Here is a 44,514-nt window from a genome sequence, read left to right as displayed (position 1 = left end):
CCGACGCACACCCACAAGACCAGGACCTTCGTCCTGACCCCGCCGGGGGCAACTCCTCAAACTTACCAGACCCGATTCTCTCTTCCAAATCCGTCCGATCTGCTGATCGGAGAGATTTCAGAGAATCACGACCTCGTTCCCACCGGCAGGAATGCGCGAAGCATCCCGTCCGTGAAGGTGTGGGTTTCAGTCCCGGCCCGGCCATCGGTACCCAGCCTCTCGGCTGTCTCCTCGATGTCCGTCGGCCTGTCGGGCTGACGTTGCAGAACATTACCCGGGACAGGCCATCGGTGCAACGTGGCCGGACGTGGCGCGCGCCACGTCCGGTCACGACGCCCCGGCGAGCCCCGGGATCGTGCGTCGCGGTCAGCCCGCGACGCCCTCAGGAGGCGACGGCCTCGGTCTCCGGGGCGTCTCCGCGCGCCAGTCGGCGGGCGGCCTCGAACTCCTCGAGCACCGCGCCGTCCGGGCGCGCTGTCAGGAGGCTGACGACGACCGCGACCACGAGCCCGAGCGCGAAGCCCGGGATGATCTCGTAGAGGGAGTCCGCGAGGGACGACCGCCCCCAGACGAAGGCGACGGCCGCCCCGGCGACCATCCCGGAGAGGGCGCCCCACCGCGAGAGCCGGCGCCAGTAGAGGCTCAGGATCACGATCGGCCCGAAGGCCGAGCCGAACCCGGCCCACGCGAACCCGACCAGGTCGAGGATCGACGACGTGCGGTCGAGGGCGATCAGAGCGGCGACGAGCGCGACCAGGAGGACGCCCGCCCGGCCCAGCATGACCTCGGCCCGCGTGCTCATGCGCAGGCCGGTCATCCTCACCAGGTCCTCCACGAGGGCGGACGACGAGACGATGAGCTGCGACGAGATCGTGGACATGATCGCCGCCAGCACGGCCGCCAGGACCAGGCCGGCCACCAGCGGGTGGAAGAGCAGCTGGGCGAGGACCAGGAAGACGGTCTCCGGGTTGTCGAGGGTGAGGCCGTCGGCGTTGGCGTACGCGACGCCCACGAGCCCGGTCAACACGGCGCCGAGGGCGGTCACGAACATCCAGCTGATCCCGATCCGTCGCCCGGCGCGAGCATCCTGGGGGCTGCGGATCGCCATGAATCGCACGATGATGTGCGGCTGACCGAAGTAGCCCAGGCCCCACGCGAGGGCGGAGATCACCCCGGTCGCGGACGCACCCGCGAAGAAGGACAGGTGATCGGTGCCGTCCTGCACGTCGACGGCGCGGATCCCTTCGAGCACCGCGCCCCAGCCGCCCAGGTCCACGATCGCCATCACCGGGACGGCGACGAGCGCCGCCAGCATGAGCAGGCCCTGGGCGACGTCGGTCCACGTCGCTCCGAGGAACCCGCCGAAGAGCGTGTAGGCGAGGGTCACGCCGCCGACGACGAGGAGCCCCGTCAGGTAGTCGAGACCGAACGAACTCTCGAAGAACGTGCCGCCGGCCACCATGCCCGACGAGACGTAGAAGGTGAAGAAGACCAGCACGATCACGCCGGCCGCGATGCGCAGCAGGTGCGCGGGGTCGCGCAGACGGTTGTCGAAGAAGCTGGGGATGGTGATCGAGTTGTTCGCGACCTCCGTGTATGCCCGGAGGCGCGGCGCGACGAACTTCCAGTTGAGCCAGGCCCCGACCGTGAGGCCGATCGCGATCCAGGCCTCGACGAGACCGGTCGCGTAGATGGCACCGGGCAGGCCCATGAGGAGCCAACCAGACATGTCGGACGCCCCGGCGCTCAGCGCCGCCACGCCCGGAGGCAGCTTCCGACCGCCGAGCATGTAGTCGTCCAGGTCGTCGGTCCTGCGGTAGGCGGCGTAGCCGATGGCCAGCATCGCCAGCATGTACGCGACGATCGCGATCGTCTGCCAGGTCTGATCGCTCATGCGATCGATCACCCTCTCGGTCGTGTAGTGCAGCGTCTGGCGCTGGGAGCGTCGACCGCCGCCAGCTGCGCGACGGACCGGGGCCAGGTCAGGACGCGGTCGGCGCTGACCTCGCTGCTGTACCACCCCATAGGAGCCGAAAACACCAACGGCCCGATCCTGGGTGAGGATCGAGCCGTTGTGCATTTCGGTGCGCCCGAAGGGATTCGAACCCCCAACCTTCTGATCCGTAGTCAGATGCTCTATCCGTTGAGCTACGGGCGCATTCGTGACCGGTGCTCACGCACCGACCGACCAGAACATTACAGGCCCCGGGCCGGTTCCCCAAACCGAAGGGACCCACCGTGATGCAGGACACCGGCCGGTATGGCGCGGGCCCGGCGAAGCAGGGCAACAGAAAAGGCCCCGGGCGTTGAGCAGCCGGAGCCTTCCTGGCGGAGACGGCGGGATTTGAACCCGCGAACGAGTTGCCCCGTTACCACCTTAGCAGGGTGGCGCACTAGACCAGACTATGCGACGTCTCCTCGCGGAAGCACAGCACCACCGCGGCGCCCACACTAGCCGTCGAGCCTGCCCGGGGGCAAAGCCGCGCGCCGTCGACCGCACCACACCCTGGGCCGCGCTACGGTCTCGCGCATGCTGGACGACGACGACCAGAACCACGACCAGGACCACGACCAGGGCCGGGACCGCCACCAGGACCACGACGACGGCCGAACGCGGCCCGACGACTACGACGTCCTCGTGATCGGCTCGGGATTCGGCGGCAGCGTCGCCGCCCTCCGGCTGACCGAGAAGGGCTACCGCGTCGGCGTGCTCGAGGCGGGGCGCCGATTCGCCGACAACGAGCTACCGCGCACCTCCTGGGACCTGCGACGCTTCCTATGGGCGCCCGCCCTGGGCTGCTTCGGGATCCAGCGTATCCACCGGCTCCGGGACGTGCTCGTCCTCGCGGGCGCAGGCGTCGGCGGCGGTTCGCTCGTCTACGCCAACACCCTCTACCGGCCGCTCGACCCCTTCTGGTCCGACCCTGCCTGGGCGCACGTCACCGACTGGAAGGCGGAGCTCGGGCCCTACTACGACCAGGCGGAGCGGATGCTCGGCGTGGTGGACTACGACCGCACCACCCCGGCCGACGAGCTGGTGCGCGACGTCGCCGAGGAGCTCGGGGTCGGCCAGACGTTCCGCAAGGCACGCGTGGGCGTCTACCTCGGCGACGACGCCGAGCGGCCGCGCGGCGCGGGTGCGCCGGCCGTCCCGGACCCGTTCTTCGGCGGCGCCGGGCCGGACCGCAACCCGTGCCTGCACTGCGGCGAGTGCATGACCGGCTGCCGCCACAACGCCAAGAACACTCTGGTGAAGAACTACCTGCACCTCGCGGAGCGGGCCTCGGCCCAGGTGCACCCGCTCACCTCGGCGACGGCGGTCGTGCCCCGAGCCGACGGCGGGTACGACGTGCGCACGCACCGCACCGGCCGGGCATGGGCCGGCCGGCGCACCTATCGGGCCCGGCAGGTCGTGCTCGCCGCCGGGACCCTCGGCACCCAACGGCTGCTGCACGCGATGCGGGACAGCGGCGAGCTGCCGCGCCTCTCCGACCGGCTGGGGCACCTGACGCGGACCAACTCCGAGGCCCTGCTGGGCGCGATGCGGCCCACCCGGCGCGGGCAGGTGGGCGAGCCCGACTACTCCGAGGGCGTGGCTATCACGTCGTCCTTCTACCCGGACGAGCAGACGCACGTGGAGCCGGTCCGGTACGGGCGCGGGTCCAACGCGATGGGCCTGCTGCAGACCGTGCTCGTCGACGGCGTGGAACCGGGCGAGGGCCCTCGCTGGCGCCGCTGGCTCGGGGAGCTCTGGCGCCAGCGGCGCCACGTTCCCGCGCTCTACGACCTGCGCGGCTGGTCGCAGCGCACCGTCATCGCGCTGGTGATGCAGAGCCGCGACAACTCCCTGACCACGTTCACCCGGCGCGGGCCGCTCGGACGACGCCTCACCTCCCGCCAGGGCACCGGTGCCCCCAACCCGACCTGGATCCCGGTGGCCCACGACGCGGTGCGCGCGATGGCGGACCGCATGCGCGGCCTTGCCGGCGGCAGCGCGGGCGACCCGTTCGACGTGCCGATGACCGCGCACATCCTGGGCGGCTGCACGATCGGGGAGACGCCCGAGACCGGCGTCGTCGACCCCTACCAGCGCGTGCACGGGCACCCCGGCCTGCACGTGCTCGACGGGTCGGCCGTCACGGCGAACCTCGGCGTCAACCCGTCGCTGACCATCACCGCGCAGGCGGAGCGGGCGTGCGCCCTGTGGCCCAACGCCGGCGAGGAGGACGCCCGGCCACCCCTCGGGTCCGACTACGTCGTCGTCCCGCCCGTCACCCCGCGCCGGCCCGTGGTGCCGGCCACCGCACCCGCGGCGCTGCGCCTGCCGGTCGACCTCCCGCTCCCCCGCGTGCGGCCCGTCACCGAGCCCGCCTGATCTCCCGGCGAGCACAGGCGGACTACGAGCGGGCACGGGACAGGCCCGGCCCCGGCTGCTGCCGGGACCGGGCCTGCGTGCGCACCGCTGGCGCGGAGGGCGAGGGATTCGAACCCCCGGTGCATTGCTGCACAACGGTTTTCAAGACCGTCACATTAGGCCGCTCTGTCAGCCCTCCCCGCGGGCGTGGCCGAGCCCTCCCGCGCGGGTCCCCAGTGTAGTGGGGCGAACGTCAGGAGCTGGCGCCCGAGCGCAGCTGGCGCATCGCCAGCTGCACGAGTGAGATGAGCGTCTGCTTCGTGGCCGCGCGCGAGCGGGCGTCCGTGTAGAGCATCGGCACGTGCGCGGGAATCTGCAGCGCCTCGCGCACGTCCTCGATCCGGTGCTTGGCGACGCCGTCGAAGCAGTTGACGCCGACGACGAAGGGCACGCCCCGCGACTCGAAGTAGTCGATCGCGGGGAAGCACTGCTCCAGCCGGTCGGTGTCGACGAGCACGACGGCGCCGATGGCGCCGCGGATCAGGTCGTCCCACATGAAGAGGAAGCGGTCCTGACCCGGTGTGCCGAACAGGTAGAGCCACAGGTTGCCCGGCAGCGCCACCCGCCCGAAGTCCATCGCCACGGTGGTGGTGGTCTTGCGGTCGGACACGCCGCCCGCGTCGTCGACCCCCACCGAGTGCTCCGTCATCGCGGCCTCGGTGTTCAGCGGCTCGACGTCCGAGATGGAACCGATGAACGTCGTCTTGCCGACCGCGAAGCCTCCCGCGACGACGATCTTCGTGACGGTCGGCGCGGTGGTCGGCTGCGACGTGGCCGGCGCGGGGGCCGCACCGGCAGGCGCCTGCGCGGCTGCCTGCTGCGGCGCCGTGGTGGGCTGGGCCGGCACCTGCTGCGCCACCGGGCGCGGCGCCGGCTGGGCCGACGCCGGCACCCCGGTGATCGGGCCCGGGGCCGCGGCCGCCGGGGCCTGTGTGGCCACGCCGCCGTCCGCCCGGCCCGTCGCCGGGGCACCGCCGAGCACGCTCTGCCGCACCGGCGCACCGCCCGCCAGCGGGGCGCCACCGCCGGCCGCCGGCGGGTTCACCGCGCCGGCGGTCTGCGAGACCGGCGCCCACGCCGGGGAGATCCCCCCGGACGCACCGGGCGTCGGGCTGTCAGAGGGTGGAAATGCCATTGAGAACACTCTCCAAGACGCTCAGGGACAGGCCCGAGTGGGAACTGCCGTGACCCGTGTGGACGTTGACCGGGGTCGAGGTGTGCACGGTGATGTGCCCCTCCTCCTGCATGTCCGCGACCAGGATTCGGACGACACCGAGGGGCATGCGCAGCAGCGCGGAGAGCTCGGCGATCGAGACGTAGGTGTGCGCGGCGTGCTGCAGGATCGCCCGCTTCTCCGGGGTGAGGCCGACGCTGGTGACCCCACCCGGCATCACCTCGACCAGCGCCTCGAGGGGTAGGTCGGACAGGGCGGAACGAACGCGGCCACCGGTGACCGCGTAGGGGCGCACCGTGGAGGCTTCGTAGCCGTCCGCCGCGTGCGCACCCAGAGAGCCGAACGATGCGTGCGTCATGGTCGCGACCTCATCCCACCCGCGCGGAGCGTGTCGAGCCGTCCACCGGAAGGGTGCCGCGCATCTCCGAGATCAGCTGCGGGGTGAGCGTGGCTTCCGTGCGCGACACGAGCAGCGCCATCTCGTAGCCGATGAGCCCGATGTCGCAGGAGGACTCGGCAACCACGGCCAGGACGGAACCGTTCGAGACGTTCATCAGGAACAGGAACCCGTTGTCCATCTCGACGACGGCCTGCCGCACGTTGCCGCCGTCGAGCTGGCGGGCCGCGCCGCGCGTCAGGCTCGACATCCCCGAGACGATCGCCGCGAGCTGGTCACCGCTGGTGCGGTCGAGCTGGTCGGTCATCGCCATGAGCAGACCGTCGGCCGAGACGACGAGCGTGTGACGGCTGCCTGGGACGGTCCGCACGAAGTTGTCGAGAAGCCACCCGAAGTTGGTCGCTTCAGTACTGAGGGTCACGCTTCCTCCTCATCAGGTACGCCGAAGGCGCAGGTCACCGCGAATACGGCGCGGATCCAGGGACATCATTCACGGTAGGGGCGGGTGTCGTCGAGGCCCCGAGGGCTCCGGCGTCGGACCGACCGCGGCTCGTCGCCGACTGGAAGGCCGAGAGGCGGGATCGAAGCTGCTCGGGATCCCGGTCGATCCGCGCGGTGAACCGGTCCGCCGACGACGTCGCCTCACCCGTCCGCTGGCGGCGTGCAAGCCCCCCGGCCGCGTTCGCGACCGTCGTCGGGCGGTACGTCTGCTCGTTCGTCGAAGTCACGTTCCCTTCCTGGAAGACGCCGCGCTGCAGCATCGTGGACATCTCCTCGTAGAGGACGGCCGACGCCATCCACTCCGAGCGCGCCTCGACGGTGTCGGGCACGAAGTGCGGGTCCAGCGGGTCGCTCGCCGCCGGCTCCGTGGGGCGCAGCGGGAGCACCGACCCGCCGTAGCCCGTCGGTGCGGGTGCCGGCTCGTCACGCGCGACCGGACGGGGCTCCGCCGCCGGCGGTGCTGCCGGTGCGACAGGTGCCGGAGGCTCCTCGAACCGCGGAGCCGGCTCCTGCGGCCAGACCGGCTCCGGTGCTGCGGCCTGGGTGGGGTCGAAGCCGGTGGGGTCGAACCCGCCCGCCTCGACCGCCGCGGGAGCGGGTGCCTGTCCCGCCGTCTCCTCGGCCGAGGGCTTGCGCCCGAACAGGCCGCGCTTGCGCCCCTGGGGCGCCGCGCTCTCCCGCGCGGCACGCCGCGTCGGCAGGTCGGAGATGAGGTCCTCGAACGCGGGAAGCTCCTGGAACGCGTCCTGACCGACCGACGACGCGGCCGGGGCCGGGGTGACAGGTTCGAACGAACCGATGCCGGGCTCGTACGCGTCGTACGACGGCCGCGCGGCGCGCTCGTGCACCTCTCGGACGACCGGGTCGAACGACGACGTGACGGGCTCCGGGTAAGCAGACGGCGCGGGCGCCGGCGGCACCGGCTCCGGGCGGATCGGCTCGACCGGGTCGACGTCGCGCGTCGGCAACGCGGCCACCGGGGCCTGCTCGGTGGCAGGCCGGTAGGGCGCGGGTCGCGACGGCTCCACTGCCTCGGCCGGGAACTCGACGGCGCCGGCCGCCGGGGCGACCGGCCGCACGGCGGCGTGCCCCGCCGCAGGAACGTCCTGGACAGGCTGCAGCGGCGCGAGCTGGTCGGGAAGCGCCGCGGGGTCCTCCGTGACCGCATCGAGCCGGAGCGTGCTCTCGGTGTCGTGGGCGTCGATCGACCCCATCGACCGGAAGCTCGAGAACATCCCCGCGCGCTGGTCGACCCCGAGCACCGGCGCGGTCATCGGCTCCGGCTCGGCCACCACCCGCTCGGGCTGCGCCCGGTGCCGGCTCGGCAGGGAGGACGACGGCTCGACGCCGGTCGGCGGACGCCACGTGTCGGTCGTGGTCTCGTCCACGAGGTCCGGCAGCTCTGGCGTGGCGAGCGGGGGCAGCACGATCGGGCCCGTGTCGGGCCGCGCGCCCGCACCGGCCGACGCGTTTTCGGTCGCAGTGTCGGTCCGCCGGCGACGGGGCATACCGACCGATGTCGTGCCGTCCGTGAGGGCGTCGAGGTCGACCGGCAACGCCGCCGGAGGCTCCGGGGTGGCCGGAAGGTCCGGGGCGAGCCATGCCGACGCGGATGCCACCGCAGGGGTCGGCGTGGTGAGGGCGTCCTCCGCGATATGCGCCGCCGGTGCCGGCGCCGGTGCCGGTGCCGGTGCCGGTGCCGGTGCCGGTGCCGGTGCCGGCTCGACCGTCGGTACCGAGGTGGTGCCGACGGCCGCCCGTCCGACGTCCGGCCCGCCCAGGCTCGCGGCGGCGCTCTGCGTCCCCGCCTCCAGCGGGTCCGTCGGCTGCGGCAGCGGCAGCGCGTCGTCGGGCAGGAAGAGGTCCGCGGGGAAGGACACGGTGACCTCGGTGCCCGCGCCGGCCCCACCGATGCCGTAACGGACGCGCGCCTTGAGGCGGTCCGCCAGTCGGCCGACCACGAAGAGTCCGAGGCGCTGGGCGCCCACCGCGTCCGACGCGGCCCGGCTCGACACCTTGATGTTGGCGTCGGCGATCTCCTCGGGGCTCATCCCGAGGCCGCGGTCACGGACCGTGACGACGACTCCGCGCTCGTCGCGCGAGGTCGAGACCTCGACCGGCGTGTGCGGCTCGGAGAACATCGTGGCGTTCTCGAGGAGCTCCGCCAGCAGGTGCGCAGCGCTCAGCGCGTTGTGGCCCAGCATGTGCGGGTCGACCTGCAGGTTGAGCCGCACCCGGTCGTAGAGCTCGATCTCGGAGGACGCCGTACGGACCACGTCGGAGATCGGCATCGGGTTGCGCACCCGCCGGCCCGAGTCGATGCCCGCGAGGACCAGCAGCGACTCCGCGTTGCGTCGCATACGGGTGGCCAGGTGGTCGAGCCGGAAGAGGTTCGACAGCGTGCTCGGGTCCTCCTCGGACCGCTCCAGCTCGTCGAGGAACGAGAGCTGGCGGTTGAGCAGCACCTGGTCGCGCCGGGCAACGTTGACGAACATCTCGGCGATCGCGCCGCGCAGCGCCGCCTGCTCGCGCGCGACGACCATCGTCACCTCGTTCACCTCGTTGAACGCGGCGGCGAGGCGCCCGATCTCGTCGGCCGACTCGACCGGGACCTGCACGAGGTCGATCGCGGGCGCCTGGCCGGGCACGGCCATCTGCTCCACCATGCGGGGCAGGCGGTCACGGACCTCCGCCGTCGCCGCCGTCAGGCGGGCCAGCGGCCGCACGATGCCGCGGGCGATCACCAGCGCGAGCAGGAACGACAGGAGGACGACGCCGAACGCCGCGGCGCCGGTGAGCAGCGCCGCCGTCCGCGCGTCGTCCGCCAGACCGTCCGAGTAGACGGTGGTCGCGTCGCGCACCTCGTCGCGCACCGGCTGGGCGGCGTCCACCCAGCCCTGCGAGATCTCGTTCCACTCCGCGACGGCCTCTTTGTCGAGGCCCGAGAGGTTCAGGTAGCGCAGCTGGAGCCGCAGCTGGTCCAGGTCCTTGTCGTAGGCCGGCAACTCGAGCTTGCCCGGGATCCGGTCGAGCTGTTCCTGCGCCTCGGCGCGCAGCGAGTCCGTGGCCTGCAGCGCCGTGACCATCCGGCCGTTCATGTCGGCGCTCGGCGTGTTGCCCTTCCCGACGGCGGCGAGCACGCCTCCCGCGATCGGCCGCTCCAGCGTGTTGGACAGCATCGCCTGGTCCAGCGCGACGTACGCCTCGATGTGCCGCGCAAGCCCGGCGTCGACGCTGCTCTGCGCTACCGAGCGGGGCAGGTCCAGCGCGTTCTCGCTCAGCGCCGTGTACTGCTCGGTCGCCCGAGACTCCGTGATCTGTCCGGAGATGACGTGGCGCTGCAGCTCGTCGAGGACCGTCCGGTCACGGAGGGTGCGCGAAACCGCGTCCTGCACGTTGGCCGTCAGCGTGCTGACGTCGAGGGCCTCGAGCGCCTGGTCGCGCGCGTCGAGCGCCCGGTCGGTCTCTTCCTGCGCCTTGACGAGGGCCTTCTTGGCGTGAGGGATCCCCACCTCCGCCGCGATGTTCGCCGCGCGCTCTGCCGCGACGGCCGAGCCCGCGGCGTCCTGCAGCTCGAGGGAGGCCATCAGCGCCGCCGTCTGCTCGGCCTGGCGGTTCTCCTGTAGGGACTGCCAGGTGATCCAGCTCGCCGTCAGGGCCAGGACGAAGATCGGCACGGCGAGTGTCGCAAGGATTTTCCCGCGAACGCCCAACCTGCGGAGCATCTGAACCTCTCTCCATCACTGTCGTCGAGGAGCGGACCGGCACGTCGCCGTCCGCACCCCAGGTGGGTGCCATCACGTCCGGCACCACTCCGCGCGCCCGGGTGGGCTGATGAGCGCGGGGGTAGGCTCCATCGGTGTGCGAGCGGTCACGATATCTGCACCCGGCGGTCCAGGGAAACTCGCCCTATCCCATATCAACCTAGACAAACCAGGCATTGGCGAGGTTCTGATCGAGGTTGCCGCCGCGGGCGTCAACCGCGCTGACCTGCTTCAACGTGCTGGACACTACCCTCCCCCGGCGGGTGTTCCCGAGTGGCCGGGGCTCGAGGTCTCGGGTACGGTCCGCGAACTCGGGCCCGGAATCACGGACTGGGCACCCGGTGATCGCGTCGTCGCGCTGCTCGAGGGCGGCGGGTATGCGGACCAGGTCGTGGCCCGGTCCGCCCAGGTGCTGCCCCTGCCGGACGGCGTGGACCTCGTGGATGCCGCAGGCCTCCCCGAGGCCGTGTGCACGGCATGGACCAACCTCGTGGACACCGGCCGGCTGCGCGCCGGCGAGAGCGTGCTGGTGCAAGGCGGGTCTGGCGGCGTGGGCAGCATCGCGATCCAGCTCGCCGCCGCGCTCGGCGCCCGGGTGATCGCCACGGCCGGCGGCCCGGAACGCGCGGCCCGGTGCGTCGAGCTCGGCGCCGAGGTCGGCGTCGACCACCGGGCACAGGACGTCGTGGCGGCTGTGCGCGAGGCGACGGACGGCCGGGGCGTCGACATCGTGCTCGACGTCCTCGGCGCGGGCGGCCTGCGGGACAACGTGCGGGCTCTCGCCCCCGGCGGGCGCCTGGTCGTCATCGGGCTCCAGCAGGGCCGCCGCGGCGAGCTGGACCTGAACGCCCTCATGGCCAAGCACGCCTGGGTCACCGGCACGCTGCTGCGTCCGCGCTCCCCCGAGGAGAAGGCCGCGCTCGTCGCGGCGGTGCGCGAACACGTGTGGCCCATGATCGAGGACGGGCGCGTGCGGCCCGTCGTACACGCCCGCGTGCCGTTCGACGAGGCACCCGTGGCGCACGAGCTGATGGAGTCCGGAGTGCCGTTCGGCAAGGTGCTGCTGGTCCCCTGACCTCCCCCGTCACGACCCGCGCCCGGCCGACCGGCCGCCGTCGGCCACCTGGGCCACACTGGGAGGCATGACCGAGAGCGACGCGAGCAGTCGAGACCAGTCCGATCCGCAGCCCGACGCGCAGCCCGACGAGCCCCGCCCCCGCGTGGTCAACCCCGACGGCGAGGCCCCTGAACCCGGGGGCGCGGCCGGGGACCCGGAGGCCGCCGGCGGGCCCGACGAGATTTCGCGCATCGAGGAACCCGCGAAGGTCATGCGCATCGGCGGCATGATCAAACGGCTGCTCGACGAGGTGCGCGACGCCCCGCTCGACGACGCGGCCCGCACCCGCCTGGCCGAGATCCACGAGCGCTCCCTCACCGAGCTGGAGGAGGGCCTCTCCCCCGACCTCGTCGAGGAGCTGCACCGGATCACGCTGCCGTTCACCGACGACGGCGTGCCGTCCGACGCCGAGCTGCGCGTGGCCCAGGCACAGCTCGTGGGCTGGCTCGAGGGGCTCTTCCACGGCATCCAGACGGCGCTCGTCGCGCAGCAGATGGCCGCGCAGGCCCAGCTCTCCCAGATGCGCCGGGCCCTGCCGCCAGGGGCACACCCCGCCCCGTTCGGACCCGGCGGCCCCGGAGGAGCCGGCAGCCCGGACGCCGGGCCTGGTCGGCCGGGTCCGGACGACCGTCGTCCCTCCCCCGGCCAGTACCTCTAGCGGCCGTACTCCGCCGAGGCGCGTCTGAACTACCTCGCGCGATTTCGAACTACCTCGGCGTCAGGTGCGCGCAGTCATGGCGATGGCGCCGGACACGAGCGCGAGCCCCGCAAGCTCGGGCCAGGTGGGGATCTGCCGCAGGGCGACGGCACCGACGAGCACGGCGGTGGCGGGCAGCAGGGCGAGCAGCACCGAGAAGGTCGCCGTCCCCACGCGGCGGAGCACCACCTGGTCGAGCACGTACGGCACGACCGACGAACCGACGGCCACCACCAGCAGAAAGAGGAGCAGGCGGGCGTCCGTCACGACGGTCGGGGCCGACGACGCGAAGAACGGGGCGAACACGATCGCCCCCGCGGCCATCCCGACGGCGAGCCCGTCGAGACCGGAGCCCGCCCCGGCGACCCGCTTGCCCAGCACGATGTACCCGGCCCAGCAGGCCCCCGCGGCGAGCGCCGCCGCCAGCCCGATCAGGACGTCCTCGCGCGGGAGCCCGGAGCCGAGCGTGACGCCCGCGAGGAGCACCACCCCCGCCGCCGCGACGGCGATCGCCGCGCGCTCTCGCCAGCCGCGCCCGGTGACCGCCGCGACCGCCACGGGACCGAGGAACTCGATCGCCACGGCGGTACCGAGCGGCAGGTGGTCCACCGCCACGTAGAAGACCACGTTCATCGCCGCGAGAACGACACCGAAGATCCCGGCCGCGACGAGGTCGCGCCTCGTCCAGCGCCGCCGCCAGGGGCGGCGCCACGCCAGGAGCACGAACGCGGCCAGCACCACGCGCCACCAGCTCACGACGGGCGGCCCCAGCAGCGCGAACAGCCCCACCGCGACGGCCGCCCCGGCGTACTGCGTGAGGCCGGAGGCCACGAACAGCAGGGGCGCCGGCGCACGGTCCGGCCCGAGGCGGGGAGGATGGGCGGGGGTCGGCACCCCGGGAGCATATGGCGGCCCGGCGGCGCCGCGCCTTTGGGGCATGGGGAGTTCTCCCCAGATAGGATGTGGACAAAATGTGGCAGATCCCTGGACGCACGGTGTACGCGCGCCCTACGCTCACGGGGCTGCGAGCGGCATCGGCGATGCCGGGCGCCTCGCGCCGCACTCCCCCCTTTCACCGACCCAGTGAGGCCGTCATGTCCTTCTCGGACGCGATCAAATCCGTCTTCTCGCAGTACGCCAACTTCTCGGGCCGCGCGCGCCGCTCCGAGTTCTGGTTCTGGTACCTCTTCTTGGTGATCGTCGTCGTCGCGGTGGGCATCATCACCGGGATCACCGCCGGCGCCTCGTACGACGACGCCGCCCAGAGCTTCGGCGGCGGGTTCTACGGCGTCACGACGTTGTCCGGGCTGGTCTGGCTGGCCCTGGTGCTTCCGACGCTCGCCGTCTCCGTGCGCCGCCTGCACGACCAGGACCGTTCCGGCTTCTTCTGGTTCCTCAGCCTGATCCCGGGCGTCGGCGGGATCATCATGATCGTGCTCTACGTCCAGCCCGGCACCGTGGGGCCCAACCGCTTCGGCGCGGACCCGAAGGGCGCACTGCTTCCCGCCCCGCCGTACGGCACCCCGGTGGGTGGCCCCGCGGCCCCGCCCGCGGTCTGACACACCCCGCACGATGACGGCGGCCCGGGCACTGGTCTCGAGACCAGTGCCCGGGCCGCCGTCGTCGTTCCTGACGGTCTGGTCTGCTCAGCCCTTGACGGCGCCCGCGAGCATGCCGCGCACGAAGAACCGCTGGAGCGCGATGAACACGACCAGCGGCACGATCATGGAGATGAACGCGCCGGCGGTGAGGAGATACCAGTCGCCGCCGCGGGTGCCGGCCAGCTCGGCGATCTTGACCGTGAGCGGCTGGTACTCCGGGCTGGCGAAGGTCAGGCCGACGAGGAGGTCGTTCCACACCCACAGGAACTGGAAGATCCCGAACGACGCGATCGCGGGGATCAGCAGCGGGAAGAGCACCCGGAAGAAGATCTTGACGTGCCCGGCCCCGTCGACCCGCGCGGCCTCCACCAGCGACGCCGGGATGTCCTTCATGAAGTTGTGCAGCAGGAAGATCGCCAGCGGCAGAGCGAAGATCGAGTGCGACAGCCACACCGTCCAGTAGCTGCCGTTGACGTCCCAGTTGACGTAGTCCGACAGCAGCGGCACCAGCGCGATCTGCAGCGGCACCACCTGCAGCGAGAACACCGCGACGAACAGGAAGTTGCGTCCCGGGAACTTGATCCACGCGAACGCGTACGCGGCCAGCAGCGAGAGCGAGATCGGGATGAGGACCGCGGGGATCGTGATGACGAACGAGTTGATGAAGAACGTCGACAGGTCGTTGCTGTTCCCGTAGAGCGCCTCGTTGTAGTTATCCATCGTGAACTCGGCGGTCCCGTTGAACAGGCCGCCGAACACCGTCCACCAACCGCTGCTCCGGATGTCGTCCTGCGGCCGGAACGACGTGATCAACAACCCGAGCGAGGGGATCGTCCACAGGATGGCGATGATGATCGCGATGCCCGAGGCCCACGGGGAGCTCAGCTTTCCCCGGGTGGCGATCGCGCGCTTCTCCAGCCGCGAGAGCTTGCGCATCCGCTGCTGCGGCACGTCCGCGTCGAGGAGGGAGCCCGCGGCCGTCTGGCCGGGCGTGGGGGTCGAGGTCATCGGATCTCCTCCGACTTGCGCATCTGCCGCACGTTGTACGCGATGATCGGGATCACCAGGATGAACAGGACCACGGCGAGCGCCGCTGCGAGCCCCTGGTTCCCCTGCCGGAACGCCTGCGTGTAGAACTCGTTCGCCACGACCTGGGTGCCGAACTGGCCGCCCGTCATCGTGCGGACGATGTCGAACGCCTTGAGCGTGCCCATCGCGATCGTGGTGAGCACGACGACGAGGGCCGGGCGGATGCTGGGCACCGTGATGTAGCGGAACATCCCCATGCCATGCAGCCCGTCGAGGCGCGCGGCCTCGACGATGTCGTCCGGGATCGCCTTGATGGCCGCGGAGAGCACCGTCATCGCGAACCCGGTCTGGATCCAGATCATCACCACGATGAGGAACCAGGTGTTCCAGGGCTGCCCGATGAGGAACTGCTGCGGGGGCAGGCCGACCCACACCAGGACCTGGTTGAGCAGGCCGATCTGATCGATTCCGGGCTGGTCGGGCCGGAACTCGTAGACGAACTTCCAGACGATCGACGCGCCCACCATCGAGATCGCCATCGGCAGGAACACGAGCGCCTTGGCGAGCTTCTCGAACCGGGTGCGGTCGACCAACACCGCATACGCCAGGCCGATGAAGGCGCTCAACAGAGGCGCGAGGATCACCCAGGCCGCGGTGACCACGAGCACGTGCTGGAACTGGCCCTCGGTGAAGGCACGCACGTAGTTGTCGAACCCGATGAACTCGGTGCCGTTGCGGTTGAAGAACGACTGCCACAGGGTGATCAACCCGGGGCGCACCAGACCGTAGGCGAGGAAGAGCAGGGGTACGCCGACGAAACCCAGCGCCACCACCCACGACGGGATCCGCTTGGGTCGGTCCACCAGGAACAGGATGATGCCCATCACGGCGGCGAACAGGGCCACGGCGACCACCATGAGCAGGAGCTTCTGCCCGGTGGTATCGGGCTCGAGCAGCCAGGTCATCGACGACCTCCTCGAGGAGTGGGAACGAGAGGCAGGGCGCACGATCCGGGCACATCGTCAGCGATGTGCCCGGATCGTGCGGACGAGCGGGGCTCAGACGTCCGCGTCGACGGGTCTCAGCTGGGCCAGGACGCCTCGATCTGGTCGACGACCTCCTGGGTGCTCGACCCCGTGAGCCAGTCCACGATGCCGGTCCAGAACGTGCCGGCACCGACCTCGCCGGGCATGAGGTCGGACGCGTCGAACGCGACGACCGTGTCCGGGTCCGACAGGACGCCGGCGACGTACTGGTCGAACTCCGTGGAGAGGTTCTCCGGGTCGAGCCCGCTGTTGGCACTCACCCAGCCGCCGTCGGGCGTCGAGAGCGCCTTCTGGTTGGCCCAGTCCGCGCTCGAGAGGTAGGTCTGGAAGGCCTGCACCTCGGGGCGGTCGTTGAACGCCGCCACGAACTCGCCGCCGCCGAGCATCGGCTTGGCGTCGGTCTGGTCGGTCGGCAGGTAGAACGCGAAGACGTCGCCGTCCTCCGACACCTCGGTGCCCTCCGGCCACTGCGTCTGGTAGAAGTTCGCGGCACGGTGCAGCCAGCAGTTGCCGTCGAGGATGCCGTTGCCGGCGTCGGTCCACGACTGCGTGGCGATCGAGTCGACCTCGCCGAGCCCGGCGTTGACGTAGTCGGGGTTCTTGAGGATCTCCCCCGCCGTGTCCCAGGCCTCGACGACCTGCGGGTCGTTGAACGGGATCTCGTGCGTGTACCACTGCTCGTAGGCATCGACCCCGGCGGTACGGAGCATCACGTCCTCGATGAAGTCGGTGCCCGGCCAGCCGGTGCCGTCACCGGACTCGACGCCCGCGCACCAGACCTTGGCGCCGTCGTTGTCGTCGCTGATCTGCTGGGTGAGGTCCATCATCTCGGTCCACGTCTGCGGCACCTCATACCCCGCGTCCGCGAACATCGACGGCGAGTACCAGACGAACGACTTGGCGTTCGCGCCGAGCGGCGCCGCGTAGAACGTGCCGTCGACCGTGCCGTACCCCTTCCACGTCTCGTTGAAGAACTCGTCGACGTTGGCGGCCGTCGCGTCGGGCGCGGGCTGGATGGCGTCGGGGTAGTCCGTGACGATCGTGTTGAGCAGGCCCGGCTGCGGCAGGTACGCGATGTCGGGCGCGTTGCCCGCCTTGATGCGCACCTGGAGCTGCGCCTCGAACTCACGTGAGGGCTCGTACTCGACGGTGACCCCCGTGCACTCCTCGAAGGCGTCGTAGGAGGCCTGCTGGGTGGCGCCCTCGGGGTCGACGATGGAGGTGTAGACCTCCACCGTCTTGCCGTCGATGTCGCCGAACTCCTCGTAGGCCGAGCAGTCGATCGAGGCGGCGGACGCGCTGCCGCCGTCGCCGCCGTCACCACCACCGCCGTCGCCGTCCGGGTCGCTGCAGGCCGCGAGCACGAGCGCGAGGCCCGCACCGCCGGCTGCCAGCGCCAGAGCGCGTCGCCGCGCCGTCGTCATTCGTGTGGTCATGCCAAGCTCCTCCACTGCGTCGTGGTCCACGGAAGTTGCCCACCGGTGGCGGCCCGTGATCCTCAAGGTCCCCTGACCGGGATACTGCCTCCCCCTGGAGTCGATCGCACCTGCACCCCCTGGTGCAAGTTCTCGCAACGCGTTTCACGGTCACGACTCGGTGACGATTCGTGACACCCTGAGACTCCACCGACCCCACCACCGCGTCACAGCACTGCGAGAGGACCGTCATGATCGAGCTGAGGAGCCCGCGAGAGATCGACCAGATGCGCCCCGCGGGCCGCTTCGTGGCCGAGGTACTCACCGCGGTGCGGGACGCCGCCGACGTCGGGGTGAACCTGCTCGAGCTGGACGCTCTCGCGCACCGCATGATCCGCGACCGCGGTGCCGAGTCCTGCTACATCGACTACCACCCGTCGTTCGGCGCGATGCCGTTCGGCAAGGTGATCTGCACGTCGGTGAACGACGCGGTGCTGCACGGGCTACCCCACGACTACGCGCTGCGCGACGGCGACCTGCTGAGCATCGACTTCGCCGCGGCGGTGGACGGCTGGGTGTCCGACTCGGCCGTGTCGTTCGTCGTCGGCGCCTCGCCCACGCCGCAGCGCGCGGCGGCGGACGCGAAGCTCATCGAGACCACCGAGGTGGCGCTGGAGGCGGGCATCGCCGCCGCCACCGTCGGCCACAAGGTCGGCGACATCTCCGCCGCCATCGCCAAGGTCGCCCGCGGCGCCGGCTACGAGATCAACACCGACTTCGGCGGCCACGGCGTCGGCCGCACCATGCACGGCGACCCGCACGTGCCCAACGACGGCCGCGCCGGCCGCGGCTTCCCGCTCAAGGCGGGCCTCGTCATCGCCATCGAGCCGTGGTTCCTCGAGACCACCGACGAGATCTTCACCGACCCCGACGGCTGGACCCTCCGCGCCGCCGACGGGTCGCGCGGCGCCCACAGCGAGCACACCATCGCCATCACCGACGACGGCCCGATCGTCCTCACCGCCCGCGGCTGACACCGCCGAGATAGAGAACCCAGTTCGCCGAGATAGAGAAGCTCGGGGAACTGGGTTCTCTATCTCGGCGTCAGGGAGAGCAGCACGGGGACGACGCCGTCCTCGTCGACGGTGCCGGTGACCTCGTCGGCCGCCCCGCGCACGAGGTCGTCCGCGTGCCCCATCGCGACGCCGCGCGCGGCCCAGCCCAGCATGTCGACGTCGTTGTGCCCGTCGCCGACGGCGACGGTCGCGCGCGGGTCCACGCCGAGGCTGCCGCGCAGCCGTTCCAGAGCGGACGCCTTGGTGACGCCGCGGGGCGCCACGTCCATCCACGCCGTCCAGCCGACGGCGTAGGTGACGTCGCCGAGGCCGATCCGCGCCGCCATCTGGCTGAACTCCTCGGGGGTGCGCTCGGGGTCGCGAATGATGACACGCGTCACCTCGCGGGCCCAGAGCTGCTCGAAATCCACGATCTGATGCTCCCCTTCGAGCTCGCCGTCGGGCAGCAGCGCGTTCATGCGAAATCCCACGCCGATGTCCTCGACCGCGTACCGGGCGTCGGGCAGCTCCTCGCGCAGCAGGCGCAGCGCGGGCTCGGGGTCGAACGTCACGACCTGGTCCACCGCCCAGCCGTGCGGGGTGCCCGGGTCGAGGCGCACCGTCACCGCGCCGTTGGAGGACACCATCCACCCGGTGGTGATGCCCAGCAGCTCGGCCACCGGCATCATCGCGATAAGCGACCGGCCGGAGGCCAGCACCACGTGGTGCCCGGCCGCCTGGACCTCCGCAACCGCCTCGTGCACCGCGGGCGACAGCCCGCCGTCGTACCCGAGCAGCGTGCCGTCGATGTCGAGGGCGACCAGGTGCGGCGCCCCCGCCGGGACGTCCGCCATCAGCGCGCGACCGGTTCGAGGACCTCGAGGCCGCCCAGGTAGGGCCGGAGGCCCTCGGGGACGCGGACCGAGCCGTCCGGCTGCTGGTGGTTCTCCAGGATGGCGACGATCCACCGGGTGGTGCCGAGCGTGCCGTTGAGCGTGGCGACGGGGCGCGTGGAGCCGTCGGGCGTGCGCTCGCGCACCCCCAGGCGGCGGGCCTGGAACGTGGTGCAGTTCGACGTCGAGGTGAGCTCGAGGAACCGCTCCTGCGTGGGCAGCCACGCCTCGCAGTCGAACTTGCGGGCGGCCGACGTGCCGAGGTCGCCGGCGGCGGTGTCGATGACGCGGTAGGGAAGCTCGACCTTGGCGAGCATGGCCTCCTCCCACGCGAGCAGGCGCTGGTGCTCGACGGCGGCCTCCTCCGGCGGGCAGTAGCTGAACATCTCCACCTTGTGGAACTGGTGCACGCGGATGATGCCGCGGGTGTCGCGGCCCGCGGCGCCGGCTTCGCGCCGGTAGCACGCGCTCCAGCCGGCGTACCGTTTCGGGCCCGCCGACAGGTCGAGGATCTCGTCCGCGTGGTAGCCCGCGAGCGCCACCTCGCTGGTGCCGACCAGGTACAGGTCGTCCTTCTCGAGGTGGTACACCTCGTCCGCGTGGCTGCCGAGGAAGCCGGTGCCGCGCATCGTCTCGGGCTTGACCAGGGTCGGGGTGATCATCGGCGTGAAGCCCGCGCTCACCGCCTGGTCGATCGCGGCGTTGAGGATCGCGAGCTCGAGGCGGGCGCCGATGCCGGTGAGGAAGTAGAACCGCGACCCCGAGACCTTCGCCCCGCGGGCGGTGTCGATCGCGGCCAGGCCCTCGCCCAGCTCCAGGTGGTCACGCGGCGTGAAGCCCTCGGCCGCGAAGTCGCGCGGGCTGCCGACCTGCTTGACGACGTCGAAGTCCTCCTCGCCGCCGGGAGGCGCGCCCTCGACCACGTTGGCGATGCGGTAGAGCAGCTCGTCGACGTGCTTCTCCGCGCTCGACGCCTCCGCCTGCCGCGCCTTGACCTGCTCAGCCAGGTGCTTCGTGCGCGTCAGCAGCTCCGCCTTCTCGTCGCCCTGCGCCTTCGCCACCTGCTTGCCGAGCGCCTTCTGCTCCGCGCGCATCGACTCGAACTCGGTCAGGGACGAGCGACGGCGCGCGTCGGCGTCGAGCGCCGCGTCCACGAGGGCGGGGTCGTCGCCACGGGCCAGCTGGCTGGCGCGGACGACGTCAGGGTTGTCGCGGAGGAGTCGGAGGTCGATCACGCCCGCCAGCCTAACCGGCCGGCGTCGTGCGGCCCGGGGAGACCACCCGGAACTACCTCGCGCCATTTCGAACTACCTCGCGGGGTTCCGAACTACCTCGCGGGGTTCCGAACTACCTCGCGGGGTTCCGAACTACCTCGCGGGGTGGCGGACGTCTCGTCTGGCTCAGCGGGTCGCGGGGTGGGAAACGTCGTAGGTTGCGCTCATGGCGCTCATGCCGGGAGAACTCGTGGTGGGGATCGTCGTGCTGGCGATCGCGCTCGTCGCGCTCACGGTGATGCTCGTGGGGTGGCGGCGGGCGCGGGGGCGCGAGCGCGCCCTCGACGAGCGGGACGCGCAGCGCGCGCAGGAGGACGGGTCGCAGGGCATGCGGCTCGCGGTGGTCATCAACCCGTCCAAGGAAGGCTCCGCGGAGGTGCGCGCCGTCGTCGAGCGCATGTGCGGGGACGCGGCCCTGCCGGCGCCCCTCTTCTACGAGACCACCGTGGAGGACCCGGGCACGGGCCAGGCGCGGCAGGCGCTCGCCGACGGGGCGGACGTGGTGGTCGCCGTGGGCGGCGACGGCACGGTGCGGGCAGTCGCCGAGGCGCTCACCGGGACCGGGCACGCCATGGGGCTCATCCCCGTCGGGACCGGCAACCTGCTGGCCCGCAACCTCGACCTACCGCTGGCGTCGGTCACCGAGGCGCTCGCCGTCGTGCTCGGCGGCAGCGACCGGGCCATCGACGTCGGCAGGGCGCGCGTGGCCGAGTACGCCCCGGACGAGGAGCCGCCGGACGACCCGGACCGGGCGCACATCTTCCTCGTCATCGCCGGGCTCGGTTTCGATGCCGCGATGGTCGCGGACACGGACGACCAGCTCAAGGCCCGGGTCGGCTGGGTGGCGTACTTCCTCGCGGGGGCGCGGCACCTGCACGGGCGCAGGATGCACGCCACGATCCGCCTCGACGACGGCGACGCGGTGGAGGCCCGGCTGCGCAGCTTCATGGTCGGCAACTGCGGCCGGCTGCCGGGCGGCCTCACCCTGCTCCCGGACGCCATCATCGACGACGGCGAGCTCGACGTGGCCGCGATCGATACGCGCGGCGGTCTGGCGGGGTGGGCGCAGCTCCTGGGCGAGGTCGTGGCGCAGGGCATCGGCGTCCGCAACGACCTGCCGGGCAAGATCGGCCGTATCGACCACACACGGGCGCGCCGTGCCGTCATCCGCGTGGACGAGGGCGAGCAGGCGCAGGCCGACGGCGACCCGCTCGGGCGCGCCGTCGAGTTCGAGACCTGGGTGGAGCCCGGGGCTCTCGTGGTGCGCACCCCCTGACGCCGGAGGTGCAGCGGAGGGTGGGGCCGAGGCACGAGGACCCGCCCGCAGCGCAACCGCAGGCGTCCGGCGCACAGGACGGGATGATCGCGTGAACGTCCCGGTCGGGCCGGGACCCCGAGGAGGCCACGAGGACCGCCCCGCATAGGGTGGCCAGCGTGATCAGCCCCGCCCGCCCGCCCGTGGCCGCCCGAGCCCCCCGCGTCGTCCTGGTCGCGGCGGCCGTGGCGGCCGTGCTGCTCCTGCTGCTCACGACGCTCGCCGGCGCCGCACGGGCCTCGGCGGCGCCCGGGGACGGGGCCGACCAGCCCGACACCCCGCTGGTCCTCGCCGGCGTGTCCGGGCTGCAGTGGTCCGACGTGGACGTCGCCCGCACCCCGAACCTGTGGCGCCTCATCGGCGGCGGCTCGGTGGCGTCGGTCGCGGTGCGGACGCTGACCCCGACGTGCCCCCTCGACGCGTGGCTGTCGGTGTCGGCCGGCGGCAAGGTCGCGGCGGAGAACGACACCCCCGACGCCGACGCCGACGCCGACGCGCCAGCGGACGAATCCGCCGACGAGTCGGCCGGCCAGGAGGACGCCGAGGACGCCGCCGCGCTGGGCTGCTCCCCGCTGCCCGTGCCCGCGACCACCGCCGGCACGGCCGAGCGGGTGTCGGTGCCCGGCTGGTCCGCCCTCACCGTCACCGACCCGGTGGTGCCCCCGACCGCCGAGCCGGGCGCGCTCGGCGACCTCGTCGACCTCAGCGGCACGTGCGCCACCGCGGTCGGCCCCGGCGCCGCCGTCGCCCTCGCCGACTCCGCCGGCGAGGTGCCGCGCTACCTGTCGGACGCCGGGCAGCTCACCGCCGAGCAGCTCACCTCCTGCCCCGCCACCGTCGTCGACCTGGGGGTGCTGCCCGACGCCGCCGGCGAGCGGAGCGCCGCCGTCGAGGAGCTCGACGCCCAGCTGGGCCGCCTCGCGGACCTGCTGCCGACCGGGGGCAGGCTCGTCGTCGCGGGCGTCTCGGACACGCCGCTCGGGCCGTCCGACCTGCAGGTCGTGGTCGACTGGACGCGCCCGGGCGGCTCCGCGACCTGGCTCTCCTCCACGTCGTCGCGGTGGGTGGGCGTCGTCGTGCTGGCCGACCTGTCCGCGACCGTCGCCGACACCGTCACGGGCGGCGCGCTCTCCGGCACGGCGCCCGTCCCGTCCGACGAGGACGACGTCGGGGACGCGGAGGAGGCCGGCGACCCGCTCGCCGAGGCGCTCGCGCCGTTCACCGGCTCTCCGCTGGAACGCGGCGACGACCGGCGCATCCCCGTGGCCCGCACGGTGGAGAACCGCCAGTACCTGAGCGTGCTCACCGACACCGTGCCACGCCTGTCCCCCCTGCTGATCGGCCTCGTCGCGCTGTCCGGCATCGCGGTGGTCGGCGCCCTGCTCCTCGCTCACCGGCGGGGCCGGGCGAAGCCGGGCCTCACCCCGTCGGGCCGCCGCATCGCGCTTGCCGTCCTGGTGATCGCGTCCAGCCTTCCGGTCGCGGCGACGCTCGCGACGCTCTCGCGCTGGTGGGCATGGCCCTCGCCCGTGATGACGCTCGTGCTGTCCCTGGCGGTGGCCGCCCTCGTCGCGGCGCTGATCGCGTGGGCCGCGCGCCGGCTCCTGCCGCCGTCCCCCTGGCGTCTCACGACGTGCCTCGCGGGCGTCACCTGGCTGGTGCTGACCGTCGACGGCCTCACGGGCACCACCCTGCAGCAGGGGTCGCTGCTGGGCCCGGCCCCCTCGCTCGGCGCCCGCTTCTACGGCTTCTCCAACACCGTGTTCGCCGTGTACGCGGTGGCCGGGATCGTGCTCGCCGCCGGGCTGACGGCAATCCTGCGGGCCCGCGGCGCGGCGCCGTCGCGCGCGGCGTGGGTGGCGGGCGCGGTGGGCGTCGTGACGGTGCTCGTGGACGGCCTCCCCCCGTTCGGCGCCGACCTCGGCGGGATCCTGGCGCTCGTGCCCGGCTTCGCGGTGCTGGTGCTGGGCATCGCCGGCGTGCGGGTGACGTGGCGGCGGGCGGTGCTGGTGGGCGCGGGGACGGTCCTCGTCGTCGCGCTGATCGCCGCCGTGGACTGGCTCGTCGGGGGCGGCAGCAGCCACCTGGGCGGATTCGTGCAATCGGTGGTGGACGGTCGCGCGCTGGGCGTGCTGGCCGGCAAGGCCGCGGGCGCCTGGGCCACCGTCGCGAACCCGGCCGGGGCCGCCGCGCTCCTCGCGTGCCTCGCCGCGGCGTGGGCGGCGCTCCACCCGGACCGCGCGCGCCTCGGCGGCCTCGCCGCCGCCTACCGCCGCGACCCCCTGCTGCGCCGCCTCGTCGTCGCGCTCGTCGTGACCGGCACCGTCGGCACCCTGCTCAACGACTCCGGGATCGCCATCGCGTTCCTCGTGCTCGTCCTGTCCGTCCCCGTGATCCTGGCAGGCCACCTGGAGCTCGCGGCACAGTCGGGCGCGCAGCCGGGGTCGGTCGAGGGACCCGAGTCCCGCGAGCCCGGCATCCGTCGGATGCCGACCATGCTCCTGACGGCGAGCGGCACGCTGCTCGTGGTGCTCCTGCTCGCCTCCACGGTGATCTCCGCGGCCGGGCTGCGCCCGGCGTCGGACACCGCGAACGCGGGCTCGCAGGTCACGCCCACGCGGGAAGACACCGTCGCGTCCGAGGGCCCGCTCGTCGTGGTCGGCACCACCGGGGTGCAGTGGGACGACGTCGCCGAGGGCCGCGCGCCCACCCTGAACGGGCTCCTCGCCGACGGTGCGGGCGCCGGCGGCGTGTCCCAGCCCACGGGCGCCGCCGCCCGGTGCGTGGTGGGCGGCTGGCTCGCGCTCTCGGCCGGCACGCTTGCCGACGTGGCCGACCAGCGGGCAGCCGACGGGTCGTGGGAGTGCCCGACGGCGGAGCCCGCCACCGCCGGGGACGGCGCCACGGTGGACGGCTGGGACAGGCTGGTCGACCTCCAGCGGGGCTCCACCTACCAGGCCCGCCTCGGGACGCTCGGCGCCCAGCTCGCGCCGGCCGGGTGCGCCACGGCCGTCGGCCCCGGCGCCGCCGTCGCCCTCGCCGACCCGAGCGGCGACGTCGCCCGCTACCGCGACCTCGACGCCGCCCTCGCCCCGGGCTCCGACGCGTTCGCCTGCCCGGTCACGGTGGTCGACGCCGGGGACGCGACGCCCTCGGGCGTCGACCCCGGGCTGTCCGGCGCCGAGGCCCGCGCGGCGCGGGAGGAGGTGCACGCGGACCGCCTGGCCGACGTCGACGACGTCGTCGGGCGCGTGCTCGACGCGGCCCCGCCCACTGCGACGGTGCTGGTCGTCGACCTCGCCGGCACGCCCGGCACCCGGCCCGTGCTCGGCGTCGCGCTCGCGCGGCCGACCGCCCACGCGCCGGAACAGCCCCGGTACCTCACCAGCGCCGCCACCCGCACGGACGGCGTGGCGCGCATGCTCGACCTGCCCGCCACCGTGCTGGGCGCGGCGGGGATCACCCCGGCGGCACCGATCCAGGACACCCCGTTCGCGTGGGGGTCCCCGCGCCCGCAGGACGCCACGTCGTCCGCCGAGGCGCTCGCCGGCCTCACGTCGCTCGACCTCGTGCGCCGCACCGTGTACACGTCGTTCGTCGACGTCCCTCTGTACGCCGGGCTCGCCCTCGCCGCGGCCTGCCTGCTGCTCGGCGCGCGGGCGGCACGGACTGGGCGGACGCTGACGGCGCGCGCCCGCGCCCGTCGCCCGATGCTCTGGGCCTGGGCGCGCGGCACCGCCCTGGTGCTCGCCGCGCTTCCCGCGGCGGCGTTCCTCGTCTCGCTCAGCGGCTGGTGGCGGTTCGACCAGCCCTTGCTCGCGTTCGTCGCGTCCACCCTGGGCGCCACGGCCGTGGTGGCGGCGCTCGGCGCGCTCGCGCCCCGACGGCCCGTGTGGCTCGGGCCGGGAATCGTCGCCGGCATCACGTTCGGCGTCCTGACGCTGGACGCCTTCATCGGCACGCCCCTCAACCGGGCGAGCCCGCTGGGCTCGGCGCCGACGTTCGGGGCGCGCTTCTACGGCTTCGGCAACCCCACCTTCTCCGTGTACGCGGTGGCCGCGCTCGTGGTCGCCGCCGCGATCGCGCAGGCGCTGGTGCGGCGCGGGCGGCGCGGCGCGGCCGCCGCGGCGGTGGGCGTGATCGGCGTGGTGACGATGGCGGTCGACGTCTGGCCCACCCTCGGCGCCGACCTCGGGGGTGGCCTGGTACTCGTGCCGGCGTTCGCCGTGCTGGGGCTCGCGGCGTCCGGCGCCCGGCTGACGTGGCGCCGGTTCTTCCTCGTGGCCGCCGCGGGCGTGGCCGCGGTCGCCGTCGTCGGGGTGCTCGACTGGCTGCGGCCCGCCGACGAGCGCTCGCACCTGGGCCGGTTCGTCGCCCAGGTGGTCGAGGGCGAGGCCTGGGAGACGCTGGCGCGCAAGGCCGGCTACGCCGCGCGCTCCGTCCTCGGCGGCGTCCCGGTCTGGCTGACGCTCCTGGTGCTGGTGGCGTGCGCGCTCCTGCTGTTCGCGCCGGGCCGGTTCACCCCACGCTGGTTCGCGCGGACCGAGGACGCGTGGCCCCTGCTGCGCCCCACCGTGCTCGCGATCTGGATCGTCTGCGTGGCCGGCTCCGCGGTGAACGACTTCGGCGCCCGCATCGCGGTGATCGCGCTCGTGCCCACCGTCCCGCTCGTCACGGTGGCGGCGCTGCACGCGCTGTGGCCCTCAGGCCCGCTGGTCGAGCCCGTCGAAACCGAACCCGGCGGTTGAGCCCGTCGGGAGGTGTCGTGGTCAGTGACCGGCGCCGAGGTGGCCGGCGAGCCGCGACAGCCGGGCAGTGCTGTCGGCGTCGAGGCCGCGGAAGGTCACAGTCTTGCCGTGGGCGGCGTACTTGTGCTGGACGGCGTCCAGGGCAGCGACGGTCGAGGCGTCCCACACGTGTGCTTTCGACATGTCGATGACGATGCGGTGCGGGTCTGCCGTGTAGTCGAACTGGTAGACGAGGTCGTTGGACGAGGCGAAGAAGAGCTCACCGTCGACGGCGTAGACGCGCTCGTCGTCGGCGTCGTCCGCATCGAGGCGCGTGACCGTCGTCAGGTGCGACACGCGCCGCACGAACAGGATCGCCGCCACCACGACACCGACGAGCACGCCGTAGGCCAGGTTGTGGGTGGCGACGGTGACGACGACGGTCGCCAGCATGACCGCTGTCTCGGATCTCGGCATCCGCCGCAGCGTGGACGGGCGGATCGAGTGCCAGTCGAACGTCCCGACCGACACCATGACCATCACCGCGACGAGCGCCGCCATCGGGATGATCGCGACCACGTCCCCGAGCCCGACCACGAGGATCAGCAGGAAGACGCCGGCCAGGAACGTCGAGAGCCGCGTGCGGGCGCCGGACGCCTTCACGTTGATCATCGTCTGGCCGATCATGGCACAGCCGCCCATGCCGCCGAACAGGCCGGTGACGACGTTGGCGACGCCCTGCCCCCAGGACTCGCGGGTCTTGTTCGAGTGGGTGTCCGTGATGTCGTCGACCAGCTTGGCCGTGAGCAGCGACTCGATGAGGCCGACCAGCGCCATCGCGAGGGCGTACGGCGCGATGATCTGCAGCGTCTCGAGGTTCAGCGGCACGTCGGGGAAGAAGAGCGTGGGCAGCGACTCGGGCAGCGCGCCCTCGTCACCCACCGTCGGGACGGCGATCGCGGCCGTGACGGTGACCACCGTGAGCAGCACGATCGCGACCAGCGGTGCCGGCACGACCTTCGTCAGGCGCGGGAAGAACACCATGATCGCGATGCCCGCGACCACCATCGGGTACACCGCGAACGGCACGCCCCGCAGGTGCGGCAGCTGCGAGCTGAAGACGAGGATCGCCAGCGCGTTGACGAAGCCGACCATCACCGACCGCGGGATGAACCGCATGAGCCGGGCCACGCCCAGCAGCCCCAGGACCACCTGGATCACGCCGCCCAGGATGACCGTGACGACGAGGTAGTCGAGCCCGTGCTCGCGCGCGACGGGCGCGATGACCAGGGCGATCGCTCCGGTGGCGGCGGAGATCATCGCGGGTCGGCCGCCGACGAACGAGATCGTCACCGCCATCGTGAACGCCGCGAACAGCCCGATACGCGGGTCGACACCCGCGATGATCGAGAAGGCGATCGCCTCCGGGATGAGGGCGAGCCCGACCACGAGGCCGGCGAGGACCTCGGTGCGCAGGGTCCGCGCCGAGGCGAACGCGGCCCGGAACGACCCTGGGGCGGCGGCCTCGGGCGCGCCGGTCACGGGCAGGGGCTCGGGGGCGGGGTCGGGCAGCGAGGCACGCAGGTCGTCCGACACGCGGAGTCTCCGATCGGTCCGGGGCGGAGGCGCGTCGTCGCGCGGAGGGGGTCGTGGGCGCCGCATCGCCACGCGGCACGGCGGCGCGCGCATCGACGTCGGGGGCGCCGGGCACTCTACCCGTCGTCGGCTCGCCCGAGGTCAGGCTCCGGGGTCAGGCCTCAGCGGCGGCGGGCAGGCCCCGGTCGAGGGCGCGCGCGCGGAGGTGGTCGACGGCCATGCGGACGGCGCCGGTCCGCACGACGTCCGGGCCGAGGTCGGAGACCACGATCTCGACGGCCGGGTGGTGCAGGTGCACGGGGAGCAGCGCGCGGGCGCGCTCGACGACGGGCCCCAGCGCCGGCGCCATGGCGCCGGTGACGATGACGCGGTCGAGGTCCAGCAGCCCCGACAGGACGGCGCAGACCCGGGCCAGCCGGTCCGCGAGGTGGTCGCAGAGGCGCAGGGCGACGGTGTCCCCCTCGGCGGCGGCCGCGAGCACGTGCTCCGCGTCCAGCTGCTCGGGGGCGACGCGGGCGAGCGCGCTCCCGGCGGCCTCCCCGGAGGTGACCGCGCGGCGGGCCTCGTCCCGGGCGAGCGCGCCGAGCCCGTCGCTCGACCCGACGCCCTGAACCAGGTCGAGGATCCGCATCTCCCCGATCGCGCCGCGCGGCCCGCGCAGCAGCGCGCCGTCGAGCACGATGCCCGCCCCCAGCCGCTCCCCGACCAGGAGCGCGGCGTAGGCCGCCGCCCCGTCCCCGTGCTCCGACTCGGCGACGGCGGCGAGGTTCGCGTCGTTCTCGACGACGACGTCCCAGCCGCGGGAGGCGAACAGGTCGCCCAGCCCCGGGTTCATGAGCGCCCAGAAGGGGTTGCGCTCCCCCGCCGGCATGCCCGTCGTCCCCACGGGCGCGGGCACGCCGACCACGACGGTCATGACCGTGCCCTCGCCGCGGCCGGCACGCGCGACGGCCGCGTCGACGGCCCCGAGGACGGCGGCCCGACGACCCCCGGCGTCGCTGTCCGGGTCCAGGTGCACGGCTTCCTCGGCGACCACGTGCCCGTGCAGGTCGGCGACCGCGGCCGAGACCCGGTGCTGCCCGGCGTCCACCCCGACGACCAGCGCCGCGTCCGGGCGGAACGCGTACCGCAGCGCCGGGCGGCCCTTGGTGTAGGCGCCGGCGGCGCGGGCGTCGTCGAGCTCGACGAGCCAGCCGCGGTCGGTGAGCTCCCGGCACAGGGCGAGGACGGTGGAGCGGGCCAGCCCGGTGGCGGCCATGAGGGCGCTGGCCGTGACGGGCTCTCCGCCCCAGACCTCCTGCAGCACGCGCTCGGCGTTGAGCCGTCGCAGCAGGTGCGTCGAGGGCATGGCCTCCTGACCGTGGGTCATTACGCTCCGGTTCGTCGTCGCCGTACCCCGGATGCCGCCGGGGGCAGTTCGGGATCAGTTCGGGATCAGTATGGTCGAGCAGTTGATTCTAGTGTTAGATTTTCTGCGCCAACAAAGTAGCGGCTTCACCTCCAGTCCGCCACACCGGGAGAGGAACCACCCCATGACCGACCTGCTCGACGTCCCTGCCGTCGCCGCCTCCGACGCGACCTGGTGGCGTCAGGCCGCCGTCTACCAGATCTACCCGCGCAGCTTCGCCGACTCGGACGGCGACGGCATCGGCAACCTGCGCGGCATCACCTCGCGCGTGGACTACCTCGCCGCGCTGGGGATCGACGCCGTGTGGCTCAGCCCCTTTTACCCGTCCGCGCTCGCCGACGGCGGGTACGACGTCGCCGACTACCGCGACGTGGACCCGAGGATCGGCACCCTCGCCGACTTCGACGAGATGGTGGCGGCGCTGCACGGCGCCGGGATCCGCGTCGTCGTCGACATCGTGCCGAACCACTCGTCGGACCTGCACGCGTGGTTCCGCGAGGCCCTCGCCGCGCCGAAGGGGTCGCCCGCGCGCGACCGCTACATCTTCCGCGACGGCCTCGGCCAGGACGGCGAGCTGCCGCCCGCGGACTGGACGTCCGCCTTCGGCGGCCCGGCCTGGGAGCCCGTCGGCGACGGGCAGTGGTACTACCACCACTTCGCGACCGAGCAGCCGGACCTCAACTGGGACAACCCGGAGGTGCGGGCCGACTTCCTGGCCACCCTGCGGTTCTGGTCCGACCGCGGCGTCGACGGGTTCCGCATCGACGTGGCGCACATGCTCACCAAGGATCTCCCCGCGCCCGGCGAGCCCCTGCCGTCCCAGGCCGACCTGGAGGCGCTGCCCCAGGACGGCAACCACCCCCTGTTCGACCGCGACGACGTGCACGACGTCTACGCCGAATGGCGCGAGGTCTTCGACTCCTACGACCCGCCCCGCACGGCGGTCGCCGAGGCATGGGTCGCCGCGGAGCGCCGCGCCCGCTACGCGAGCCGGGCGGGCCTCGGGCAGGCGTTCAACTTCGACCTGCTCGAGGCCGACTTCGACGCCGACCAGTTCCGCCGCATCATCACGGCCAACCTGGAGCTCGCGGCCGTGTCCGGGTCGTCGACCACCTGGGTGTTCTCCAACCACGACGTCGTGCGGCACGCCACGCGCTACGGCCTGGCGGCCCGCGGCGACAAGCCCGGCAAGGGCGGCGCCGACTGGCTGCTCGCGGGCGGCCCCGAGGCGGAGCTCGACCGCGAGGCCGGGCTGACGAAGGCCCGGGCGGCGACGCTGCTCGAGCTCGCCCTGCCCGGCTCGTCCTACCTCTACCAGGGCGAGGAGCTGGGCCTGCACGAGGTCGCGGACATCCCGGACGCCGAGCGGCAGGACCCGGCGTTCTTCCGCAACCCGGGGGTAGACCTGGGCCGCGACGGTTGCCGCGTCCCGCTTCCCTGGTCCGCCGACGGGCCCTCGCTGGGCTTCGGGGAGGGCCCGGCGCACCTGCCCCAGCCGGCCTGGTTCGCCGAGCACGCGGCGTCGACCCAGGACGGCGTCGACGGCTCGACCCTGGAGCTGTACCGCACGGCCCTCGGTCTGCGGCGTCGGCTGCAGACCCGCGAGGAGCTCGAGTGGCTCGACACCGACTCGGCCGTCGTGCTCGCCTTCCGGCGCCCGAACGGGTGGACCAGCGTGACGAACTTCGGCAGCGCGGCGGTGCCGCTGCCCGAGGGCGAGGTGCTGCTGAGCAGCGGTCCGCTCGCAGACGGCGAGCTGCCCGGCGCGACGACGGTGTGGCTCCTCGCTGGTTGAGCCTGCGCCGTCCTGAGCCTGTCGAAGGGTCGAACCCCGATGGTCGGGCCTGTCGAAACCCTCGCCGGGTTTCGACAGGCTCAACCAGCGGCCACGCCAGGCTCAACCAGCGGCCACGACAGGCTCAACCAGCGGCCACGACAGGCTCAACCAGCGGCCACGACAGGCTCGGCCGGCGCCGCGGCGCGCAGGGGGTAGAACCAGAAGCAGACGAACGCCAGGGCGGCCAGCACCACCGGCACCCCGCCGATCAGCAGGCGGATGCCGGTCGCGACCGCCGGCAGCTGCACGTCCGCGCCCTCCACGTACCCGCTGGCGCCAAGCACCACCGCCAGCACCACCGCCTGCACCACCACCGACCCGCGCACCACGAAGCCGTTGGCGCCGAAGTACATGCCCTCGCGGCGCAGGCCCGTACGGCTCTCGTCGTCGTCGATCACCTGGCCCAGGGCCACCTCGAGCACCTGCATGAGCCCGGCCACGCCGAGGCCCACCGCGAGGCCGGCCGCCGCGCCGCCGAGTACCGTCGTCGGGACGAGGTACAGGCAGGTCGCGAGGCCGTACACGGCCACGACGAGGAGCATCGTGGTACGCGGGCCGACCCGCCGCACCACCCACGACCAGCCCCAGATCGCGGGGATCGCGACCACGAAGATGGGCGCCAGGAGCAGGGTGGCGTCGGCCTCGCCACCGCCCACGGTGTACCGCACGTAGAACGGCACGCCCGCAAGCAGGATCGCCGTCGTGCTCTGCAGCATCAGCGAGCCGAGCACGTAGGTGACGAAGGCGCGGTTGGCGAAGGTGTACCGGAGCTGGTCGCGCAGGCCGACGGTGGACTCACGGGCCCGGACCGTCTCGTCGGCGTCCCGCTCGACCATCCCCACCAGCGACCAGGCGAAGAAGCCCGCGCACACCACCGCGAGCACGAGGGCCATCGCGGCCCAGCCGATCGAGTCGTACAACAGCGGCGCCCCGGCGGTGCCGAGGATCATCCCCACCAGCGCGAACAGCTGCCGCGGGGAGTTGCCGCGCGCCCGCTCCGCCGTGGTGCGGAAGATCTCCGGGAAGAGCGCGGAGACGTTCAGCACCACCGCGACGTACGCGACGTCGTACACCGCGACGACCACGAGGAACCACACGACCAGCCCCGCCGGGGGCAGCGACGGCGGCATCCAGACCAGGGCGAACGCGACGATCAGCGGCACGATCCCCAGGCCGATCCACGGCACGCGCCGGCCCCAGCGGGTGCGGCGCCGGTCGGACGCGGCGCCGACCAACGGGTTGAGCAGCGCGTTGAGGATGCCGTGCGCCACCATCGCCCCCGCGACCCACCCCGCGGGCACGCCGAGGTGGTCCACGTAGAAGTAGACGACGAAGGCGGAGAACGTCTGCAGCAGCAGGTTGGCGGGGAACGCCGACGCCCCGTACGCGATGGTCTGCGCGCGCGTCGGCGCGCCCACCAGCCGCCGGTCGCGCACCCCGGCGAGGCGCGTCATCGCTCGCCCCGCTGCACGGCGCGCAGGTCGCGCCATCCGACGCGGACCAGCCCTTCAGCCTCGATCGTCGCCGCGACCTCGGGGTCCCGCAGCAGCCGGAGCTCGTATCCGCGCTTGGGCGCCGCGTAGTCGACGGTGTCGGTGAGCTCGTCCCCGGGCAGCATCGGGTGCAGGAAGATCTCCGTGACCCCCGGGCGCGCCCGGCGCAGCAGGTCGAGGAAGCCCGCCTTCACCGCGTCGTAGCCCTCTTCGTCGGGGGTACCCTCCCCCGCGAGCTGGAACGGGTGCGTCCAGAGCTGGTCGAGGATCACGACGCCGGCCGCGTCGGCCGCCGACGTCGCGGCGTCCAGGATCTTCTGCGAGCCCGGTGCCTCCGGGTCGGCGCCGGTCGCCGCGAGGCCGTCCAGGGAGCGTGGCAGCCGGAACGGCAGCCCCCGGGACGCGGCGAGCGCTAACACCTGCGGCAGGAACGAGCGCCCCGTCGCGAGCCCGTAGACGGACCCCATGTGGTTGTCGAGGTGGCTGACGTCCACCCCCGCCGCGAGCGCGGCGTCGAGCTGCGCCGCGAGCTCCGCCGCGACGTCCTCGTCGCGCGCCCCGCGCTCGACCGCGTCCACGGCGGCCGGGAAGTACCCCGCGCCGTCCACCAGCGACGTGCCCAGGCCGGTGAGGGGGCGCCACCGGTAGCGGGTCCACTCGCTCGTCAGGACCAGGTGGACGCCGACGTCGAGGTTTGGGTCGGCCGCAGCCTGGGCCAGGGCGTCCGGCGCCCACGAGCACGGCACCATGACCGTCGTCGAGTCCAGGTGGCCCGCCGCCAGCAGCGGCAGGATCGCGCGGTTGGCCGCGCGGCACATGCCCAGGTCGTCGGCGTTGAGGATGATCGCCCGAGCGTCGCGGCCGAGCCCGAGGCGGTCCGTGAGGTCGGATGGCGGCGCCGCCGGTGCGCTCACCGCGGCGCCCCGTCGCCGGCCGGCGCGCCGTCGTCCGTCCCTGCGTCGGGGCCTGCGGCCCCGCCCTCGCGCAGCGCCTGGCTCGCCGCCCACGCGGCGCCGAGCACGACGCCGTCCGCGCCGAGCGGCGACGGCTCGATCCGCGCGGGCAGCACGGCCACCCGGTCCCGCATAAAGGTGACGACCCGGTCCGCGATGGGCGCGCGCGCGGCCTGGTCGACGAGCACGAAGACCTCCGGGTCGAGCACGATCGCCAGCGTCGCGACCACCACGGCGATGCGGCGTGCCATCTCCGCGGCGACCTCGTCCGCCACGGCATCCCCCGCCACGGCCCGGTCGACGACGTCGCGCACCGTGATGTCCTCCGGCAGGCCGTGCTCCTTGGCCAGGGCGGCGAGGGCGGCGTCGCCCAGCACCTGCTCGCCCAGCGCGTGGCCCGGTTGCGGCAGGAACGCGACCTCGCCCGCGATCCCCGTCGCCCCGCGGTAGAGGCGCCCGTCGAGCACGATCCCGGCGCCGAAGCCCTCGCCGAACGCGACCGTCACGAACGACGCCCGGCCCCGCCCCGCCCCGAGGTGCTGCTCGGCCACGGCCGCCAGGTTGACGTCGTTGTCCAGCGACACCGGGCAGGCGAGGGCGTCCACGAGCGCGTCGTGCAGGGCGGTGCCGCCCTTCTCGTAGCCCGGCACGTGCAGCACCGTGGCGAAGTCGGCGCCGACGACGGCCGGGAACGCGGCCACCGCCTGGCGCACCTGGACGGGATTCCCGGGGCCGAGTCGCGCCTCCACGTCCTCGCGGCACGAGCTCGCCAGGACGGCGGCCGCTCGCGCGCGGGCCACGGGCGTGCGCTGCACGTCGCGGCGCTCGGCCCGGGCCCGGACCGTGCCGGCGGCGTCGACCAGGGCGACCCGCACCCGGTCTCGGGCCACCTCCACTCCCAGTCCTAGGAGCAGGTATGCACCGGCCGACGACGTGGCGCCGTCCGGTGCGGGCGAAGCGGCAGCTGGCGTGTCCATTGAGCCTCCGTCGAGCGGTAGGACGTCGGGGCCGGCGTGGGCGCGGTCGCGCCCTCGCCGGCTCTCCGAGCCTAGTCACGCCCAGGGACGGTGTCGACGCACCGGGCCCGTCGGACCACCCCTCGTGGCGCGCCGCAGCGCCGGTCGGAGGCGTGCGTGCGCCCTGCTCAGGAGCGGTGTGGTCAGGATCCGGCGTGGTCGTGCGAACGGCCGATGCCGCGCACGGCGTCCACCGCGCCCCGCACCCGCCGCGCGTTCACGGCGAGGACGACGTCGCGGTACTGGGCGGCGCGGTGCATCTGGCCCTTGAGGTCGTTGGACGACGCGCGGTGCTTGAGGTCGCACGGCACCTCGACGGCGACGTACCCCCGGCGCAGCAGGTCGATCGTCATCCCGGTCTCCACGCCCCAGCCGTGCGCGAGCGGCGTCGCCGACTCGAACGCCTCGCGGGTGAGGCAGCGCATGCCGGACAGCGGCTGGCTGGGGCTCCACCCGGTGAGGTGCTGGATGGCGCGGCGTGCCGTGCCGACGACGATGCCGCGGCCGCCGGCACCGGTCTGCTTCGGCAGCAGGGCGATCGCGAGGTCCGCGACGCCCTCACGCACCGGGGAGACGAGCGGGGCGGTGTTCACGGCGGTGTCGCCGAGGTCGCCGTCCACGAAGAGCAGGAGGCGCGGGGCGCGCCCGTCGGCGTCGCGCATCGCGACCACGGCCGCACCGGTCTCCATCGCGGCGGCCTTGCCGCGGTTGTGCGAGTGCCGTACGACGACGGCACCGGCGTCGCGCGCCACGTGCTGCGTGTCGTCCGTGGACCCGTCGTCGACGACGAGCACCAGGTCGACGTGCGGGATGGCCCGGGCCGAGCGGACCGTCGCCGCGATGCGCGCCGACTCGTCCTTGGCGGGGATGATCACGGCGACCCGCTGGGGGTTGCGCCGGCCCTGGGCCGCTGGTGGTCGCGGCGTCTTGGCGACCGGCAGCGCCCCCGCCCTCGTGGCGACGGAAGCTCCGTCGCCCCGTCCGGCGACGCTGTTCGCCTCGCCGGTCTCGTCCTGACTGGTGGACACCGCGTCGGCGCCCGTTCGGGTCGCCCCCTGGTCCGTGTTCACGACTCCCTGCCTGTTGTCCTAGCCCGTGTCCTGCCGGACGGTGGTTGGTCCGCCGGCGCTCAAGTGCGGTGATCTTTGGTGGAATCACCGGGTATCAGAAGAGCAAACTTTTCCTGAAGAACTGTACTCCCCCGGAAGGCCCGATCTCGGGTCAAGAAACGGTGTCGGGCGGGACGGGTCGTGAAGATCGTGCGGAGCACTGCGCCGGCGCGAGCGATCCTGGGCGGATCCTGGGTGGGAGCTTGCCGGGGTGTGTGCCGGGTGGTGCGGTGCCGCCGCGTCAGCGCAGCGTCACCTGTCGGGAGACGATACCGGCGCGGGCGCGGCGCTCGTTCGCGTCGAGCGGGTCCGTGACTGCGAGCGCCTCGTCGATCTTGCGGGCCAGCTCGGCCACCGGCTCCTCGAGCTCCGCGGCCTGCGTGCCGCGCGGCAGCTCCCAGACCGGCACGACCAGCCCGCAGGCGCGGAACATGCCGAGGAACTTGCCGCCCGCGAGGCCGGACTCCCGGCGCGCGTGCAGGCGGGCGATGGCGTCCACGACGCGGTCCTCGTCCTCCGTGCGCGCCCAGCGCAGGAACTCCCGCGACATCTGGCACCAGTACGCCGCCGGGACCGACGCGAGCTTGACCGTGGGGATCGAGGCCTCGGCCGCCTCTTCGAGGGAGGCGCGGATCTCGTCCGTCATGTCCGTGCCCGCGTCGACCCAGTAGTCGTAACCCTCGTGCACGGTCACCTCGAACGGCGCGTCGAGGTCGAGCACGTCCTGCAGGCGGGGGTCGCCGTCCTGCGCGGCCGGCAGCTCCTCCGGGAGCACGCCGGTACCGGGCTCCGCCGCGATCGCGGCGAGCAGGGCGGTGGCGAGATCGCGGCTCAGGTCGTCCGAGCTGCCCATGCCGTGCAGCGCCAGCAGCACCGTTCCGTCCTCGCGGTGCAGCGCACACCAGCCGCCGGGCAGAACGGTCGTGATGACGACGTCGCGGCCGCCGTGGTCCGCCGTGGTCCGCGCGGTCGCCGTCGCCGACGGCACGACCTCCCGCAACGCCACCCAGTCGGCCTCCCCCGGGAGGCCTTCGAACGGACGCAGGACAGGGGTGGACGCAGAGCTCTTGGCCATGCCCGCGATCCTAGCGGCCCGCAGCCGTCGCCCCTCCGCGAGGTAGTGCCCCATCGGGCCGAGGTAGTCCGAAAATCCGCGAGGTAGTTCCAAATCTGCCGAGGTAGTTCGATCTTCTGCGAGGTAGCGCCTTCCTCGTTCGGACTCGAACTACCTCGGCAGATTTGGAACTACCTCGCGGATTTTGGAACTACCTCGCGGGATGCGGGACTACCTCGACGGGACGGCGTGGGTACCGTGGCGGGATGGAGTCGTGGCGCCGCCTGGTGGCGGACTACGAGTCGGGGGTCGGCGACGGCGGCACGTCGCCCGGCCGGGCCGGCGGCGAGCCGGGCACGCTCGACGGCGAGCGCGAGGCGTGGCTCGCAGCGACGCTGCCGGTGCTGGACCTCGCGCTCGGGTCGGTGGCCGCCCTGAGCGCGGCCGCGGGGCGGGCGGGAGCTACCGGGCCCCTGGTTCGCCACGGGCCGTCGCCCGCGCGGGTCGCGGCGTCGTTCGGCTCGGACCGGCTGCTGCGGCTCGACGGGCGGCCGGTGGAGTCTTTCGCGGCGCTGTCCGGCTTCTTCCGCACGGGTGACGGCTGGGTGCGCACGCACGCGAACTACCCCCACCACCGCGCACGGCTGCTGCAGCTGCTGGCCCTGCCCGACGGCGCGGGCCGCGACGACCTGGTCGCGCGCCTCGCGGACGCGTCCGCCGCCGCCCTCGAGGACGACGCCGCAGCGGCCGGGGCCATCGCCGTCCGCGTGCGCGACGAGGCCCAGTGGCGCGACTCCGCACCGGGCCGGGCGGCGCACGCCGGGCCGCTCGTCCGCGTCGAGCCGCGCACCGGCCCCGTTGCGGTACCGCGCCCGCCCGCCGGTGGCGCCGCGCCGCTCGCCGGGGTGCGGGTGCTCGACCTGACCCGCGTCATCGCCGGCCCGGTCGCCACCCGCGCGCTCGCGGCGCTCGGCGCCGACGTGCTGCGCGTGGACCCGCCCGTGCCGGCGGAGATCCGGCACCAGCACCTCGACGTCGGGCAGGGCAAGCGCACCACCCTGCTCGACCTGCACGACGCCGGCGACCTCTCCCGGGCGCAGGCGTTGCTGGACGACGCGGACGTGCTCGTGACCGGCTACCGCCCGGGCGCACTCGACCGGTACGGGCTCCGCCCGCCGCCCGGGGCCGTGGCCGCGCGCGTCTGCGCGTGGGGCGACGACGGCCCGTGGGCGCACCGGCGCGGCTTCGACTCGATCGTGCAGGCGGCGTCGGGCATCGCGATGACCGAGTCGCCGGACGGCGACACACCGGGCGCGCTCCCCGCGCAGGCGCTGGACCACGCGACGGGCTACCTCCTCGCGGCCGGGATCATGGACGCGCTCGCCGCCCGTGGCCGTGACGGGCAGGGCCGGGACGTCTCGGCGGCGCTGGCCCGCACCGCGGCGTGGCTGCTCGACGCCGGCGGCCGCGACCACGCCCACCCGGCGCCGGCGGCGCCGGGCGGCGACGCCGTCGTGAGCCACGGGCGCCGGCCCTGCGTCACCTCCGCTCGTCCCGCCCTCCCGGGCGTCGACGACTACGCGTTCCCGGCCCGCCCGTGGGGCACGGACCACGCTTCGTGGTGATTCCTCCTGTCGCCGGCCGAGCTTGTCGAGACCACGTCCCCGGTTTCGACAAGCTCAACCGGCGAGGGTTCTACATCCGGTCGAGCCGCTGCAGCACCGCGCCCTCGCGCAGCGCCCACGGGCAGATCTCGACCTCGTCGACGCCGAGCGCCCGCATGGTCTCCTCGGCCACGACCGCCCCGCCGACGATCTGGTAGGTGCGCTCGGGCGTGACACCGGGCAGCGCGGTGCGCCCGTCGGCGGGGATACGGGCGAGGCGCGGCACCCAGTCGGCGAGCTGCGCCAGGCGCATCCGCCAGCGGTCGTCCGGGCCCACCGCCTCCACCTGCATGCCGGCGAGCCGCGCCAACGACCGGAAGGTCTTGGACGTCGCCACCACGTGGTCGGGCGGCGGCAGGGTGGCGAGGCGTTCGACGACGGGTCCCAGCGTGGCCCGGGCGTGCTCGCGCAGCGCCTGCACCTGCGCGGGGGTGGGCGGGTCGTCGGGCAGGAAGACGCGCGTGCTGCGTCCGGCGCCGAGGGGGACGGACGTGGCGAGGTCGGGTGTCTCGTCGACGCCGGTGGCGATCTCCAGCGACCCGCCGCCGATGTCGAGCACGAGCAGCCGGCCGGCGGCCCAGCCGTGCCAGCGCCGGGCGGCGAGGAACGTCAGCCGGGCCTCGTCCTCGCCGGACAGCACCTGCACCTCGCGCCCCACGCGCTGCGAGATCGCGGCCAGCACCTCGGCGCCGTTGGAGGCGTCGCGCAGCGCGGACGTGGCCATGGGGAGCAGCTCGTCGACGGCGGACTCCCGGGCGAGCGTCATCACGTCGTCGACCGCCGCGAGCAGTGCCAGCCGTCCCTCGGGCACCACCGCGCCGTCGGCGTCGAGGTAGCGCATCAGCCGCACCGCGATCTTGCGCGACGCGTGCGGCACGGGCCGCACCCCGTGGCGGGGATCCATGATCAGCAGGTGCACCGTGTTGGAGCCGATGTCGATCACGCCGAGGCGCGTGGCCCGGGTCGCGCCGTCCGAGGTCGCGCCGTCCGAGGTCGCGCCGTCCGAGGTCGCGCCGTCCGAGGTCGCGCCGTCCGAGGTCATGGCTGCCGAGCGTAGCGACCGCGATCCGCCGGGATCAGGAGAGGGCCTTGGCCTTCAGCCGCTCGTACTCCTCGGGCGTGATCGTGCCCTCGTCGAGCAGCTTCTTGGCCGACGCGATGTGGTCGGCCGGGGACCCTGCGACCGACTGGATGTACGCGTCCGTGCTCTGCTTCGCAGCCTTCACCGCCTCGAGCTGGCGCTCCGACATGCCCCGCCCGCGGGCGATCAGGTACACCAGCGACGTGAGCAGCGGCACGAAGATCAGGAAGATCACCCACAGCGCCTTCCACCAGCCGGACAGCTCCCGATCCCGGAACAGGTCCGTCAGGATCTGGAAGAGCACGATGAGGTAGGCGACGAACAGGAAGATCCAGACGAGGTACCAGAAGAAGTCCCAGAACGTATCCATCTCACGCGTCCTTTCGAGGCGGGCCCAACCGTCGACGGCCGGCTTGTGGCGGGCCGTTGGCCCCGTTCGGCACGTTAGTGCCGACATGCCGGACGCGCGCGTCGAAACGGGGTGATCTGGGCCTGCATCCGGCGAACCGGTCCCCGTGGGAGGTTCGCGACAGCCGGGCGGTCCTCGCGGTCCGCGCCGCGGCGGGACGGGGGCGACGCCGGTCAGCGCCCGGCGACCTGCTCCACGTCCGTGACCAGGCCCTCGGCGCCCGCCACGACCGCAGCCTCCTGTGCCCGGGCCCGGGCCAGCGCGTCGGCGCGCACGGCAACGATCCGCTCGTGCAGGGCGGAGTGCACCCGCTTGCGGACGCCGCGCGCGATGGCGTCGACGTCGGACTCGTCGGGCGCCTCGCCCCGCGAGGCCAGCTCGGTGGCCAGCCGATCCACGGCGGCGTCCACCTCCCGGCGCACCCGCACCTCCGCGGCGTCGAAGAGCGCCACGACCGCGGCGTCCGCCGCCCGGCCCAGGCGCGTCTCCTCGAAGTCGGCGGCCGCGTTGTCCACGATGCGCCGCGCTCGGTCGACGACGTCCGCGGCGGTGGCGGGGGCGTGCGCCTTCAGCGTGCTCAGGTCGTACAGCAGCACGCCCTCGACGTCCGCCACGCCGGGGTCGACGTCGCGGTGCAGCGCCAGGTCGAGCACGACCAGGGGCGCCATCTCCTCGCGCCGTCCTGAGCCTGTCGAAGGGTCGCCTGCGGCGGCCGCGGCACGCTCGCGGGCGCGCACCACGGCGGCGGCGTCGAGCACGTACTCCAGGGAGGCCTCGGCCGAGGTCCCGACGGGCTCGGCCACCGCCGGGGCGGGGCCGCGGCGTCCGCGCGCGCCCGAGCACGACACCACGAGGTCGGCGTCCGCGAGCGCCGTCACCAGGTCGTCCACCGGCTCGACGTCGTGCCCCCGGGCGAAGACCTCCGCGCGGCCGGACTGTGAGTAGACCCGCACGTCGTCGCACCCGCGGGCCCGCAGGGCCGCCACCGACGCCCCCGCGTACGAGCCCGTGCCGATGAGGACCACGCGGACATCGCGCCACGACGCGCCGGGCGTGGAGTCGCCGCGGGCGGGCGGGAGATCGCGACGGGCGAGGTCGAGGCCGAGGGCGACGACGGAGCGCCCCGCCGCGCCGAGCGCCGTCCGCGTGCCCACCCGCTTGGACGTGCGCGACGCCGTCTGGAACAGCAGCTCGAGGGTCTTGGACGTGGTGCCGTCGGTGCGCGCCTCGGCGAGCGCCCGCTTCACCTGGCCCGCGATCTCCCGCTCGCCCACGACCATGGAGTCCAGCCCCGCGGCGACGGTGAAGAGGTGCTCGGTGACCTCGGAGCCGGTGCGGACCGTGAACGAGTCCGCCGCGACGTCTTGCGTCACCCCCGAGCTCTGCGCCACCAGCGCGGCCACGTGGCCGGTGGCGTGCCGGACGGAGTCGCCGTGCACCGGCGCGTCGACGTCCAGGTAGAGCTCGAACCGGTTGCAGGTGGAGATGACCACCGAGCCCTGCACGGGGCCGCAGGCCCCGACGACGGCACGCCCGAGGGAGCCCGCGCCGGTGGACAGCCGCTCGAGCGCATCGAGGTCCAGCTCGCGGTGCGAGGCGGTGAGAGAGAGGAGAACCACAGTGCTCCCACTTTAAGAGGATGGGCGGGGCGGGGCAGAATCATTGACCGTGACATCCCCCACGATCCCGTCCGAGCCGAGCCTCCTACCCGCCGACCACCCGCTGGTCGACGGCCGGACCCTCCGCTCCCCGTTGGTGCAGGCCCTGCAGGGCGAACGTCCGGACGTGACCCCCGTGTGGTTCATGCGGCAGGCCGGCCGGTCGCTGCCGGAGTACCGCGAGGTCCGTCAGGGGGTAGGGATGCTCGAGTCCTGCCTCCGGCCACAGCTCGCGGCAGAAATCACCCTCCAGCCCGTGCGCCGCCACCACGTGGACGCCGCCGTCTTCTTCAGCGACATCGTGGTGCCGCTGAAGCTGGCGGGCGTCGACGTCGACATCAAGTCCGGCGTCGGGCCGGTCATGGACCAGCCGTACCGCACGGCCGAGGACGTCGCCCGGCTCACGGAGCGCACGCTCGACGACGCCGCGCTCGCGCCGATCGCCGAGGCCGTGCGGCTCACCGTGGCTGAGCTCGGCGACGTGCCGCTGCTCGGCTTCGGCGGCGCGCCGTTCACGCTCGCGGCCTACCTGGTGGAGGGCCGCCCGTCGCGCGACCACCTCGCCGCCCGCACGCTCATGCACGCCGACCCCGAGACGTGGGCCCGGCTCACGGCGTGGACCGCCGACCTCACGGGCCGGTTCCTACGGGCGCAGGTGCTGGCGGGCGCGTCGGCCGTGCAGCTCTTCGACTCCTGGGCCGGGTCGCTGGCGCTCGCGGACTACGTGGCGCACGTGGCGCCGTCGTCCACCCGGGCGCTGGCGCGCGTCGCCGACCTGCGCACGGCCGCCGACGACGGCACTCCCTCCCGCATCGGGGTGCCGGGCATCCACTTCGGCACCGGCACCGCGCACCTGCTGCCCGCCATGCGAGACGTGCTGGAGGACGCCGGCATCACGCACCCGACCGTCGGCGTCGACTACCGCACCCCGCTCGACGAGGCCGCCGCGCTGCTGGCCGGCGGCCCCCGTGGCCCCGTCCCCGTGCAGGGCAACATCGACCCCGCGCTGCTCGGCGCCCCGTGGCCGGTCCTCGAGGCGCACGTGCGCGACGTCGTCGCCCGGGGCGCTGCGGCGCCAGGGCACGTCGTGAACCTCGGCCACGGCGTCCCGCCCGACACCGATCCCACCGTGCTGACCCGCGTCGTCGAGCTGGTGCACTCGCTGTGACCCCGCTCCCGCCGCTCGGCGCCCCGGCGACCGACGCACCGGCGGCCCGTGCGGCGGAGCGCGTCGACGCGGTGGTCGTGGGCGGCGGTGTCGGCGGGCTCGTCGCGGCGCGCACGCTCGCCCAGCGCGGGCTGCAGGTGGTGCTGCTCGAGGCGGCGGACCGCGTGGGCGGCCCCGTGCGCGGCGGCGCCTTCCCGTCGCTCCCCCGGCTGCGGCTCGACCTCGGCGCGGAGTCGTTCGCGGCGCGCGGCACGGCGGTCACCGACCTGGCGGACGAGCTGGGGCTGGACGTCGTGAGCCCGGCGCCGCTGTCCGCCTGGGGGTACGCGGCGGGGCGCGCCTTCCCGCTGCCCGCCGCGGGCGTGCTCGGCATCCCGTCCGTGCCGTGGGCGCCCGACGTGCGTCGCGCGATCGGGTGGCCCGGCGTCGCGCGTGCCGCGCTCGACCGGGTGCTGCCGCGGTTCGTGGCGGACCCGTCCGACCTGGGCTCGCTGGTGCACTCCCGCCTCGGGCGCCGGGTGACCGAGCGGCTGGTGGGGCCCGTCGCCGCTGGCGTGCACTCCGCCCCGCTGGACCGGCTCGACGTCGACGCCGTCGCACCAGGCCTGCTCGACGCGTTCGCCCGCACCGGGTCGCTCTCGCTCGCCGTGGGAGCGCTGCGGGCGGCCGCGCCCGCCGGCTCCGCCGTGCGCGGCATCGACGGCGGCATGCACGCGCTGATCGAGGCCCTCGCCGGCGAGATCGCCGCGAGCGCCGAGGAGTTCACCGACTCGCCCCTGAGCGACGCGACCGGGCCCATCCACGCCGCCGTCCGCGTGGGGCAGCGGGTGGTCGGCGTGGCGCGCACGGGTCGCTCCGGTAGCCCCGGGGGCGAATGGCAGGTGACGACGGACTCCGGCGCGACGGTGCGCGCGCCGAGGCTGGTCGTGACGACGCCGACGGTCGCGCCCCTGCTCGTGCCGTGGGTCGCCTCCCCCAACGGTCCGCGCGACGCCGGCGGCCCGGTGGTGCCGACGCCCGAGCGCGGCGCCGACATCTGGCTCGCGACCCTGCTGCTCGAGGCGCCCGAGCTCGACGACGCACCCCGCGGCTCGGGGCTGCTCGTGGCCCCCGACACGGACGACGGTGGCGCCGGCGACGTGCGGGCCAAGGCGCTCACGCACTCCACGGCCAAGTGGCCGTGGCTCGCCGACCGCGTCCGCGCCGCCGTGGGGCCCGGGGTGCACGTCGTGCGCCTCTCGTACGGCCGCATCGGCACCCCGACCGACCAGCCCACGGCCGACGAGGCCGCCCGCGACGCGACCGCGCTTCTCGGCGTCGACGTCACCGACCGCGTGCGCGACCACCTGCTGCAACGCTGGGACGGCTCCCTCCCCCCGCCCACGCCCGCCTACCGCGCCGACGTCGCGGCGTTCGGCGCCGCCGTCGGGCACACCCCCGGCCTCGCCGTCGCCGGTGGCTGGGTGGCTGGCACCGGCCTCGCGGCGATCGTCACGCACGCCCAGGCCGCCGTCGCCGCCCTTTGACCGCGAGGCGGTCCGGATCCCGCGAGGTAGTTCGAAATCTGCCGAGGTAGTTCGGCGGTCTCAACCGGTCATCGCAACACCGGTTTGATCACGGGGCTGAGAGTAGCTCGGCGAGCTTCTCAG

The 44,514-nt window shown here is 73.7% G+C and carries 33 protein-coding genes and 3 tRNA genes; 12 read left to right on the top strand and 24 right to left on the bottom strand.

Annotated elements, in window-relative coordinates:
• On the top strand, positions 1–258 hold a 258-nt coding region (locus AC1C2W_RS19350; RefSeq protein WP_495414038.1), incomplete at its 5' end, for a hypothetical protein.
• Between the two features lie 124 nt (positions 259–382).
• Here the strand turns inward: AC1C2W_RS19350 and putP are convergent.
• The 3 genes from putP to AC1C2W_RS19335 all read right to left on the bottom strand — a co-directional run bounded on the left by putP (position 383) and on the right by AC1C2W_RS19335 (position 2,418).
• Positions 383–1,894 carry a sodium/proline symporter PutP gene (gene putP / locus AC1C2W_RS19345; RefSeq protein WP_495414037.1) on the bottom strand — a complete coding sequence of 504 codons (1,512 nt, stop codon included), beginning with the start codon at positions 1,892–1,894 and terminating at the stop codon, positions 383–385.
• 191 nt (positions 1,895–2,085) lie between these two features.
• Positions 2,086–2,158, bottom strand: a tRNA-Arg gene (locus AC1C2W_RS19340).
• 168 nt (positions 2,159–2,326) lie between these two features.
• Positions 2,327–2,418: transfer RNA gene (locus AC1C2W_RS19335), tRNA-Ser, on the bottom strand.
• A 112-nt stretch (positions 2,419–2,530) separates the two neighbouring features.
• Between AC1C2W_RS19335 and AC1C2W_RS19330 the strand changes: the two genes are divergently transcribed.
• Entirely contained in the window at positions 2,531–4,375 is a 1,845-nt protein-coding gene (locus tag AC1C2W_RS19330; RefSeq protein WP_495390703.1) for a GMC oxidoreductase, read from the top strand.
• 93 nt (positions 4,376–4,468) lie between these two features.
• Here AC1C2W_RS19330 and AC1C2W_RS19325 read toward each other — a convergent pair.
• The 5 genes from AC1C2W_RS19325 to AC1C2W_RS19305 all read right to left on the bottom strand — a co-directional run bounded on the left by AC1C2W_RS19325 (position 4,469) and on the right by AC1C2W_RS19305 (position 10,163).
• Positions 4,469–4,553: transfer RNA gene (locus AC1C2W_RS19325), tRNA-Ser, on the bottom strand.
• Positions 4,554–4,607: 54 nt separating this feature from the next.
• Complete coding sequence (locus AC1C2W_RS19320; RefSeq protein ID WP_495390716.1) at positions 4,608–5,261, bottom strand: GTP-binding protein; 654 nt, start codon at positions 5,259–5,261, stop codon at positions 4,608–4,610.
• Positions 5,262–5,529: 268 nt separating this feature from the next.
• Positions 5,530–5,946 (bottom strand): DUF742 domain-containing protein, encoded by a 417-nt coding sequence (locus AC1C2W_RS19315; RefSeq protein ID WP_495390702.1) that lies wholly within the window; start codon positions 5,944–5,946, stop codon positions 5,530–5,532.
• Between the two features lie 10 nt (positions 5,947–5,956).
• Positions 5,957–6,406 carry a roadblock/LC7 domain-containing protein gene (locus tag AC1C2W_RS19310; protein ID WP_495390701.1) on the bottom strand — a complete coding sequence of 150 codons (450 nt, stop codon included), beginning with the start codon at positions 6,404–6,406 and terminating at the stop codon, positions 5,957–5,959.
• Positions 6,407–6,440: 34 nt separating this feature from the next.
• A complete protein-coding gene (locus tag AC1C2W_RS19305; RefSeq protein WP_495414036.1) occupies positions 6,441–10,163 on the bottom strand; it encodes a sensor histidine kinase in 3,723 nt (1,240 codons plus the stop codon).
• Positions 10,164–10,320: 157 nt separating this feature from the next.
• On the opposite strand from AC1C2W_RS19305, the gene AC1C2W_RS19300 reads away from it, so the two are divergent.
• On the top strand, positions 10,321–11,325 hold the full coding sequence (locus AC1C2W_RS19300; RefSeq protein WP_495390699.1) for an NAD(P)H-quinone oxidoreductase: 1,005 nt from the start codon (positions 10,321–10,323) through the stop codon (positions 11,323–11,325).
• 67 nt (positions 11,326–11,392) lie between these two features.
• Positions 11,393–12,025 (top strand): bacterial proteasome activator family protein, encoded by a 633-nt coding sequence (locus tag AC1C2W_RS19295; RefSeq protein WP_495390698.1) that lies wholly within the window; start codon positions 11,393–11,395, stop codon positions 12,023–12,025.
• A gap of 60 nt (positions 12,026–12,085) precedes the next feature.
• On the opposite strand, the gene AC1C2W_RS19290 is transcribed toward AC1C2W_RS19295, so the two are convergent.
• The gene (locus AC1C2W_RS19290; RefSeq protein WP_495414035.1) at positions 12,086–12,958 is read right to left on the bottom strand and encodes an EamA family transporter; all 873 of its coding nucleotides are present in this window, start codon (positions 12,956–12,958) and stop codon (positions 12,086–12,088) included.
• A gap of 200 nt (positions 12,959–13,158) precedes the next feature.
• Here AC1C2W_RS19290 and AC1C2W_RS19285 point away from each other — a divergent pair, with 200 nt between their 5' ends.
• A complete protein-coding gene (locus AC1C2W_RS19285; protein WP_495414034.1) occupies positions 13,159–13,623 on the top strand; it encodes a DUF805 domain-containing protein in 465 nt (154 codons plus the stop codon).
• Between the two features lie 87 nt (positions 13,624–13,710).
• Here the strand turns inward: AC1C2W_RS19285 and AC1C2W_RS19280 are convergent, their stop codons facing one another.
• From AC1C2W_RS19280 to AC1C2W_RS19270, 3 genes are all read right to left on the bottom strand, one after another.
• Positions 13,711–14,673 (bottom strand): carbohydrate ABC transporter permease, encoded by a 963-nt coding sequence (locus AC1C2W_RS19280; protein ID WP_495390695.1) that lies wholly within the window; start codon positions 14,671–14,673, stop codon positions 13,711–13,713.
• Complete coding sequence (locus AC1C2W_RS19275; RefSeq protein WP_495390694.1) at positions 14,670–15,659, bottom strand: carbohydrate ABC transporter permease; 990 nt, start codon at positions 15,657–15,659, stop codon at positions 14,670–14,672. The genes AC1C2W_RS19280 and AC1C2W_RS19275 overlap by 4 nt, the downstream gene beginning before the upstream one ends.
• A gap of 116 nt (positions 15,660–15,775) precedes the next feature.
• Complete coding sequence (locus AC1C2W_RS19270; protein WP_495414033.1) at positions 15,776–17,176, bottom strand: ABC transporter substrate-binding protein; 1,401 nt, start codon at positions 17,174–17,176, stop codon at positions 15,776–15,778.
• Positions 17,177–17,406: 230 nt separating this feature from the next.
• Between AC1C2W_RS19270 and map the strand changes: the two genes are divergently transcribed.
• Positions 17,407–18,189 (top strand): type I methionyl aminopeptidase, encoded by a 783-nt coding sequence (gene map, locus AC1C2W_RS19265; RefSeq protein WP_495414032.1) that lies wholly within the window; start codon positions 17,407–17,409, stop codon positions 18,187–18,189.
• A 59-nt stretch (positions 18,190–18,248) separates the two neighbouring features.
• Here the strand turns inward: map and AC1C2W_RS19260 are convergent, their stop codons facing one another.
• Together AC1C2W_RS19260 and serS are read right to left on the bottom strand one after the other, a co-directional pair.
• Positions 18,249–19,064, bottom strand: a complete 816-nt coding sequence (locus AC1C2W_RS19260) for an HAD family hydrolase (RefSeq protein ID WP_495390691.1) — start codon at positions 19,062–19,064, stop codon at positions 18,249–18,251.
• On the bottom strand, positions 19,064–20,338 hold the full coding sequence (gene serS / locus AC1C2W_RS19255; RefSeq protein ID WP_495390690.1) for a serine--tRNA ligase: 1,275 nt from the start codon (positions 20,336–20,338) through the stop codon (positions 19,064–19,066). The genes AC1C2W_RS19260 and serS overlap by 1 nt, the downstream gene beginning before the upstream one ends.
• A gap of 214 nt (positions 20,339–20,552) precedes the next feature.
• Between serS and AC1C2W_RS19250 the strand changes: the two genes are divergently transcribed.
• Both AC1C2W_RS19250 and AC1C2W_RS19245 read left to right on the top strand, forming a co-directional pair.
• Positions 20,553–21,653, top strand: coding sequence for a diacylglycerol/lipid kinase family protein (locus AC1C2W_RS19250; protein ID WP_495390715.1), 1,101 nt, complete (start codon positions 20,553–20,555; stop codon positions 21,651–21,653).
• Between the two features lie 158 nt (positions 21,654–21,811).
• Positions 21,812–26,440, top strand: coding sequence for a hypothetical protein (locus AC1C2W_RS19245; RefSeq protein WP_495414031.1), 4,629 nt, complete (start codon positions 21,812–21,814; stop codon positions 26,438–26,440).
• A gap of 21 nt (positions 26,441–26,461) precedes the next feature.
• On the opposite strand, the gene AC1C2W_RS19240 is transcribed toward AC1C2W_RS19245, so the two are convergent.
• The gene (locus tag AC1C2W_RS19240; RefSeq protein WP_495414030.1) at positions 26,462–28,015 is read right to left on the bottom strand and encodes a SulP family inorganic anion transporter; all 1,554 of its coding nucleotides are present in this window, start codon (positions 28,013–28,015) and stop codon (positions 26,462–26,464) included.
• A gap of 154 nt (positions 28,016–28,169) precedes the next feature.
• Positions 28,170–29,363, bottom strand: coding sequence for an ROK family protein (locus tag AC1C2W_RS19235; RefSeq protein ID WP_495390687.1), 1,194 nt, complete (start codon positions 29,361–29,363; stop codon positions 28,170–28,172).
• Between the two features lie 184 nt (positions 29,364–29,547).
• Here AC1C2W_RS19235 and AC1C2W_RS19230 point away from each other — a divergent pair, with 184 nt between their 5' ends.
• The gene (locus AC1C2W_RS19230) at positions 29,548–31,218 is read left to right on the top strand and encodes a glycoside hydrolase family 13 protein (RefSeq protein WP_495390686.1); all 1,671 of its coding nucleotides are present in this window, start codon (positions 29,548–29,550) and stop codon (positions 31,216–31,218) included.
• A gap of 146 nt (positions 31,219–31,364) precedes the next feature.
• Here the strand turns inward: AC1C2W_RS19230 and AC1C2W_RS19225 are convergent, their stop codons facing one another.
• The 5 genes from AC1C2W_RS19225 to AC1C2W_RS19205 all read right to left on the bottom strand — a co-directional run bounded on the left by AC1C2W_RS19225 (position 31,365) and on the right by AC1C2W_RS19205 (position 36,906).
• Positions 31,365–32,714, bottom strand: a complete 1,350-nt coding sequence (locus AC1C2W_RS19225; RefSeq protein ID WP_495390685.1) for an MFS transporter — start codon at positions 32,712–32,714, stop codon at positions 31,365–31,367.
• The gene (locus AC1C2W_RS19220; RefSeq protein WP_495390684.1) at positions 32,711–33,667 is read right to left on the bottom strand and encodes a ChbG/HpnK family deacetylase; all 957 of its coding nucleotides are present in this window, start codon (positions 33,665–33,667) and stop codon (positions 32,711–32,713) included. The genes AC1C2W_RS19225 and AC1C2W_RS19220 overlap by 4 nt, the downstream gene beginning before the upstream one ends.
• The gene (locus AC1C2W_RS19215) at positions 33,664–34,602 is read right to left on the bottom strand and encodes an ROK family protein (protein WP_495390683.1); all 939 of its coding nucleotides are present in this window, start codon (positions 34,600–34,602) and stop codon (positions 33,664–33,666) included. Before AC1C2W_RS19215 ends, AC1C2W_RS19220 begins: the two co-directional genes overlap by 4 nt.
• 263 nt (positions 34,603–34,865) lie before the next feature.
• Positions 34,866–35,663, bottom strand: a complete 798-nt coding sequence (locus AC1C2W_RS19210; protein ID WP_495390714.1) for a glycosyltransferase family 2 protein — start codon at positions 35,661–35,663, stop codon at positions 34,866–34,868.
• Positions 35,664–36,072: 409 nt separating this feature from the next.
• Positions 36,073–36,906, bottom strand: coding sequence for a DUF5926 family protein (locus AC1C2W_RS19205; RefSeq protein ID WP_495390682.1), 834 nt, complete (start codon positions 36,904–36,906; stop codon positions 36,073–36,075).
• A 245-nt stretch (positions 36,907–37,151) separates the two neighbouring features.
• Here AC1C2W_RS19205 and AC1C2W_RS19200 point away from each other — a divergent pair, with 245 nt between their 5' ends.
• On the top strand, positions 37,152–38,510 hold the full coding sequence (locus AC1C2W_RS19200; RefSeq protein WP_495414029.1) for a CoA transferase: 1,359 nt from the start codon (positions 37,152–37,154) through the stop codon (positions 38,508–38,510).
• 70 nt (positions 38,511–38,580) lie between these two features.
• On the opposite strand, the gene AC1C2W_RS19195 is transcribed toward AC1C2W_RS19200, so the two are convergent.
• The 3 genes from AC1C2W_RS19195 to AC1C2W_RS19185 form a co-directional block, all read right to left on the bottom strand.
• Positions 38,581–39,591 (bottom strand): Ppx/GppA phosphatase family protein, encoded by a 1,011-nt coding sequence (locus AC1C2W_RS19195; RefSeq protein WP_495414028.1) that lies wholly within the window; start codon positions 39,589–39,591, stop codon positions 38,581–38,583.
• A gap of 34 nt (positions 39,592–39,625) precedes the next feature.
• Positions 39,626–40,000, bottom strand: a complete 375-nt coding sequence (locus tag AC1C2W_RS19190) for an SHOCT domain-containing protein (RefSeq protein ID WP_495390679.1) — start codon at positions 39,998–40,000, stop codon at positions 39,626–39,628.
• 212 nt (positions 40,001–40,212) lie between these two features.
• Positions 40,213–41,658: a glutamyl-tRNA reductase gene (locus AC1C2W_RS19185; protein WP_495414027.1), complete on the bottom strand. Its 1,446-nt coding sequence runs from the start codon at positions 41,656–41,658 to the stop codon at positions 40,213–40,215.
• Between the two features lie 49 nt (positions 41,659–41,707).
• Here AC1C2W_RS19185 and hemE point away from each other — a divergent pair, with 49 nt between their 5' ends.
• The gene (gene hemE / locus AC1C2W_RS19180; protein WP_495390677.1) at positions 41,708–42,865 is read left to right on the top strand and encodes a uroporphyrinogen decarboxylase; all 1,158 of its coding nucleotides are present in this window, start codon (positions 41,708–41,710) and stop codon (positions 42,863–42,865) included.
• Entirely contained in the window at positions 42,862–44,391 is a 1,530-nt protein-coding gene (locus AC1C2W_RS19175) for a protoporphyrinogen/coproporphyrinogen oxidase (RefSeq protein WP_495414026.1), read from the top strand. Before hemE ends, AC1C2W_RS19175 begins: the two co-directional genes overlap by 4 nt.
• The last annotated feature ends 123 nt before the right edge of the window (positions 44,392–44,514 follow it).

The organism is Isoptericola sp. Y581, assembly GCF_059445475.1.
The sequence above is the reverse complement of the archived record's forward strand: the minus strand, read 5'-3'. Positions and strand labels throughout refer to the sequence as shown.

Bases quoted from the DNA above. Each gene is read 5' to 3' on its own strand.
- AC1C2W_RS19200 (WP_495414029.1), top strand. From the start codon at position 37,152: ATGGAGTCGTGGCGCCGCCTGGTGGCGGACTACGAGTCGGGGGTCGGC.
- AC1C2W_RS19190 (WP_495390679.1), bottom strand. From the start codon at position 40,000: ATGGATACGTTCTGGGACTTCTTCTGGTACCTCGTCTGGATCTTCCTG.
- AC1C2W_RS19275 (WP_495390694.1), bottom strand. From the start codon at position 15,659: ATGACCTGGCTGCTCGAGCCCGATACCACCGGGCAGAAGCTCCTGCTC.
- AC1C2W_RS19230 (WP_495390686.1), top strand. From the start codon at position 29,548: ATGACCGACCTGCTCGACGTCCCTGCCGTCGCCGCCTCCGACGCGACC.
- AC1C2W_RS19295 (WP_495390698.1), top strand. From the start codon at position 11,393: ATGACCGAGAGCGACGCGAGCAGTCGAGACCAGTCCGATCCGCAGCCC.
- AC1C2W_RS19330 (WP_495390703.1), top strand. From the start codon at position 2,531: ATGCTGGACGACGACGACCAGAACCACGACCAGGACCACGACCAGGGC.
- AC1C2W_RS19250 (WP_495390715.1), top strand. From the start codon at position 20,553: ATGCCGGGAGAACTCGTGGTGGGGATCGTCGTGCTGGCGATCGCGCTC.
- AC1C2W_RS19195 (WP_495414028.1), bottom strand. From the start codon at position 39,591: ATGACCTCGGACGGCGCGACCTCGGACGGCGCGACCTCGGACGGCGCG.
- map (WP_495414032.1), top strand. From the start codon at position 17,407: ATGATCGAGCTGAGGAGCCCGCGAGAGATCGACCAGATGCGCCCCGCG.
- AC1C2W_RS19300 (WP_495390699.1), top strand. From the start codon at position 10,321: ATGAGCGCGGGGGTAGGCTCCATCGGTGTGCGAGCGGTCACGATATCT.
- AC1C2W_RS19280 (WP_495390695.1), bottom strand. From the start codon at position 14,673: ATGACCTCGACCCCCACGCCCGGCCAGACGGCCGCGGGCTCCCTCCTC.
- putP (WP_495414037.1), bottom strand. From the start codon at position 1,894: ATGAGCGATCAGACCTGGCAGACGATCGCGATCGTCGCGTACATGCTG.
- AC1C2W_RS19235 (WP_495390687.1), bottom strand. From the start codon at position 29,363: ATGCCCTCGACGCACCTGCTGCGACGGCTCAACGCCGAGCGCGTGCTG.
- AC1C2W_RS19225 (WP_495390685.1), bottom strand. From the start codon at position 32,714: ATGACGCGCCTCGCCGGGGTGCGCGACCGGCGGCTGGTGGGCGCGCCG.
- AC1C2W_RS19205 (WP_495390682.1), bottom strand. From the start codon at position 36,906: ATGGCCAAGAGCTCTGCGTCCACCCCTGTCCTGCGTCCGTTCGAAGGC.
- AC1C2W_RS19285 (WP_495414034.1), top strand. From the start codon at position 13,159: ATGTCCTTCTCGGACGCGATCAAATCCGTCTTCTCGCAGTACGCCAAC.
- AC1C2W_RS19270 (WP_495414033.1), bottom strand. From the start codon at position 17,176: ATGACCACACGAATGACGACGGCGCGGCGACGCGCTCTGGCGCTGGCA.
- AC1C2W_RS19260 (WP_495390691.1), bottom strand. From the start codon at position 19,064: ATGGCGGACGTCCCGGCGGGGGCGCCGCACCTGGTCGCCCTCGACATC.
- AC1C2W_RS19315 (WP_495390702.1), bottom strand. From the start codon at position 5,946: ATGACGCACGCATCGTTCGGCTCTCTGGGTGCGCACGCGGCGGACGGC.